General features: G+C 59.9%; 50 protein-coding genes (2 of these 50 only partly in view). 25 read left to right on the top strand and 25 right to left on the bottom strand.

The window, feature by feature from the left end; translation table 11 throughout:
• A protein-coding gene (locus tag ACZZ0G_RS11625) for a pyridoxamine 5'-phosphate oxidase family protein (RefSeq protein WP_463556227.1) crosses the window boundary here: on the top strand, positions 1-1,740 show its 3' portion. Its footprint begins 291 nt before the window's first position; only the last 1,740 of its 2,031 coding nucleotides appear in the window; the start codon falls outside the window, past its left edge; the stop codon is at positions 1,738-1,740.
• A gap of 76 nt (positions 1,741-1,816) precedes the next feature.
• On the opposite strand, the gene ACZZ0G_RS11620 is transcribed toward ACZZ0G_RS11625, so the two are convergent.
• From ACZZ0G_RS11620 to ACZZ0G_RS11585, 8 genes are read right to left on the bottom strand one after another with little or no spacing between them, the layout of a single operon-like run.
• Positions 1,817-2,947 (bottom strand): glycosyltransferase family 4 protein, encoded by a 1,131-nt coding sequence (locus ACZZ0G_RS11620; RefSeq protein ID WP_463556226.1) that lies wholly within the window; start codon positions 2,945-2,947, stop codon positions 1,817-1,819.
• Entirely contained in the window at positions 2,948-4,078 is a 1,131-nt protein-coding gene (locus tag ACZZ0G_RS11615; RefSeq protein ID WP_463556225.1) for a glycosyltransferase family 4 protein, read from the bottom strand.
• Positions 4,062-5,438 (bottom strand): glycosyltransferase family 4 protein, encoded by a 1,377-nt coding sequence (locus ACZZ0G_RS11610; RefSeq protein WP_463556224.1) that lies wholly within the window; start codon positions 5,436-5,438, stop codon positions 4,062-4,064. Before ACZZ0G_RS11610 ends, ACZZ0G_RS11615 begins: the two co-directional genes overlap by 17 nt.
• Positions 5,435-6,700, bottom strand: coding sequence for an ABC transporter ATP-binding protein (locus ACZZ0G_RS11605; protein ID WP_463556223.1), 1,266 nt, complete (start codon positions 6,698-6,700; stop codon positions 5,435-5,437). The genes ACZZ0G_RS11610 and ACZZ0G_RS11605 overlap by 4 nt, the downstream gene beginning before the upstream one ends.
• A complete protein-coding gene (locus ACZZ0G_RS11600; RefSeq protein WP_463556222.1) occupies positions 6,700-7,497 on the bottom strand; it encodes an ABC transporter permease in 798 nt (265 codons plus the stop codon). Before ACZZ0G_RS11600 ends, ACZZ0G_RS11605 begins: the two co-directional genes overlap by 1 nt.
• Entirely contained in the window at positions 7,498-8,940 is a 1,443-nt protein-coding gene (locus ACZZ0G_RS11595) for a mannose-1-phosphate guanylyltransferase/mannose-6-phosphate isomerase (RefSeq protein WP_463556221.1), read from the bottom strand.
• A 3-nt stretch (positions 8,941-8,943) separates the two neighbouring features.
• Positions 8,944-9,915 carry a GDP-mannose 4,6-dehydratase gene (gene gmd / locus ACZZ0G_RS11590; RefSeq protein WP_463556220.1) on the bottom strand — a complete coding sequence of 324 codons (972 nt, stop codon included), beginning with the start codon at positions 9,913-9,915 and terminating at the stop codon, positions 8,944-8,946.
• On the bottom strand, positions 9,912-10,826 hold the full coding sequence (locus ACZZ0G_RS11585; protein WP_463556219.1) for a GDP-mannose 4,6-dehydratase: 915 nt from the start codon (positions 10,824-10,826) through the stop codon (positions 9,912-9,914). Before ACZZ0G_RS11585 ends, gmd begins: the two co-directional genes overlap by 4 nt.
• A 426-nt stretch (positions 10,827-11,252) precedes the next feature.
• On the opposite strand from ACZZ0G_RS11585, the gene ACZZ0G_RS11580 reads away from it, so the two are divergent.
• The 7 genes from ACZZ0G_RS11580 to ACZZ0G_RS11550 all read left to right on the top strand — a co-directional run bounded on the left by ACZZ0G_RS11580 (position 11,253) and on the right by ACZZ0G_RS11550 (position 20,475).
• On the top strand, positions 11,253-12,875 hold the full coding sequence (locus tag ACZZ0G_RS11580; protein WP_463556218.1) for a glycosyltransferase: 1,623 nt from the start codon (positions 11,253-11,255) through the stop codon (positions 12,873-12,875).
• Positions 12,869-14,173, top strand: a complete 1,305-nt coding sequence (locus ACZZ0G_RS11575; RefSeq protein WP_463556217.1) for a glycosyltransferase — start codon at positions 12,869-12,871, stop codon at positions 14,171-14,173. The genes ACZZ0G_RS11580 and ACZZ0G_RS11575 overlap by 7 nt, the downstream gene beginning before the upstream one ends.
• Complete coding sequence (locus ACZZ0G_RS11570; RefSeq protein ID WP_463556216.1) at positions 14,170-15,045, top strand: class I SAM-dependent methyltransferase; 876 nt, start codon at positions 14,170-14,172, stop codon at positions 15,043-15,045. The genes ACZZ0G_RS11575 and ACZZ0G_RS11570 overlap by 4 nt, the downstream gene beginning before the upstream one ends.
• Entirely contained in the window at positions 15,042-16,196 is a 1,155-nt protein-coding gene (locus ACZZ0G_RS11565; protein ID WP_463556215.1) for an acyltransferase family protein, read from the top strand. Before ACZZ0G_RS11570 ends, ACZZ0G_RS11565 begins: the two co-directional genes overlap by 4 nt.
• Positions 16,190-17,017, top strand: coding sequence for a class I SAM-dependent methyltransferase (locus tag ACZZ0G_RS11560; protein ID WP_463556214.1), 828 nt, complete (start codon positions 16,190-16,192; stop codon positions 17,015-17,017). Before ACZZ0G_RS11565 ends, ACZZ0G_RS11560 begins: the two co-directional genes overlap by 7 nt.
• Positions 17,018-17,165: 148 nt before the next feature.
• Entirely contained in the window at positions 17,166-18,350 is a 1,185-nt protein-coding gene (locus tag ACZZ0G_RS11555) for a DUF3142 domain-containing protein (protein WP_463556213.1), read from the top strand.
• Positions 18,337-20,475: a hypothetical protein gene (locus ACZZ0G_RS11550; RefSeq protein ID WP_463556212.1), complete on the top strand. Its 2,139-nt coding sequence runs from the start codon at positions 18,337-18,339 to the stop codon at positions 20,473-20,475. The genes ACZZ0G_RS11555 and ACZZ0G_RS11550 overlap by 14 nt, the downstream gene beginning before the upstream one ends.
• On the opposite strand, the gene ACZZ0G_RS11545 is transcribed toward ACZZ0G_RS11550, so the two are convergent.
• Positions 20,472-21,101 (bottom strand): LysE family translocator, encoded by a 630-nt coding sequence (locus ACZZ0G_RS11545; protein WP_463556211.1) that lies wholly within the window; start codon positions 21,099-21,101, stop codon positions 20,472-20,474. The two genes, ACZZ0G_RS11550 and ACZZ0G_RS11545, sit on opposite strands and share 4 nt — an antisense overlap.
• Before the next feature lie 144 nt (positions 21,102-21,245).
• Here ACZZ0G_RS11545 and ACZZ0G_RS11540 point away from each other — a divergent pair, with 144 nt between their 5' ends.
• On the top strand, positions 21,246-21,719 hold the full coding sequence (locus ACZZ0G_RS11540) for an Lrp/AsnC family transcriptional regulator (RefSeq protein WP_463398264.1): 474 nt from the start codon (positions 21,246-21,248) through the stop codon (positions 21,717-21,719).
• Between the two features lie 126 nt (positions 21,720-21,845).
• Here ACZZ0G_RS11540 and lpdA read toward each other — a convergent pair whose 3' ends face one another.
• Complete coding sequence (lpdA, locus tag ACZZ0G_RS11535; protein ID WP_463556210.1) at positions 21,846-23,246, bottom strand: dihydrolipoyl dehydrogenase; 1,401 nt, start codon at positions 23,244-23,246, stop codon at positions 21,846-21,848.
• A gap of 211 nt (positions 23,247-23,457) precedes the next feature.
• Between lpdA and hflK (ACZZ0G_RS11530) the strand changes: the two genes are divergently transcribed.
• From hflK (ACZZ0G_RS11530) to cfaB, 5 genes are all read left to right on the top strand, one after another.
• The gene (hflK, locus tag ACZZ0G_RS11530) at positions 23,458-25,419 is read left to right on the top strand and encodes a protease modulator HflK (protein ID WP_463558846.1); all 1,962 of its coding nucleotides are present in this window, start codon (positions 23,458-23,460) and stop codon (positions 25,417-25,419) included.
• A complete protein-coding gene (gene hflC / locus ACZZ0G_RS11525) occupies positions 25,416-26,450 on the top strand; it encodes a protease modulator HflC (RefSeq protein ID WP_463556209.1) in 1,035 nt (344 codons plus the stop codon). The genes hflK (ACZZ0G_RS11530) and hflC overlap by 4 nt, the downstream gene beginning before the upstream one ends.
• Positions 26,447-27,496, top strand: coding sequence for a protease modulator HflK (gene hflK / locus ACZZ0G_RS11520; RefSeq protein ID WP_463556208.1), 1,050 nt, complete (start codon positions 26,447-26,449; stop codon positions 27,494-27,496). Before hflC ends, hflK (ACZZ0G_RS11520) begins: the two co-directional genes overlap by 4 nt.
• A complete protein-coding gene (locus ACZZ0G_RS11515; protein WP_463556207.1) occupies positions 27,493-29,400 on the top strand; it encodes a heavy metal translocating P-type ATPase in 1,908 nt (635 codons plus the stop codon). Before hflK (ACZZ0G_RS11520) ends, ACZZ0G_RS11515 begins: the two co-directional genes overlap by 4 nt.
• 167 nt (positions 29,401-29,567) lie before the next feature.
• Complete coding sequence (gene cfaB, locus ACZZ0G_RS11510) at positions 29,568-30,755, top strand: C17 cyclopropane fatty acid synthase CfaB (protein WP_463556206.1); 1,188 nt, start codon at positions 29,568-29,570, stop codon at positions 30,753-30,755.
• 31 nt (positions 30,756-30,786) lie between these two features.
• Here cfaB and cls read toward each other — a convergent pair whose 3' ends face one another.
• Positions 30,787-32,226, bottom strand: a complete 1,440-nt coding sequence (cls, locus tag ACZZ0G_RS11505) for a cardiolipin synthase (RefSeq protein ID WP_463556205.1) — start codon at positions 32,224-32,226, stop codon at positions 30,787-30,789.
• 131 nt (positions 32,227-32,357) lie between these two features.
• Between cls and ACZZ0G_RS11500 the strand changes: the two genes are divergently transcribed.
• Entirely contained in the window at positions 32,358-32,876 is a 519-nt protein-coding gene (locus tag ACZZ0G_RS11500) for a DUF3617 domain-containing protein (RefSeq protein WP_315444953.1), read from the top strand.
• A gap of 89 nt (positions 32,877-32,965) precedes the next feature.
• On the opposite strand, the gene ACZZ0G_RS11495 is transcribed toward ACZZ0G_RS11500, so the two are convergent.
• Genes ACZZ0G_RS11495 through folE2 form a run of 6 tightly spaced genes read right to left on the bottom strand, consistent with a single transcriptional unit; the run spans position 32,966 to position 38,172 of the window.
• A complete protein-coding gene (locus tag ACZZ0G_RS11495) occupies positions 32,966-34,297 on the bottom strand; it encodes a dihydroorotase (RefSeq protein WP_463556204.1) in 1,332 nt (443 codons plus the stop codon).
• Positions 34,298-34,300: 3 nt separating this feature from the next.
• Complete coding sequence (locus tag ACZZ0G_RS11490) at positions 34,301-34,861, bottom strand: gamma carbonic anhydrase family protein (RefSeq protein WP_463556203.1); 561 nt, start codon at positions 34,859-34,861, stop codon at positions 34,301-34,303.
• Positions 34,858-35,733, bottom strand: a complete 876-nt coding sequence (locus ACZZ0G_RS11485) for a metal ABC transporter substrate-binding protein (RefSeq protein ID WP_463556202.1) — start codon at positions 35,731-35,733, stop codon at positions 34,858-34,860. The genes ACZZ0G_RS11490 and ACZZ0G_RS11485 overlap by 4 nt, the downstream gene beginning before the upstream one ends.
• 11 nt (positions 35,734-35,744) lie before the next feature.
• Positions 35,745-36,611, bottom strand: coding sequence for a metal ABC transporter permease (locus ACZZ0G_RS11480; protein WP_463556201.1), 867 nt, complete (start codon positions 36,609-36,611; stop codon positions 35,745-35,747).
• Positions 36,611-37,279 carry a metal ABC transporter ATP-binding protein gene (locus ACZZ0G_RS11475; protein ID WP_463556200.1) on the bottom strand — a complete coding sequence of 223 codons (669 nt, stop codon included), beginning with the start codon at positions 37,277-37,279 and terminating at the stop codon, positions 36,611-36,613. Before ACZZ0G_RS11475 ends, ACZZ0G_RS11480 begins: the two co-directional genes overlap by 1 nt.
• Complete coding sequence (gene folE2, locus ACZZ0G_RS11470; RefSeq protein WP_463558845.1) at positions 37,276-38,172, bottom strand: GTP cyclohydrolase FolE2; 897 nt, start codon at positions 38,170-38,172, stop codon at positions 37,276-37,278. The genes ACZZ0G_RS11475 and folE2 overlap by 4 nt, the downstream gene beginning before the upstream one ends.
• Before the next feature lie 84 nt (positions 38,173-38,256).
• On the opposite strand from folE2, the gene ACZZ0G_RS11465 reads away from it, so the two are divergent.
• Positions 38,257-39,459: an N-acetylmuramoyl-L-alanine amidase gene (locus ACZZ0G_RS11465; protein WP_463556199.1), complete on the top strand. Its 1,203-nt coding sequence runs from the start codon at positions 38,257-38,259 to the stop codon at positions 39,457-39,459.
• Here ACZZ0G_RS11465 and ACZZ0G_RS11460 read toward each other — a convergent pair.
• Positions 39,456-39,833 (bottom strand): glutamine synthetase, encoded by a 378-nt coding sequence (locus ACZZ0G_RS11460; protein ID WP_463556198.1) that lies wholly within the window; start codon positions 39,831-39,833, stop codon positions 39,456-39,458. The two genes, ACZZ0G_RS11465 and ACZZ0G_RS11460, sit on opposite strands and share 4 nt — an antisense overlap.
• A 221-nt stretch (positions 39,834-40,054) precedes the next feature.
• Here ACZZ0G_RS11460 and zigA point away from each other — a divergent pair, with 221 nt between their 5' ends.
• Both zigA and ACZZ0G_RS11450 read left to right on the top strand, forming a co-directional pair.
• Positions 40,055-41,260, top strand: coding sequence for a zinc metallochaperone GTPase ZigA (zigA, locus tag ACZZ0G_RS11455; protein ID WP_463556197.1), 1,206 nt, complete (start codon positions 40,055-40,057; stop codon positions 41,258-41,260).
• On the top strand, positions 41,260-41,904 hold the full coding sequence (locus ACZZ0G_RS11450; RefSeq protein ID WP_463556196.1) for a DUF1826 domain-containing protein: 645 nt from the start codon (positions 41,260-41,262) through the stop codon (positions 41,902-41,904). Before zigA ends, ACZZ0G_RS11450 begins: the two co-directional genes overlap by 1 nt.
• 4 nt (positions 41,905-41,908) lie before the next feature.
• Here the strand turns inward: ACZZ0G_RS11450 and ACZZ0G_RS11445 are convergent, their stop codons facing one another.
• On the bottom strand, positions 41,909-42,265 hold the full coding sequence (locus ACZZ0G_RS11445; protein WP_463556195.1) for an NADH:ubiquinone oxidoreductase: 357 nt from the start codon (positions 42,263-42,265) through the stop codon (positions 41,909-41,911).
• A 29-nt stretch (positions 42,266-42,294) separates the two neighbouring features.
• Between ACZZ0G_RS11445 and ACZZ0G_RS11440 the strand changes: the two genes are divergently transcribed.
• On the top strand, positions 42,295-43,260 hold the full coding sequence (locus tag ACZZ0G_RS11440; RefSeq protein ID WP_463556194.1) for a CobW family GTP-binding protein: 966 nt from the start codon (positions 42,295-42,297) through the stop codon (positions 43,258-43,260).
• Between the two features lie 6 nt (positions 43,261-43,266).
• Here ACZZ0G_RS11440 and ACZZ0G_RS11435 read toward each other — a convergent pair whose 3' ends face one another.
• Positions 43,267-43,680, bottom strand: coding sequence for a DUF3301 domain-containing protein (locus tag ACZZ0G_RS11435; RefSeq protein WP_463558844.1), 414 nt, complete (start codon positions 43,678-43,680; stop codon positions 43,267-43,269).
• 117 nt (positions 43,681-43,797) lie between these two features.
• Between ACZZ0G_RS11435 and pdxY the strand changes: the two genes are divergently transcribed.
• Positions 43,798-44,670 carry a pyridoxal kinase PdxY gene (pdxY, locus tag ACZZ0G_RS11430; RefSeq protein ID WP_007912061.1) on the top strand — a complete coding sequence of 291 codons (873 nt, stop codon included), beginning with the start codon at positions 43,798-43,800 and terminating at the stop codon, positions 44,668-44,670.
• Positions 44,671-44,787: 117 nt separating this feature from the next.
• On the opposite strand, the gene ACZZ0G_RS11425 is transcribed toward pdxY, so the two are convergent.
• On the bottom strand, positions 44,788-45,270 hold the full coding sequence (locus ACZZ0G_RS11425; protein ID WP_041073853.1) for an acyl-CoA thioesterase: 483 nt from the start codon (positions 45,268-45,270) through the stop codon (positions 44,788-44,790).
• Between the two features lie 279 nt (positions 45,271-45,549).
• Between ACZZ0G_RS11425 and ACZZ0G_RS11420 the strand changes: the two genes are divergently transcribed.
• On the top strand, positions 45,550-47,313 hold the full coding sequence (locus ACZZ0G_RS11420; RefSeq protein WP_038359446.1) for a cation:proton antiporter: 1,764 nt from the start codon (positions 45,550-45,552) through the stop codon (positions 47,311-47,313).
• Between the two features lie 21 nt (positions 47,314-47,334).
• Here ACZZ0G_RS11420 and ACZZ0G_RS11415 read toward each other — a convergent pair whose 3' ends face one another.
• The 3 genes from ACZZ0G_RS11415 to uvrD form a co-directional block, all read right to left on the bottom strand.
• Positions 47,335-47,742 carry an SMI1/KNR4 family protein gene (locus ACZZ0G_RS11415; protein ID WP_095113175.1) on the bottom strand — a complete coding sequence of 136 codons (408 nt, stop codon included), beginning with the start codon at positions 47,740-47,742 and terminating at the stop codon, positions 47,335-47,337.
• A 136-nt stretch (positions 47,743-47,878) separates the two neighbouring features.
• Positions 47,879-48,754: a Tim44 domain-containing protein gene (locus ACZZ0G_RS11410; RefSeq protein ID WP_077575113.1), complete on the bottom strand. Its 876-nt coding sequence runs from the start codon at positions 48,752-48,754 to the stop codon at positions 47,879-47,881.
• 298 nt (positions 48,755-49,052) lie between these two features.
• Positions 49,053-51,236, bottom strand: a complete 2,184-nt coding sequence (gene uvrD / locus ACZZ0G_RS11405) for a DNA helicase II (RefSeq protein ID WP_463556193.1) — start codon at positions 51,234-51,236, stop codon at positions 49,053-49,055.
• A gap of 257 nt (positions 51,237-51,493) precedes the next feature.
• On the opposite strand from uvrD, the gene ACZZ0G_RS11400 reads away from it, so the two are divergent.
• From ACZZ0G_RS11400 to ACZZ0G_RS11390, 3 genes are all read left to right on the top strand, one after another.
• Positions 51,494-54,367 carry a putative bifunctional diguanylate cyclase/phosphodiesterase gene (locus ACZZ0G_RS11400; protein WP_463556192.1) on the top strand — a complete coding sequence of 958 codons (2,874 nt, stop codon included), beginning with the start codon at positions 51,494-51,496 and terminating at the stop codon, positions 54,365-54,367.
• A gap of 127 nt (positions 54,368-54,494) precedes the next feature.
• On the top strand, positions 54,495-55,361 hold the full coding sequence (hexR, locus tag ACZZ0G_RS11395) for a transcriptional regulator HexR (RefSeq protein ID WP_008078846.1): 867 nt from the start codon (positions 54,495-54,497) through the stop codon (positions 55,359-55,361).
• A 154-nt stretch (positions 55,362-55,515) separates the two neighbouring features.
• The gene (locus ACZZ0G_RS11390; protein ID WP_008078845.1) at positions 55,516-55,719 is read left to right on the top strand and encodes a PA3496 family putative envelope integrity protein; all 204 of its coding nucleotides are present in this window, start codon (positions 55,516-55,518) and stop codon (positions 55,717-55,719) included.
• Here ACZZ0G_RS11390 and ACZZ0G_RS11385 read toward each other — a convergent pair.
• Entirely contained in the window at positions 55,661-56,623 is a 963-nt protein-coding gene (locus tag ACZZ0G_RS11385; protein WP_034152129.1) for a LysR family transcriptional regulator, read from the bottom strand. The genes ACZZ0G_RS11390 and ACZZ0G_RS11385 overlap by 59 nt on opposite strands.
• Before the next feature lie 190 nt (positions 56,624-56,813).
• On the opposite strand from ACZZ0G_RS11385, the gene ACZZ0G_RS11380 reads away from it, so the two are divergent.
• Positions 56,814-57,054, top strand: the 5' portion of a protein-coding gene (locus ACZZ0G_RS11380) for an acetyl-CoA carboxylase biotin carboxylase subunit (RefSeq protein ID WP_025112637.1). It continues 1,175 nt past the right edge of the window; only the first 241 of its 1,416 coding nucleotides appear in the window; its start codon is at positions 56,814-56,816; the stop codon falls past the right edge of the window.

Genomic DNA, 57,054 nt, shown 5'->3' with positions numbered 1-57,054 from the left:
GAACCGATCGGTTTGCTCGGCATCGAGTTGCACACCCGCCGGCGCAATCGCCTCAACGGCCATGTCGGCAACCTCAGCGCTGAAGGTTTTGATGTCAGCGTTGATCAGGCCTTCGGCAACTGTCCGCAATACATTCAACTGCGCCAGTTTCAACGTGTGCCGCTGACGGATCCGCAGACCCGCCCGGCCGAACATCTGCACGGTCTCGATGACGCAGCCACCGCGCTGATCGCTGGCGCCGATACGTTCTTCGTCGCCAGTTATGTCGATGCCGGCGGCCAGCGTGCGGTGGATGTTTCCCACCGTGGCGGCCAGGCCGGTTTCGTACGAGTGGAAGGCAATCGTCTGACCATCCCTGACTTCGCCGGCAATCTGCACTTCAACACCCTTGGCAATTTGCTGCTCAATCCCAAGGCTGGCTTGCTGTTCATCGACTTTTCCACAGGTGATGTGCTGCAACTGAGCGGGCGTACCGAGATTCTTCTCGATGACCCGCAGATCGAAGCTTTTCAAGGTGCGGAGCGGTTGTGGACATTTGAAGTAGAGACAATGGTTCGGCGCCCGGCCGCACTGGCGTTGCGCTGGCGCTTTGACGGCATGTCGCCGACCAGTCTGTTGACCGGCAATTGGGCCGAGGCGGATGCGCGTTTGCAGGCGCAGGCGCTGGGCAACCAGTGGCGGCCGTTGCGCTTAGCGAAGATCGAAGCAGAAAGCCGCAGCATCCGCTCAATCTATCTGGAGCCCGCCGATGGCGCCGGTTTGCCGGTGTTTCTCGCCGGCCAGCATTTACCGCTGCGTTTCACGATCGATGGCCAGGTGCATATCCGCACCTACAGTCTTTCGAGTGCGCCATCGGATGGTTTTTTCCGGATCAGCGTCAAGCGTGAAGGGCTGATTTCGTCGCACCTGCATGAGCAAATTCGTGTCGGCGATGTACTGGAGGCGCGGGCCCCGCAAGGGCATTTCACGGTCGCGCCACTGGAACACAGACCGCTGGTGCTGCTGGCCGCCGGTGTGGGAATTACGCCGTTGCTGTCGATGCTGCGCGAGGTGGTGTACCAAGGCTTACGGACTCGGGGGATTCGTCCGACGCTGTTGCTGCAGAGTTCGCGCAGTCTGGCGGATCAGCCGTTTCGCCAGGAGCTGGATCGTCTGCTCGAAACGGCAGGCGACTCTGTACGAGTCCTGCGCTTGCTCAGTCAGCCGGAAGCTGATCTGCAAGAGGGCGAGGATTTCGATGTGCGCGGGCGCATCGACGGCGCAGTGCTGAGAAACCTGCTGCAAGCCGAGGATTTTGATCAGCTCGACTTTGTGCTCTGCGGCCCGGGTGGTTTTACCCAAGGGCTGTACGACACCCTGCGCGAGCTGGATGTGCGCGATGCGCAGATCCATGCGGAAACCTTCGGCCCGTCGACGCTGAAACGTCAGGCCGATCCGGATGCGATCGTGATCGAGCAAGCGCCCGCAGCAACCACGTCGGTTCCGGTGGTGTTCGAGCGCTCGGCAAAAGAGGCGCGCTGGCAGCCCGATGGTGGGAGTTTGCTGGAGCTGGCGGAAAGCCGCGGATTACGCCCGGAGTTCAGTTGCCGAGGCGGTTCGTGCGGCACCTGCAAGACCCGGCTGGTCAGCGGTGCGGTGAATTATCCACAGGTGCCGGCGGATTTGCCGGAGGCGGGGCATGTGCTGATTTGTTGCGCGGTTCCGGCGCAAAGCACGCAGCCTTTAGTGCTGGATCTGTAATTCCGAACCGACCACAAATACCCTGTGGGAGCGAGCCTGCTCGCTCCCACAGGTGGTATGCGTTGCAAAACAGGGATCAGGCGTAAGACAGCGATTTCTCTTCCAGCAATTCCTGATAAAGCTCCGTCCACTTGCGCCCCATGTCATCGGCTGTGAATAACTGCCGATAACGCGCTTCGGCCTTCACCCCCATGGCGGCGGCGCGCACCGGGTCTTCCCACAGCGTGCGCATCGCTTCACGGAATGCCTGTGGATGACTTGGCGGCACTACCAGCCCGGTTTCGTTGTGGATATTGATGTAGCTGGTGCCGGTGCCGATCTCGCTGGAGATCATCGGTTTGCCATACATCGCGCCTTCCAGCAGGGAGATGCCGAAGGCTTCCGAGCGCAAGTGCGAAGGGAAGACGATGGCGTAGCTCAATTGCAGCAGCGCGACCTTGTCTTCGTCACCCAGGCGTCCGAGGAAATGAATATTGCGCAGGCCCAGGGCCTGCGCCTGAGCGTGCAACTCCAGTTCCAGCGGCCCGGCGCCGACAATGACCACGGGATAGTCCACGTCTTTCAGGGCCTCGAGCAGAATGTGCAGGCCTTTGTAGTAACGCATCACGCCGACGAACAGGAAAAACTTATCCCCAAGCTGCTGGCGCCAGCGATTCATCCGCTCGGTTTCAGGCTGTGGATAACCGGCCTTGTTCAAACCGTAGGGAATCACTCGAGTCTTGTCCTGAAACTGCTGCAGCACATCGCTGGTGTGCAGGTAATTCGGCGAAGCGGCAACGATGCGGTCGGCGCTGGCGAGGAAGCGGTTCATCAGTGGCCGGTAAAGTTTGAGCAAGTGCTTCTGACGAATGATGTCCGAGTGATAGGTCACCACGCTGGGTTTGTTCATCGCACTGGCGAAATGCACCAGGTCCATGAACGGCCACGGGAAGTGGTAGTTGACCACATCCGCCTCGGCCGCCATCTCGCGAAACTGTTTGAACACGCTCCAGGAAAAACCGGTGGAGGCGAATTGAATATCGAGTTTGGCCCGGTGTACTTCGTGCTGACCCAATTTCACCACGGGCGGTGTCGGGTCAGCGCTGAGCGTCAGCACCTGGCCGTCGATGCCGTGCTGGGCGCCGCTTTCGCACAGTTGGAAGATCACTTGCTCAATGCCGCCGACCGAGTCAGGCAGGTACGTCTTGAAAAAATGAAGAACTCGCATTCAACCTCCCATGGCCTGGCGGTAGGCACCGGCCGTGGCCTGTGCACAACGCTCCCAGGAAAAAAGCCGTGACTGCTGCAACCCGGCTTCTTGGCATACCTGCCAATGCGCTTGATCGTCGATCAGTCGGCTCAGCGCATCACGCAGGCCTTCTGCATCGTCAGCTTCAATATAGTTGCCCGCCGCGCCGGCGACTTCCGGCATCGCTGAAGAACGCGTGAGCAGCACCGGTGTGCCGCTGGCCATGGCCTCCAGTACCGGCAGGCCAAAACCTTCATACAGCGACGGAAAAATCAGCGCCCGGGCGCCGGCCAGCAGTTGCGCCACCTGTTCATCAGGCAAATAACCGAGCAGGCACACATGCCCGCTGGCCAGAGCTTGGCGCAAGGGTTCGCTGAACTGTTCGCGCTCCCACCCGGCCATGCCAACGATCAGCAGTGGAAAGCGCTGACGCACTGCCTCGGGCAACAAAGCATGGGCGCGCAGGGCCAGACCCAGGTTCTTGCGCGGCTCCAGCGTGCCCACGCACAGGAAATACTCCCGCGCCTCGACCGCGTGCGCTTTGAGCACCGCGTCAATGGCGCTCGCCTCACGCGGATGAAAGCGCGCGGCGACGCCCAGTGGTGCCACCACAAAACGCTCGGCAGGCAGACCGAAATACGCTTGAGCCTCGTCGGCAATCGCTTGCGAGTCGGTGAGAATCACCTGCGCCTGTTGCACACCCTGAGCCAATCGACGCTCGATTTCCTTGAGCCGTGCCGGTGGCTGGGTCTCGGGAAAATGCAGGTGAGTCAGGTCGTGCAGGGTGATCACGGTCGGGCCGTCGAAGGCCAGCGGCCACAGGCTGGGTTCGTGATAGAGGTCGATCCCTTGCGCGCGGCCCTGATCGAAGCGTTTCTGCTCCAGCCAGCGACGCGCCTGATAGGCCCCGGGAATCTGCCGTAGCAGTGGCGTCAGGCGCGAGTAACCGGGCATCGCCGCTTGCGGCAGTGCCGAGCTCCAGCCCCAGCCGTGGAACAGCGTCACGTCAACATCGGGCTCGTTGCGCAAGGCGTTGACCAGTTCGGCAACGTAATGGCCGATGCCGGTGCGCGGTGCCTGGAGAATGCGTGCGTTAAGAGCAATGCGCATGCTGGCTCTCAGGGGCAGGCAACGATGCATTCAAGTTGCGCTCAATACGCTCGACCAATTGCGCGCTCGCTTCGCGCCAGCTCAGCCAGCGCCATTGTTCGAGGCTCAGCGCTGCCGGAAACTCGCCGGAGCGCTCCATGCCGGTCACCAGATCGGTCAGACTCTGTGGATTCGCCAGGTCGAAATACGCCATGTAGTCGCCGCCGATCTCGCGGAACACCGGGATGTCGCTGGCCATGGCCGGTAATTGGCGTTGCATGGCTTCCACCAAAGGCAAGCCGAAACCTTCGACATGGGACGGAAACACCAGCGCCGTGGCGTGAGAGTAGGCGTGTTCGAGACTTTTGTCCGAGAGCGAGTTGTACATGAACAAACGCCGGTTCAGCTCGGGATGCTGGCGGATTCGTTCGATCAGTGCGTCGCACTTCCAGCCAATCTTGCCGACGATGCACAACCGCGCTTTCGATCCGGTTGCCCAGGCGAGCTCAAACGCCTCGAGCAGGTACGCATGATTTTTGCGCGGCTCGATGGTACTGACCATGAGAAACACCGGATCCTTGGTCTGGAACATGTCCAGCAGGTCACGGTCGACCTTGGCATCGGCCTCGCTCAAGTCCAGTTCGGAGCCGAGGTGGAAATAATCAAACCAGCGCTGTCCGACCTGTTGCGTGCCGATCCGGCGCAGCATTTCCTGGCGCACCTGATCGCGGATGGTGGTCGAGATGGCGACATAACCGTCGGCGGTGCGCGCGATCCAGTCGAACCATTCGTTGAACACTTTGACCAGCCCGGCATCGCAAAACTGCGGATGGGTCAGGGGGATCAGGTCGTAGATCACCGAGATGATGCCCACGCCCTCACGCTTGAGTTGCTCGGCGAGGGGGAAAAAGTTGGCGTGCCAGGACGAGTCGAGCAGCACCAGTTGATCGCCGGCGCGGTGGGCGAGCGGGATGCAGCGCTCGGGAATTTGTTGGCCCTTGAGGACTCGTTCGAGCAGGCGCATGGGCAAGCTGAGACAGGCGAATGCCGTGAGTCGGCAGCCGACGTACAGCACCCGCCGGGTGAAATGCGACTGGTTGAACGGCCAACGCCGTTCCACGGCTCGGTGACGCAGCCAGAAGGCGTTGGCCCATTGTTCCAGTTTCACCCGCAGGCCCATCAGGTCGAGCTTCGGGGACTTCAGCGGCGCCAGACTTTTAACTTCATACAAGCCGCCATCGATCATCACCACCGGGATGCATTCGAGGGTTTCGTCGGCCGCCGGCAACTGCTGAATGACGTTGCGTACAACACGTTGAATGCCCGAGTTGGCGGAGGGATGTTCGAAAACGTAAGTGCACTCCACCAACAATCGTGTCATCGCAAGATCTCCGTATCAGGCGTTTTTACAAGGTTTTCAGTGGAACGGGTGATTTCAGTCCGGGCCTGCAGCCATGAGCAGCCGACAAAGTCTTCCTGGCGATTGTTGATCACGTGGAAGATCAAACCGTAGTCGCGCCACTCGAAGTTGCGATCCAGGTGCGAGTCCAGACGTGACAGGCTCAGTGCCACTGAGTAGTTGCCCTTGCCCAGACGCATGTCGAAAGCGAAACGAAAGGTCACGCGTTCGCCGGCGCTCAGCTCGGTAATGGCTTTGTCGAGGCGATGGGTGTTGATGCCGTAAATGGCCTGGCCCAGACGATCCTTGATCATGAAGCCGAGAATCAGCCGCTCGATGTCTTCACGAATTTCGGTCTGCACTTCCAGCACCACAGGTTGACCGACCTCCGCGACTTCCAGGCTGCGGCCCTGCGCATCGAGCAGGCGTACGCTGAGAATCCCTGCTTCACCGGTGCCGGAAATGGTTTGTATCTGGCCATTGGCGAGCATCTCCTGGCGCACCGTCTGGCCTTCGCGCTTGGCCAGCATGGCGTTGTAGTAGTCCATGACTTCTTCGGGTTTGCCACGCATGGCCAGACGCCCGTTCTCCAGGAGAATCGCGGTGTCGCAGATCGATTGAATGGCCGAGCGGTCATGGGACACGATCAGCAGGGTCGTGCCGGCTTTGCGGAAGCTGCGGATGCGCTCGAAACTTTTATGCTGGAAATACGCATCGCCCACTGACAGCGCTTCGTCGACGATCAGGATGTCCGGACGCCGCGCGGTCGCGACGCTGAACGCCAGGCGCATCTGCATGCCGCTGGAATAGGTGCGCACCGGGTGATCGATGGCGTCGCCGATTTCGGCAAAGCTTTCGATTTGCGGCATCAACGCCTCGATCTCTTCGACCTGCATGCCCAGCAACTGACCGGCCATGACCGCGTTCTGCCGACCGGTGAAGTCCGGGTGAAAACCCATGCCCAATTCCAGCAACGCGGCCACGCGGCCTTGCAGATGGATCTGTCCACAGGTTGGCTGGGTGGTGCCGGTGATCATCTTCAGCAGGGTGCTTTTGCCCGCGCCGTTGACGCCGACGATGCCAACGGCTTCACCGGGTCTGATCTCGAAATCGACGTCCTGCAAGACCCAGTGCAGGTGATGGCGGTTCGGCGAGAACGGCACCAGCCATTCCAGCAAGCGGCTCCAGCGATTCGGATACTGTTTATAGGCTTTGCCCAAGCCTGTTACGCGGATGTGTCCCATCAGAGTTCGTCCACCATTTCACCGACACGCTGACGGAACATACGCAGCGCCATGGCGCAGAGCAGCAGACCGATGATCAGCAGCGGTGTCAGTGACGACCACTGCGGCCATTGGTTGTAGAGAAACACGTTCTGGTAGCTGGTCATCAGCGCCGTCATCGGGTTCAGGCTGATGATGTACTGGATGCCTGAGGGCAGGATCGACAGCGGGTAGACGATCGGGGTCAGCCAGAACCAGAACTGCAGACAAATGCCGAACATCTGCCCGACATCGCGAAAGAACACATTGAGAATGCCGAGCAGCATCCCCAGCCCGGCGGCAAAGATCACTTGCACGATCAACAGCGGTATCAGCGCCAGCAGGGCCATGCCGGGCAGGCGGCCGCTGATCAGCAGAAAGCCGAAGAACAGCCCGAGGATGATCGCAAAATTGATGCCGGCGTTGAGCAGGGTAATCACTGGCAGGCAAATGCGCGGGAAGCTGATTTTCTTCAGCAGGTTGGCGTTTTCCAGAAACATGCTCTGGCTGCGTGTGGTGATTTCCGCGAACAGACCCCACGTCAGCAGGCCGGCGCAGAGATAGACGCTGTAGGCCAGACCATCCTCCACCCCCGGCAGACGCGCGCGCATGATCTGGGAGAAGATCACCGTGTACACAACGATCATCGACAACGGGTTGAGTACGGTCCACAGCGCGCCGAACAACGAGTTGCGATAACGTGATTGAAACTCCCGCTTGACGCTACCGAGGATGAATCCGCGATAACTGCGCATTGAGCGGTACAGGGAAAGCAGCATTCAAACCGTCCTGCCGTATTGGTCTTCGAAGCGAACGATGTCGTCCTCTCCCAGGTATTCGCCGCTTTGTACTTCGATGATCACCAGATCGATCACCCCGGGATTTTCCAGGCGATGGCGGTGGCCGGCAGCGATGAATGTCGATTCGTTTTTCGCCACCAGATGGGTGCCGGTACCGTTGTTGGTGACCTTGGCCATGCCTTCGACCACCACCCAGTGTTCGTTGCGGTGATGGTGCATTTGCAGAGACAGCTTGCCGCCGGGCTTGACCACAATGCGCTTGATCTTGAAGCGCGGGCCTTCCTCGAGCACGGTGTAAGTGCCCCATGGCCGACTCACCGTGCGATGCAGACGGTAGGCTTCGTGGGATTTGTCCTTGAGCTGCTTGGCCACCCGTCGCACGTCCTGCGCACGATCAGCGTGGGCGACCAGTACGGCGTCGGCGGTGTCGATGACGATCAGGTTGTCCACACCGACGGCAGCCACTAGCCGACCTTCGCTTTGAACGAAGTTATTGTGGCTGTCGATGAAAATCGCTTCGCCGCTGGCACGATTGTTATCGGCATCGGCCGGAACCAAAGCCGCGACGGCGCCCCACGAACCGATGTCGCTCCAGTCGAAACCGGCGGGCACGACGACGACTTTTTCCGAGCGCTCCATCAAGGCGTAGTCGATGGAGATGTCGGTGATTTCAGCGAACAGTGTCGACGACAGTTCCTGTTGCAGACAACCGACCGTTTCGATCGGCGCGCTGGCGGCCATGCAGGCGCGGGTCTGCTCCAGCAGTTCAGGTGCATGCAGTTGCAACTCGGCCAGCACACTTGCGGTGGTGAAGCAGAACATGCCTGAGTTCCACAGGAAATTGCCGCTCTCCAGATAATGCGTGGCGGTTTGCAGGTCGGGTTTCTCGACGAAGCGCTGCACTTTCGCCGCGCCTTTGGCGTCTAGCGGGGCGCCGGTCTCGATGTAGCCGAAGCCGGTTTCCGGCGCCGTCGGGATCACGCCGAAGGTCACCAGATAACCGTCTTTCGCCAGATTGACCGCGTGTTCGACGGCACTTTTCAGCGCGTCCTGATTGACGATCAAATGGTCGGCCGGCATGACCACCATGATCGCGTTATCACCGTGCAGCGCTTGCAGCGACAACGCCGCCGCCGCGATGGCCGGGGCGGTGTTGCGGCCGGTCGGCTCCAGCAGGAAATGTCCGCGATGACGCGAGACATGGGCGGCGCAATAGTGATCCTTGCTCTGGAAGTAGTACTCGCGGTTGGTCACCGTGACGATATCGCCCCAGCCGTCCAGCAACGCGGCGGCACGCTGGTAGGTCTTGCCCAGCAGCGACTGGCCGTCGGGCAGGGTCATGAACGGCTTGGGATGGCCTTCGCGGGACACCGGCCACAAACGGGTGCCGGCACCGCCGGACAGAATCACGGGGATCAGCATGGCCTACTCCTTGGCGACGCGTTTCATGTCCGCATCCATCATCATGCGGATCAAGGTATCCAGGTCGGTTTTCGGCTTCCAGCCCAGCACACGCTGAGCCTTGGCCGGATTGCCGAGCAGCACTTCAACTTCGGCCGGGCGGAAGAACGCCGGGTCGATCTTCACGTAGTCGCGGTAGTTGAGGCCGACGTGATCGAAGGCGATGCGGCACATTTCACGCACCGTGGTGGTGACGCCGGTGGCGACGACAAAATCGTCAGGCTTGTCCTGTTGCAGCATCAGCCACATGGCTTCGACGTAATCACCGGCAAAACCCCAATCGCGTTTCGCATCGATGTTGCCCAAGGCCAGTTCCTGCTGTTTGCCCTGCTTGATGCGGGCGGCGGCGTCGGTGACCTTGCGCGTCACGAATTCGATGCCGCGCAGGGGCGATTCGTGGTTGAAGAGGATCCCGCTGCTGGCGTGCAGATTGAAGCTTTCGCGGTAGTTGACGGTGATCCAGTGACCGTAGAGTTTGGCCACGCCGTAAGGGCTGCGCGGGTAAAACGGCGTGTTCTCATCCTGCTGCTCAGCCTGGATCAGGCCGAACATTTCGCTGGTCGATGCCTGATAGAACCGGGTATGCGGGCTGAACTGACGGATCGCTTCGAGCAAGTGAGTAACGCCCAGGCCATCGACGATGCCGGTAGTCACCGGTTGATTCCAGGAGGCGGCGACAAAGCTCTGCGCGGCGAGGTTATAGACCTCGTCCGGCGCCGATTGAATGACTGCGCGCTGCACCGAACAGGCATCGGCCATGTCACCGTCCAGATAGACGATGTCGGCCTCGACGCCCATCTCGCGCAGACGCCAGCGTGAATCGCTGCTGCGTCGTGCCACGAAGCCGTAAACCTTATAGCCCTTGTCGAGCAACAATTTAGCCAGATACGCGCCGTCCTGGCCGGTGATCCCTGTGATCAGTGCACTTTTTGTCATTCTTGTCGTACTCGCGTCTCCCAGTCGGACAGGATCGCCCGCAGGGATTGTTGTGTGGTGATTTCAGGCGTCCATCCTGTGGTCTGGGTCAGCCTGTTGTGGCTGCCACAAACGCGACGCTGATCGGCGCGGCGCATGCGCGCGGGGTCTTGAACCAGTTGCATCTCGACTTCGGCGAGATCGCCGAGCTGCTCGATCAGGCTGCGGATGCTTTGCTCGCGACCCGAGCAGATGTTGTAGACCTGTCCCGGTGTGCCTTTTTCCAGCAGCGCGAAGTAGGCCGAGATCACATCGCCGACATCGAGGAAATCTCGCGTCACGTCGATATCGCCAACCTCCAGTTGCGGTGCTTGAAGGTCCTGTTTGATGCGACTTATCTGGCGGGCGGCACTGGCGATGACAAAACTGTCTTTCTGGCCGCTGCCGATGTGGTTGAACGGACGCGCCACCAACACTGGCCAGCCTTCACTCAGGCCCCATTGCAGGCTGAGAAATTCTGCCGAGAGTTTGCTCACCGCGTAAGGATTGCGCGGGCAGGGCGACTGTTGCTCGCTGATCGGCAGATCGCTTTCGCCGACTTGACCGTAGACATCGCCGGAGCTGACGTAGAGGAAGGTGCCGGTAAAGCCACGCGCCTTGAGCGCCTGCAGCAGATTGAGAGTGCCGAAAAGATTGATATCGAAGGTGCGCGCCGGATCACGGAACGCTTCCGGGACGAAGGTCTGGCCGGCCAGATGAATCACCGCGTCGGGCATCTGCGGCCACAGATCGTTGAGGCTGTCAGCATTCGTGAGGTCGTAGGGCGAGGCGGCAGGCAGCAACTCCCACGACGAATCAGGCAATGCCAGACGCGACTGAATATGTTGTCCCACGAATCCACTGAGACCCGTGACGAACAGACGTTTTTTCAAACAGCGACCCCTTGGTCTTGAACTTGCGCCACTTTCTCACAGGCTTTAAGGAGAGGTCTGTCAGACCGTAGGAAAAACCGGGTGAAGACGGGCGAAGTCAGTTGTTGTAGTTGTTTGTTACCAATCTGTGCCAATTGCGCAGCAATTTCAACAGGCCAAACCGTGACCGGTCAGTTCTCGTCAGCGTAGTCCGATTTATTCTCGTCGAGCGGTTCCCGGATCCTTGATGGATGTGTTTAGAATGGCCCTCGTCGCCATTCCCCCAGGTTCGCCGTGGGCATGGCGCACGCAGGGTGAAACTGACCACTAAAACAAGAACGAAGACGTACCTGAAGATGATGGACTGGCTGCGTTATTGCGGCTCGATCCAACGCCGGGTCGTCATAGCATGAGGTTGCCGGGACGGCTGCTTCATCGTGGGATGCCATGAATTTCATTCTTTACTCGGACGTCAACGACCGCTCCATCAGCCGAAGTCTCGGGCGTCCCGAATACAGCTACTACTTCGTGCTCAAGGCTTATCGCCCGGTGCTGGAAAGCCTTGGTCGCGTGCATGTGGTCGCGTCGACTGACGACGTCGATCCGCTGTATCTGCAATTGCGCCAGGCCGGTCAGGAATGCCTGTTCCTTTCGTTTGCTCCGCCCCATAAAACCCCGATCGGCCTGCAGTGCCCGATGGTGTGCGTGATTGCCTGGGAATATGACTCGATCCCCAGCGAATACGCCGAGGACGATGTGCGTCAGGACTGGCGCCAGACACTGGCCCGCCATGGCCGGGTGATTACGCTGTCCACCCACACCGCGCAGGCAATCCGTCGCAGTCTGGGGGAAGATTTCCCCGTGCTGGTATTGCCCACGCCGCTGTGGGAACGCTTCGCTCAGGTGCGGCGAGACTGTCCGAGTGTCCCGGTAAACCCCGGCACCACGTTGCAGATCAAGGGCTGCATCATCGACAGCCATGCGCTGGGACTGTCGGCCGATGGCTTGATCGCACCGATAATCAGCGAGCAGGAACTGCAAGTACCGCAAGTGATCGAGCCTGAGCCGATCGCCGAACCTCCTCCGGCACTGACCCTGCGACGGCGCGCTTTCATCACCAAGCATTATCTGGTCGAGGGCTACAGAGCCGTCGCGGTGGCCTCCGAACATCGACCGCTGTTTCTGCTCAAGCACAACCTGCTGCAGTGGTATCGCGAAGCCGTCAGTGATTTGCTGCCGGGCTCGGGCCGCGAGAAGCGCCCCGAGTTACCTGACCCCGTTGCCGAGCCCATAGCGCCGGCTCCAGCCGTCAGTGAAACGCCGGCGTCGGCTGAACACCCACAAGCCCTGCTGCCCGATACCACTCAGCACGTACAGATCGACGTCAGCGGCGTGGTTTACGTCAGCGTGTTCAACCCTGAGGACGGGCGCAAGAACTGGCATCACCTGATCACGGCGTTCTGCTGGGCCATGCGGGATGTCGACGACGCGACGCTGGTGCTGAAAATCACCCAAAACGATCTGTCGAGCTATTACGTTCATCTCATCACGTTGCTCTCGCAGCTTTCGCCTTTCGCCTGTCGCGTGGTGGTCATGCATGGCTACCTGGAAGAGGATGAATTCGCCCGGCTGTATGGCGCTGCGAGTTTCTACGTCAATGCGTCACGCTGCGAAGGCTTGTGTCTGCCGTTGATGGAGTTCATGTCCTGTGCCCGCCCGGTGATTGCGCCGGACCACACCGCGATGGGCGATTACATCGACGAACGTGTTGCTTTCATCGTCAAGTCCAGTCGCGAGCCGACCATTTGGCCCGAGGACGTGCGCATCCTCTATCGCACGCTGCGCCATCGGCCCGACTGGGGATCGTTGAAAACCGCTTACGAGGACAGCTACGCCATGGCCAAGAACCATCCACAGGCTTACCTGGCGATGGCCGCTGCTGCTGCTGAGCGCATGCGTGAGTATTGCGGTTTCACGCCGGTGCAGCAGCGCGCGGAGGCGTTTTTTGGTCTGCGCGCCAATAACGAAATCACTTCGTTGGCGGTCGAGACCGGAGCGGCTTCATGCTGATCATCATTCATTCGGAAACCAACAAGAGCAATATTCAGCAGAACCTCGGCCGGCCGGAGTACAGCTACTACTTCGTGCTCAAGGAGTTTCGCCCCGTTCTCGAACGAATCGGTCAGGTGATTGAAATCAGTAACCCTGACGAGTTGGTGGATCGTTTGTATTTCGACTGTTTGAGCCGGGGCGAGGACTGCGTGTTTCTGTCGTTCTCGCCGCCGCACCGCACGCCCATTCATTACGCATGCCCGACCATCCCGGTGTTCGCCTGGGAATTCAGCACCATCCCGACGGAAAGCTGGCAGGGCGAGTCCCGCCATGATTGGCGTGTGGTGCTGCAGGCGTGTGGCCGGGCGATTACCCATTCGACGTTCACGGTGAACGCGGTGCGCGACGTGATGGGAGAGGACTATCCGATCTGCGCAATCCCGGCGCCGGTGTGGGATCGCTTTGCCGCTCGCGGCGAGCTACTGAGCAAGCGTCCGGTGGTTGACCTTGTGACGCTGAACCTGCGCGGATTGCTCATCGACAGTCGTTGCACGGACTTGCGGCCGTATGGCCCACCGCGATTGCGCGAAGGCACACCCATGTCCTTCGCAGGACCGCCGCAGGATTGCCAATTGCAGCTGGAAGGCGTGGTCTACACCTCGGTGTTCAACCCCTACGACGGCCGCAAGAATTGGCAGGATATGGTCAGTGCGTTTTGCACCACGTTTCGCGACATCAGCGATGTGACCCTGGTGCTCAAACTGACCCACCATGACATCGCCGATGCGCTGACCGACATGCTGCATCATTTGTACAAGAACCAGTCGTATCAGTGCCGGATCGTGCTGATCCATGGCTATCTGGCGGATGCCGATTACGAAGCACTGGTGCAGGCCACCAGCTACGTGGTCAACAGTTCTTACGGTGAAGGACAGTGCCTGCCGTTGATGGAATTCATGTCCTGCGGCAAACCGGCGATTGCGCCGTTGAACACCGCGATGTCCGATTATGTGAGCAGCGATAATGCATTTATCGTCGACTTCACCGAAGAGCTCACCGCCTGGCCGCATGACCCGCGTGCGGCCTATCGCACGATGCGTTACATCACCGATTGGGATTCGTTGTGTCTGGCGTATCGCGCCAGTTATGACGTGGCCAAAACCGATGAGCAGCGTTACGCCGGGATGTCCGCCGAGGCGATTCACAGCCTGCAGCGATTCTGCAGCCAGGCCAGTACCGAGCAGAGATTGCGAGAGTTTTTCGCGCAGCCACTGCAAGCCTGCGGATCGTTACCTGCACAAGTCACGGTCGCATGATCCGGCGTCTGTTCGCGCGATGGCGTCCGGCGCGTGCCGCGCAACCAGTGCCGGTACCGTCGGCCAAGGTGTCGCCACGCGACGTCGGTTTACATGACGCCGTGCTCGACGGTTGGTTCTTGAATGACAGCGGCGAGTTGCTCAAGGGCTTTGCGATCAGCGCTGACGACACGTTGCTGGATGTCGGTTGCGGCGAAGGCGTGGCGACCCTGTTTGCCGTGCGTCAGGGTGCTTCGGTGATTTTCACCGACAGCGAACACGCCAAGGTGCGCGACCTCGCACGGCAGGTCGAAGCGCAAAGCAGCAAAGCCAGTCTGGGGCTGGTCAGCAATAGCCTGCCGTTGCCATTGGCTGACGGCTGCGCCAGTAAAGTGGTGTGCATGGAAGTGCTGGAGCACATCGATCAGCCCCAGCCGTTCATGGCCGAACTGGTGCGCATGGGGCGCCCAGGTGCGCAGTATCTGTTCAGCGTGCCGGCTCCGGCGGGTGAACACTTGCAAAAAGGCATCGCCCCGGACAGTTACTACCAGTCTCCCAATCATGTGCAGATTTTCACCCCGGAGCGCTTCGCTGCGCTGGTAGAAGAGGCTGGCCTGGTGATCGAACATCGCCAGGCCAGCGGATTCTTCTGGGTAATGGGCATGATCTTTTTCTGGGCCGGCGAACGGGCTGCCGGGCGTGACCCGGGCGGTGCGGTGCGTGACCGGATTCAGGAGCCCTTCATGCCATTGATGGAGAGCTGGGCCGAGACCTGGCGGAACCTGCTCGCTCAGCCGGGCGGGCTGGAGATCAAGCAGACGCTTGACCGCTTCATGCCCAAGAGCCAGGTGATCATCGCCCGCAAACCAGCGGTTGTGGGGGAGGCTCCATGAGCGGCAAGCGGATCATGGACATTGAAGTGCTGCGCGCAATTGCCGTATTGGGCGTGCTGTTCCATCACTTGCAGGGCAGTCTGTTTACCGATGTCGTGCCGTCGCTGGAAAAGATCCATGCCTGGGCGCAGCCGTGGTGGGGCGTCGATCTGTTTTTCGCCATCTCCGGTTTTGTCATTGCCCGAAGCCTGATCCCGGCGCTGCAAGGCTGTACAACCCGCCAGGAATATTGGCAGCAGACGCGCAATTTCTGGCTTCGCCGGGTTTTCCGGTTATTGCCGTCGGCCTGGTTATGGCTGGCGCTGATGTTGCTGGCGTGCGTGTTTCTCAATCGTTCGGGGGCGTTCGGTACGTTGTCGGCCAACCTGCAAGCGACGCTGGCGGGGGTGTTGCAGTACGCCAACTTCCGGTTTGCCGACAGCTTCTTTCGCTATGAGTACGGCAGCAGTTTCGTCTACTGGAGCCTGGCACTGGAGGAGCAGTTCTATCTGTTGTTCCCGTTGCTGATTCTGCTTTGTCGCAAACATTTGGTCTGGGCATTGCTGGCGCTGGTCGCGGTGCAGATTTTTACCCTGCGCACGCCGTTGCTGATGGTGGTGCGCACTGATGCGCTGGCCCTCGGTGTATTGCTGGCGATGTGGAGTGCGCAGCCGAGTTATCAGCGTTGGCGGCCGAATGTTCTCGGTCGGCCATGGGTCGGAATTTCGGCATTGATGCTGATCGGCGCACTGTTGAGTTTCATGGCCACCGATCGCTTCACGTTCGCCTGGTACCGCATCGGTTCAATTGCCGTACTGAGCGCAATACTGGTGTGGATCGCATCGTATAACCGCGATTACCTGATGCCCGCTGGTGCGATGCAACGGCTGCTGGGGTGGATCGGCAGCCGGTCCTATGGCATCTACCTGATTCACATCCCCGCTTATCAATTGGTGCGTGAACTGATCTTTCGCTTGCAGAGTGCCGGTCTGCCCAGCCCTGCCGGCCACCCGGTGCTGACGCTGCTGATCGCTTTCGGCCTGATCATATTACTCAGCGAACTCAATTACCGCGTGGTCGAAATGCCCATGCGCAACCGTGGTGCCGCGCTCGTGCAACGCCTCGGTACGTCCCGATCCACCGTCCCGTCCTCTGGAGCCACCTCATGCTGAGCCTACTGAAGAAACTCACGGCGGCGACGCCAGCACCGGCCCCCGCGCAGGCAGTGGAGCCGGTCGCCAGCAAAGTCGATCCGTACATGCTCGGCTTGTACGATGCCAAGCTCAGTGGCTGGTTCAACCAGGAAACCAACGAGCTCTTCAAAGGCTTCGTGGTGTCTGCCGATGACACGCTGCTGGATGTCGGCTGCGGTGATGGTGGCAACGTGCATTTTTGCGCCATGCGCGGGGCGAAGATCATCATCGCCGACATCGACGACGCCAAGGTCGAAGCGACTCGTCAGCGCCTGAGCGATACGCCGGCACGGGACATCGAATGCCACGTCACCGATTGCAATCCGCTGCCGATCGCCGACGGCACTGCAACGCGCGTGGTCTCCACCGAAGTCATCGAGCATGTCGACGATCCGGCGCAGTTCCTCGCCGAACTGGTGCGTGTCGGCAAACCGGGCGCCCTATACCTGCTGAGCGTGCCGCACCCAAGTTCCGAAGACCTGCAAAAAGACATCGCTGCGCCCCAGTATTTCCAGAAGCCCAACCACATTCGCATCATCAGCGAAGAGCAGTTCAAGGCTATGGTCAGCGAGGCCGGGCTGGAAATCATCAGCCACAGCCAGTACGGATTTTACTGGTCGATGTGGATGCTGCTGTTCTGGGAAGCCAAGGTCGATTTCAGCAACCCGGATCATCCGCTGCTCAATCACTGGGCCGAGACCTGGCAAGCCGTGCTGGACTCGCCGCGTGGTGCGCAGATCAAACAGGCGCTGGACGCGGTGGTTGCGAAGAGCCAAGTCATCATTGCCCGCAAACCCTGAACACTTCCCCTGTGTGTGTGTGCCTGCTCGCGAAGAGGCCGTGTCAGTCGACATCGTGGTTGAATGACACAATGCCTTCGCGAGCAGGCTCGCTCCCACAGGGTTTTGTGTAACCTTGCAGCCTTGTGGTGTCAGGGGGCTGGAAGGTATGCGGTTTATTGTGGGTCTGTTTTTGGGCATCGTTCTCGCGGGTTGCGAGCAACACGACGCGCCCCCCCTCGACCAACAACTCTACATCTGGCAACGCCAATGGACGCCGGCCCACGAAACGGCGCTGCGTGACAGTCGACAGGACTTCTCGACGCTGCGCGTGCTGGCGCTGCAGGCTTTTCCGAATGCAGGGTGGAGCCGGGCGCGGATCGATGCGCAATTATTGAAAGCCGATGGCCGTCCGTTGATCGCCGTGATTCGTCTCGATGGGCAGCTCAAGTCGCTGGATCAGGATCAGCTCACTGCGCAGATTCTGCAGGTGCTTGCCGATTGGCAAGCGCAAGGCCTGACGTTAAACGGCGTCGAGATCGATCACGACGCGGGTAATGCGCGGTTGCCGGCGTACGCTGAATTTCTCAAACATTTGCGCTCGGCCTTACCGAAGAATCTGCCCTTGAGTATCACTGCCCTGCCAGCCTGGCTCGGCAGTGCGCAATTGCCCGAACTCCTGCAAACCGTCGACAGCAGCGTGCTGCAAGTGCATGCGGTCAGTGATCCGCGTCGCGGTTTGTTCGATCCTGATCAGGCGTTGAAGTGGGCCAAGGCTTGGGCAGGTATCACTGACAAGCCCTTCTATCTGGCGCTGCCGGCTTACGGCGTAGCGCTGTTGCCCGATGACGGCGGGGCGCCGGTGGTGGAAAGCGAAGTGCAACTTGAGCGAGCCGGGCAACGCCGGGAACTGCTGGCGGATCCGCTGCAACTGGGCCAGCTAGGTCAGGCATTGCGTGCAAACCCGCCCGCGCATCTGGCCGGTCTGATCTGGTTTCGTCTGCCGCTGGCCAATGATCGTCGCGCCTGGAGTCTGACCACCCTGCGCGCAGTCGCCCGGGGTGATCAACTCAACAGTCGGCTCGGCGTGACGTTGAGCGAACACGACGGTCTCTACGACATCAGACTCGACAACCCCGGCAATCTCGACAGTGCCTGGCCCGCGCGGATCACGCTGAAGGCGCAAAGCTGTGAAGGCGCCGATGCGCTCGCCGGTTACTCGTTGCAACAAAGCCCGGATCTGCTTACCTTCACCCGCCTGCGCGACGGCCGTTTGCCGGCGGGCGGACAACGCGCTATCGGTTGGGCGCGTTGCGCCAATATTGATCAAGGAGGTTCGCATGTTGACCCGTAACTGGCCCCGCCATCTGCTCTGCCTGAGCCTCTGCTTGCCGCTGGGTTCGGCGTTGGCTTGCGGGCCGGATTTCCCGATGCGCCTGCTCGACAATCGCGGCCAGACCCTCGCGGATCTGCCTGAGGGCAACTTCAACTTCGAACTCAGCCGCCTCGGCAAAACCATTGCCGGGCTGAAGAACGTCACCGCGGCAACGCACAATCCCAACGATATGTATGGCGAGGAAAACGCGGCGGCCGAGGCCCGGGAGAAGGCCGAGCAGGCCGGACTGAGCGCCGAGCAGCAAGCGTTGGTCAAACAACTGCGCGGCCTGACCGATGCCCACCAGGTCGAGGCACAGGGCGCCAGTCTGCCGGCGGAAGTCCGCTTGTACGTGGCCGGTGCGGTAGCTTTTGCCACCGGCGAACAGCAACTCGCGGTCGAGTATTTCAACAAGCTGCTAGCCCTGCCGGCAGATCAGCGTCCGTTGCGCAGCACGTGGGCGGCGTATTCGCTGGGCCGTACCTGGTTTGCCATGAGCAGCGACGGCGGGAATGCCGTCGAGGCGCTGGAGCAATCGCGTGACGCGTTCCGCCAGGCCCGGCAATTGAGCATTGATGGCTTCAGCGATCCGCTGGAGTTGGGTGTCGCCAGCCTCGGTGAAGAGGCGCGGGTGTTGCGCACGGCGGGCGACTGGAATGGCGCCATCGAATTGTATGAAGCACAGAACCTGCACGGCTCGGCCGTGGGTTACACCTCGCTCAAGCAATTGATGAATGAACTGGCGGAGTTGCCCGAGGCCGAACTGGCCGAGCTGCTGCAGCACAAAGCCGTGCAGCAACTGGTCACGGCATCGCTGGTCAGCCGCCAGGGCTGGTCGTTTGGCGATGAGCCGCCGAACGAGAAAAAACTGGTCAAGCTGCTGCAGAACAGTACCCGTGGCAGCCTCGAAAACGCTGATCGACTGGCGGCGATGAGTTATCAACAGGGCGATTACGCCGGTGCCAAAGCCTTCCTTGAAAACGCCGGTGACGGCGGCCTGGCGTGGTGGCTACGGGCGAAACTGGCGGTGCGTGACGGCGATAAAAATGCCGCGGCCGCCGCCTATTCGAAAGCCGCGCAGGCCTTCCCGCAGAGCGAAGACTGGGGTGACCGGCGCACACCGGACTGGGCCTATGAAGCCGTCCAGCCGAAGTGCCGGGTCGAAGGCGAAAGCGCAATTCTCGCCTTGCAGCGCGGCGAGTATCTGCAAGCGTTCGTGCAGTTATACCGCAGCAACAGCGTCTATTGGTTCGATGCCGCGACGGTGGCCGAACGCGTGCTGACGGTGGCAGAACTGAAAAAGTACGTCGACGACAACGTCCCGGCCCCGCCGGCGTTGACCCAGCAGGAGCGCGACAATTACGTGCCGCTGTCGGTCGCCGCCAGCCTGCGTAATCTGCTCGGTCGGCGTTTGCTGCGCGAAGGGCACTACGCTGACGCGGTGGCTTACTTCGACAATCCCGACCTGCAAAACAAGGCGCGACTCTACGGCGAACAGCGGCTGAAGGCCGATGCTGCGTGGTGGCCGACCAAACGTGCCAGTGCGCTTTACAACGCCGCGTGGACGGCCCGCGAATGGGGTATGGATATTCTCGGTTACGAGATGGCGCCGGACTACGCCACGTTCGGTGGCAACTACAGCCTGGAAAGCACTGAGCTGAAAGTCGGCCCGCTGGTGAGCGAAGCCGAATTGCAGCGTCAAGCCGCCAGCGAAGCGAAACCGGATCAGCGCTATCACTATCGTTTCGTCGCCACTGAGCTGGCCGGGCGCGCCGCTGACAATCTGCCGCACACCAGTCAGGCGTTTGCCGCTGTGCTGTGCAACGCTGCCGGCTGGAACAGCAGCCTGGAAGACCAGAGTGCGCTGTATCAGCGGTACATCAAGGAAGGCCCGTTCGTGCCGTGGGCGGTGGACTTCGGCAATCAGTGCCCGTACCCGGATTTCGAAAACGCCGACAAGCGTTACGTCACCCAGGTCACGGATGCTGTGCGTTCATCACTGCGGCCGTACAAGTGGCCGGTGCAGATCGGCGTGGTGGTGCTGGTCGCGGCCGCCGCGTTGCTATTGATCAGCCGTCGCCAGCGCAAGGCCCGGAAAGGCTAAGCCTGCTGGACGAACGTCAGGCGCACGGCAAAACCGATCAATAGGCTGCCGAACAGCCATTGTTGAAAGCGTTGGGCCATTGGACTGTGTTGCAGCCAACGACCCAGCGCGGCGCCGGTGAGGGCGTAGGCGCTGTCGAACAGCAGGCCGACGCCGACCAGCAGCATGCCAAGCACGGCGAATTGGCTTAGCACCGGCGCACCGTCATTGACGATGAATTGCGGCAGCAGCACCGAGCAGAACAACAGCGCTTTGGGGTTGAGCAGGTTGGTCAGCAAACCGCGTCGGACGGCTTCGCGCCATTGCCCGTGGGAGTCGCCAGGCTCACCAGCATTCAGGTTCGGCAGCAGGGTGCTGCGCAGGCATTGAATGCCGATCCACAACAGATACGCTGCCCCCGCCAATCGCACCACCTCGAATGTCCACGGCGCGGCTTTGAACAGCGCCGCCAGCCCCAACGCCGCCAGGGCCACGTGACAAGCGCGGGCAACGCCCAGGCCGACTGCGGTGGCCAGCGCCGCGCCGCGACCCTGGCGGGCACCGGTTTGCAGCAGCAGGATCATGTCCGGGCCGGGCAACAGATAGACCACCGCCAATGCCAGGAAAAATAGCCAGAGACTCGCCATGTTGCAGCCCTTTCGTTGTCGATTCGGTGCGCCAAGTCTAGGGCGGAAGGAGGGGGCAGGTGCTTGCGTAGTCCGCTTCTAAAGCCTGTTGCTTTGGCATAATCTGCTTGTTTTAAACGCCACGACTATCAGGATCTGCCAACGATGAAACTCGACGCTTTTGATCGCAAGATTCTCGCGGCCCTGCAACGCAATGGACGCCTGAGCAATGTCGAACTGGCGGACGAAATCGGCCTGTCGGCCTCGCCGTGTCTGCGCCGGGTGCGGATGCTGGAAGAGGCGGGGGTGATTCGCGGGTATCAGGCCAATCTCGATCGTGATGAAGTCGGGCTGGGGCTGACGGTGTTTGTCGGGGTCAAGGTCGAGCGGCATAACGATGCACAGGCCGAGGCGTTTTATGCCGCAGTGACAGCGTTGCCGGAAGTGATTTCAGCATTTCTGGTGTCGGGGGAATCGGACTTTTTGCTGCAGGTGGTGGTGCCGGATCTGCGTGCGTATGACCGTTTTCTCAGCAGCTGCCTGCTGAAGCTGCCGGGGGTGAGCGATATTCGCAGCAACTTTGCGATTCACACGGTGAAGACGCCAGGGGCGTTGCCGCTGGGGCATCTTCCGTTATAGACCGAGTCGCATCCTTCGCGAGCAAGCTCGCTCCCACAGTGACCGCGCTCTTTCAGTATTGCGGTCGAATGTAGGAGCGAGCTTGCTCGCGAAAGCGGCAGTCCGGTCAATAAAGATTTCAGAAACCTACATCTGCGTCGCCATCCCCTCGACATTCATCGCCGCCTGGCGCAACGCTTCTGACCGGGTCGGATGCGGATGGCAAGTCAACGCAATGTCCTCAGCCGAAGCGCTGAACTCCATCGCAACACAAAACTCGCCAATCATTTCACTGACGCTCGGGCCGACCAGGTGCACGCCGAGTACCTCATCGGTGCGCTCGTCGGCGAGGACTTTGGCAAAGCCTTCGGTCTCATGGTTGATCTTCGCCCGGCTGTTGGCGGTGAACGGAAACTTGCCGACCTTGTAGGCGCGGCCCTCGGCCTTGAGTTGTTCTTCGGTCTTGCCGACGCTGGCCAGTTCCGGTTTGGTGTAGATCACGTTGGGGATCAGCGCGTAATTGACCTCGCCAGCCTTGCCGTGGATCTGCTCGACGCAAGCCATGGCTTCGTCTTCAGCCTTGTGCGCAAGCATCGGCCCGGAGGTCACGTCGCCGATCACCCAAACGCCAGGGGCTTCGGTGCGATGCTGTTGGTTGGCGAGCATGCCGCGCTTATCGGTGCTCAGACCGACGTTTTCCAGACCGAGACCTTGGGTGTAAGGGCGACGACCGATAGCGACCAGCACGTAATCGGCTTCGAGCAGTTCAGCTGTGCCACCCGCAGCAGGCTCGACGCTGAGCTGCACACCGTTTGCAGAAGAGGTGGCGCTGGTGACTTTCGAACTCAGCTTGAACGCGATGCCCTGTTTGCTCAGCGAGCGTTGCAGGGTTTTACCGGCCTCGCCATCAACGCCCGGACAGATGCGGTCGAGGTATTCGACCACGGTGACTTGAGCGCCAAGTCGCCGCCATACCGAGCCCAGTTCCAAGCCAATTACCCCGGCACCGATCACCACCAGATGCTTGGGCACTTCGCTCAACGATAGCGCACCGGTTGAATCAAGAATGCGCTGGTGGTCGATCTCGACGCCGGGCAGGGGAGTGGGCTCGGAACCGGTGGCGATAATGATGTCCTTGGCGGTCAGTTCGGTTTTGCTGCCCTGAGCGTCGGTCACTGTGACCTTGCCGGGGCCGTCGATGTGGCCCCAACCCTTGATCCAGTCGACCTTGTTTTTGCGAAACAGAAACTCGATGCCTTTGGTCAGGCCGGCCACGCTTTCGTCTTTCTGTTTCATCATTTGCGCGAGGTTCAGCGTCGGTTTGACCTCGATGCCGAGGTTGGTGAATTCCGCGCCCATCGCCGCGTCGTACAGCTCCGAGGCATGCAACAGGGCTTTTGACGGCATGCAACCGACGTTCAGGCAGGTGCCGCCAAGGGTCGCACGACCTTCCACGCACGCCGCCTTGAGACCCAGCTGGCCGGCGCGGATCGCCGCGTTATAACCCCCGGGCCCGCCGCCCAGAATCACCACGTCATAGTTGCTCATGCGCTTGCTCCTGTTTGATGGATGCGGATCGCTAAAAGTAGTTCCGGGTAAAAATTACGGACGTAATATGTGCTTTTCCCCATATTTCGGTCAAGGCTTCAGGCAAGCGACAGCTCAGGCGTTTTTGAATAAGCGTAATTGTGTACGAATATTTCACGTCTTTCGTTATATCGTAACGATATGCAACGTGGGTCAATCAATTCGGGGTGATATGCAAGTCGATCTGGACGTGGAAGGCACGCAAGTAACAGGACTGCCGCGCTTTCAGCAGGCAGCCGTGCAAAGCCGCCGCCTGCGACGCTGGGCGATCGGACTCGGCGGATTGGCCGGGGCAGGGTGGGTGCTGGCGTTTTTCGTCGGGCTGTTTGCCTCGCAGTCCTTGTGGCTGCCGCTCCTGGTCAACCAGAGTGCGGCGTTGTTGGTGCTGGTCGCAGGGCTGCAATCGGCGTGGTGGGTGACGCAATGGCGTGCGCGGGTGATCAATCCTGCTGTGTCGGCGCCGCCGGTTGAGGAGCAACAGTCCGCGCCGCAAGGCTGGTACGAGCGGCTGCTGGATCGCCTCAGTCAGCGCGGTTTGCGTGTGATCGGCCAGATCGGTGCAGCGACGCTGTGGTTGGCTGGATGGTCGCTGCTGGTGGTGCTGAGCATCGAGCAAGTGTGGAACCTTGCGTTGCCCGCCGCTGCCGTAGGGTTATCCGCCACGGTGGGTGCTGCGTTGGCGTTGCTGCTGGCGTTCGGCTTGCTGGTACTGGAGCGGCAACTGGCCCAGGAGCATCCGGCGCAATGGCCCGAAGCAGGTTCATTGGCACAATTGACGCGCGTGGCGATCATCAGTCTGCTGCTGAGCGCGCTGTGCTTACTGTTCGCCGGCGAGAGTGCTGTGTGGCCGGTTCGCATTGCCGTGTTGATCGGCATCTTGCCAGGACTGGTCGCGATCGAGCTGCTATTACGTGCCGTTCTCTCGGTATTCAGCCCTCGCCGTGAGAAGCTTGAACCGACGTTGTTGGCGCGCAGTTTTGTCGCTGACATGCTGCGTTGGCCACCACAGCCGTTACTTGCCTTGCAGCATGAATTGCACAACCGCTTTGGCATCGACCTTCGTCAGATCTGGGCGTTCAGTTACATGCGCCGCGCCTTTTTACCGGTGCTGGCCCTTGTCGCGGCAGTAGGCTGGTTACTCACCGGCATCCACGAAATCCCGCTACAGGGCCGGGGTATTTATGAGCGCTTCGGCAAACCATTGCAGGTATTCGGCCCGGGCTTGCACACCGGTCTACCGTGGCCGCTGGGGCGGGTATTGATCGTTGAAAACGGCGTGGTTCACGAGTTGGCAACCAGCGTCGGTGATAATCCTGCGCCGCTGCAAGCCGACCCTGCTGAAGGTCCTGCACCGATAACCGCCAACCGCTTGTGGGACGCCAGTCATGTCAACGACAAGTCGCAAGTCATCGCCAGCAGCCGTGGCGAGCAACAGAGCTTTCAGATCGTCAACATGGACGTGCGTTTCGTCTATCGCATTGGCTTGAGCGATCAGGCCGCGCTGGCCGCCACCTACAACAGTGCCGATGTGCCGACGCTGATCCGCAGCACCGCCAGCCGGATTCTGGTGCACGACTTTGCCTCACGCACACTCGATGGTTTGCTCGGTGAAGACCGGGTAGGGCTGGCTGAAGAAATCGGTCGTGCGGTGCAGAGCGATCTGCGAAAACTCGATAGCGGCGTGGAGATTCTCGCCACGGTTGTCGAAGCCATTCATCCGCCAGCCGGTGCCGCCAATGCCTATCACAGCGTGCAAGCGGCGCAGATCGGTGCACAGGCATTGATCTCGCGGGAGCGGGGCGCGGCGGCTGACGCGAGTAATCAGGCGCAATTGCAGGCCAGCCTGGCTCGTGATCAGGCCAGCGCCAATGCGCGGGAAACCAGTGCGACAGCGCAGGCGGCGGAACTGAGATTCCGTGCCGAGCAAAAAGCCTTCGCCAGCGCTGGTCAGGCTTTCGTGCTGGAGCAATATCTCGGCCAGCTCAGCCAAGGCCTGAGCAAAAGCAAATTACTGATCCTCGATCATCGTCTGGGCGGCAGCAGCAATGCCCCCACCATCGATCTGCGTACGTTCACGCTGCCGGCTGACCCGACGCCCGCGCGCACCACCGCTCAACCAGGAGTCGCCCATTGAGCCAGTCGCACACACACGATCATCATGACCACAGCGGCCACGATCACGGTCACGGCGGGCATCACCATCATCATCATCACCATGGTGCGCCGGAAGAGGCGGGGCCTTTCCCCTGGCGGCGCATGGGTTGGGCGGTGTTGCTGGTGGCGTTCGCCGTTGCCGCGGCGAGCCTGGTGCAAGTGCGCTCCGGTGAAGCCACGGTCATTACCCGTTTCGGCAATCCATCGCGGGTGCTGCTTGACCCCGGTTTGAGCTGGCGCTGGCCGGCACCGTTCGAGGCGGCGATTCCGGTGGATTTGCGTCTGCGAACGACCTCCAGTGGCTTGCAGGATGTCGGTACCCGCGACGGTTTGCGCATCATCATTCAGGCTTATGTGGCGTGGCAGGTGCAGGGTGATCCGGACAACGTGCAGCGTTTCATGCGCGCAGTGCAGAATCAGCCTGACGAAGCGGCACGGCAAATTCGCACCTTTGTTGGTTCGGCGCTGGAAACCACTGCGAGCAGTTTCGATCTGGCGAATCTGGTCAACACCGATGCCAGCCAAGTGCATATCGCTGAATTCGAAGCGCAGTTGCGTCAGCAGATCGATCAGCAATTGCTCGCGACTTATGGCGTGCGTGTCGTGCAAGTCGGCATCGAGCGTTTGACCTTGCCATCGGTAACGCTGACGGCCACGGTCGATCGCATGCGCGCCGAGCGTGAAACCATCGCCACCGAACGCACGGCGATCGGCAAGCGTGAAGCCGCGCAGATCCGTTCCGCTGCCGAACGCGATGCACGGATTGTTCAAGCCGATGCCACGGTGAAGGCAGCAGAAATCGAAGCGCAATCCCGGGTCGAAGCGGCGCAAATTTATGGTCGCGCTTATGCCAGTTCACCGCAGCTCTACAACTTGCTGCGTTCGCTCGATACCCTCGGCACCATTGTCACGCCAGACACCAAATTGATTCTGCGCACCGACGCCGCGCCATTCCGCGTGCTGGTTGATGGCCCGCCGACACTCGACAGCAAATCCGGATTGCAGCCATGAATGAACAAGTTCCACGTGGAACACATTCGCTGAACAGTCCGTGGATTCAGGCCGGACGTTTGGCGTTTTTTGCCTTGTATGCGGTGACAGTACTGGCCGCATTGGCCTGGGCGTTTTCCAATGTGCGGCAGATTGATCCACAAAGTCGCGCGGTGGTTTTGCATTTCGGCGCGCTTGATCGCATCCAGAATGCCGGTCTGTTATTGGCCTGGCCTCAGCCGTTCGAGCAGGTGATCTTGCTGCCGGCAGCGGATCGAGTGATTGAGCGCCGAGTGGAAAATCTGTTGCGCAGCGATGAAGCACTCAAGGTCGATCGGGTCGCTTCGTTCGCCGTTCCGTTGAGCGATGCGCTGGCTGGCTCTGGTTATTTATTGACCGGTGATGCCGGAGTAGTGCAACTCGATGTGCGAGTGTTTTACAAAGTCAGCGACCCTTACGACTTCGTGTTGCAGACTGATCATGTGCTGCCAGCGCTGGATCGATTGGTCACTCGCAGTGCCGTGGCGCTGACTGCCGCGCGGGATCTGGACACTATTCTCGTCGCTCGCCCGGAGTTGATTGGCGCTGACAACCAAGCGGCCGAACGCCGTGAAAAACTGCGCGGTGATCTGGTGCAAGGCATCAACAAGCGCTTGGCCGAGTTGAAAGCGAGCGGGCAGGGCATCGGCATTGAAGTTGCGCGGGTCGATGTGCAATCGAGTCTGCCCGCTCCGGCGGTCAGTGCTTTTAACGCAGTATTGACGGCCAGTCAGCAGGCCGACAAAGCCGTGGCCAATGCGCGTACCGACGCCGAAAAACTCACTCAGACCGCCAACGAACAAGCCGACCGTACTCTGCAAGTCGCTCACGCGCAGGCCGGTGAGCGCCTGGCCAAGGCTTCTGCCGACACGGCCACGGTATCGAGTCTGGCCAGCAGCACCGACCCGCAAATGCTCCTGCGCCTTTACCGCGAGCGCATGCCGAAGATTCTCGGTCAGGCCGGTTCGGTGACCACGGTTGATCCGAAAGACGATTCCCGCCTGATCATTCAGGGAGCCAGTAAATGACTGCGACGACTGCCGCACCGAGCCTGTTGTCCTCGGCCGAACAACGCCGCGCTGCACGGCAATTGACCTTGGCCATGCTTGCGCTGGGCCTGCTTGGCCTGGGTCTGATCTGGCGTTGGCTGCTGCCTGAGCAGACCGGGGTCAGCCAATTGCTGCTGGGTTTTGCTTCATTATTGGTGGCCGTGCCGGTGATGCGTTCGGCGTGGTTCAGCCTTCGCTATCCGAGCCTGCATGGCATCACCGATCAACTGATTGCCCTGGCCATGCTCGGCGCATGGGCAACCGGTGATTTGCTGACGGCGGCATTGCTGCCGATCATCATGATCTTCGGTCACGTGTTGGAAGAGCGCAGTGTCATCGGTTCGCAGGAAGCGATCCACGCCCTCGGCCAACTGACCCGCAGCCATGCGCGCAAGGTTCAGGCGGATGGTGCGATCATCGAAGTGGATAACGCTACGCTGAAGTCCGGCGATACCGTTGAGGTGCGTGCGGGTGATCGGGTGCCGGCGGACGGTCGGGTGCTGTCCGGCCAGGCGAGTCTCGATACAGCTTCGATTACCGGTGAATCAGTACCGGTCGAAGCAGGCGCCGGTATGACGGTGTTCGGTGGTGCGATCAACCTCGATGGCTTGCTGCGGATCGAAGTGACGCGCACCGGCGATGAGTCGACGCTGGGCAAAGTCATCGCATTGATGCAGAACGCAGAACGCTCGAAACCGCCGATCACGCGCCTGCTCGAACGTTATGCCGGCAGCTACATGGTGCTGGTGTTGCTGCTGGCGGCGGTGACCTGGTTTATCACCCACGATGCCCAAGCGATGCTCGCCGTGTTGGTCGCAGCCTGTCCGTGTGCGTTGGTGCTGTCGGCACCGGCCACAGCGATTGCCGGTGTCGCGGTAGCGGCACGCCACGGCATTCTGATCCGCAGTTCGGCATTCCTTGAGGAACTGGCCGACCTTACTTCACTGGTCGTCGACAAGACCGGCACCCTGACTTTCGGCACCCTCCGCTTGCAGGCGATCAACAGCCCGCGCGCAGAGTCCTCCACGGTTATGGCGCTCGCCGCCAGTCTCGGCGCGGCAAGCAGTCACCCGGTCAGTCGTGCGCTTGCGGGATTGGTCGGTCAAGAAGACTGTTTACCGCTGAGCAATATCCACGAACGCCAAGGCCTCGGCGTGGTGGCCATGACGGAGCACGGCGAAGCGGCGCTCGGTCGCCCGGAATTGTTTGAACAATTGCGGATCGCTACCACCACCGTGCCTGAGCACGATGGACCGATCGCCGGGCTGGCGTTGAACGGTGAATTCCTCGCCTGGTTATTGCTGGCCGACACGGTCAAACCGGAAGCCCGCTTTGCCCTCGACGAATTGCGGGAACTGGGCCTTGGTCGGCAACTGCTGCTGACCGGAGATCGTCAGAGCGTGGCCCGGACCCTGGCGCGTGAGGTCGGTTTGCACGAAGTCCAGGCCCAAGCCTTGCCCGAAGACAAACTCAATCGCGTGCTCAAGGAAATCGACAACGGCTTCCGGCCAATGGTGGTGGGTGACGGTATCAACGATTCGCTCGCACTCAAGGCGGGCGTGGTCGGTGTGGCGATGGGCGCAGGCGGAGCGGATATCGCGCTGGCCTCGGCGGACATCGTCTTGATTGGCAGCGATCTGCGTCGGCTCGGCACCTGCGTACGACTTAGTCGTCAGTGCCGCAGGACGTTGCAGGTCAACGTGATCATCGGGCTGGGCTGGACGCTGGCGATTGTCGTGTTCGCCGCCTTCGGTTGGCTCGGTGCCGCCGGGGCAATGATCGCCGCGCTGCTGCACAACCTCAGCACGTTACTGGTGCTGGGTAACGCCGGTCGTTTGTTGCGTTTCCAAGAGCCTCTGCTAAAGCTGAAAGAGCAGAATTGATCGTTTTTTGAACTGCGCATCGGGCTGTTTGTCCTTAGATCAGGCGCGTTGAAAACGGATCAAACAGCCTTGCAGGTTAATAGTTGGCGGCTATCAAATCGATAGCCTGCTATTTTTCAAGGATGGTCTACCCTCAGATCAGACGTCTGAAACAAGGGGGATTTTCCATGCTCGCGCAACTTCCACCGGCCTTGCAGAATCTGCAGCTTCCGCTTCGACTGCGACTCTGGGATGGCCATGAGTTCAATCTGGGCCCGGCGCCTAGCGTCACCATTGTGGTCAAGGACCCGCAGATGGTCACCCAGTTCACCCATCCAAGTCTGGATGCACTTGGAGCGGCATTCGTTGAAGGCAAACTCGAACTGGAGGGTTCGATCAGCGAAGTCATCCGGGTCTGTGACGAATTGAGCAGCGCCTTGCTCGATGAAGAGGACGACAGCCAGCCGGTGCGTGCCTTGCACGACAAGGAAACCGACGCCAAGGCCATTTCCTATCACTACGACCTGTCCAACGCGTTTTACCAGCTCTGGCTGGACAGCGACATGGCGTATTCCTGTGCATATTTTGAAACCGGCAGCGAGACGCTTGAGCAAGCGCAGCAAGCCAAATTCCGTCATCTGTGCCGCAAGCTGCGTTTGCAGCCGGGTGACTATCTGCTGGATGTCGGTTGCGGCTGGGGTGGTCTGGCACGTTACGCCGCTCGAGAGTTCGGCGCGAAGGTCTTCGGCATCACCCTGAGCAAGGAACAGCTGGAACTGGCCCGCGAGCGGGTCAAAGCCGAAGGACTGGAAGACCAGATCGAACTGCAGCTGCTCGACTACCGCGATCTGCCCCAGGACGGGCGTTTCGACAAGGTCGTCAGCGTCGGCATGTTCGAGCACGTCGGTCACGCCAATCTCGCCGAGTACTGCAAAACCCTGTTCGGCGCAGTGAAGGACGGCGGTCTGGTGATGAACCATGGCATCACCGCCAAGCACACCGATGGCCGTCCGGTGGGACGCGGTGCCGGGGATTTCATCGAGAAATACGTATTCCCCAACGGTGAGTTACCGCACCTGGCGATGATCTCCGCCGAGATCAGCGAAGCGGGACTTGAGATTGTCGATGTCGAAAGTCTGCGGCTGCATTACGCGCGCACGCTGGATCACTGGAGCGAGCGGCTGGAGGACAATCTTGAAGCCGCTGGCAAACTGGTGCCGGAACAAGCGCTGCGCATCTGGCGTTTGTACCTCGCCGGCTGCGCCTATGCGTTCGCGCGTGGCTGGATCAATCTGCACCAGATCCTCGCGGTGAAGGCGCACGCGGATGGCAGCCATGAACTGCCGTGGACGCGCGACGATATCTACAATCCTTGACCCGTGTTGAGCTCCCTCCCCGTGGCAGGGCTCAAAGAATCGGTGAAATCAGCCGGGCGATCCGCATGCCGACCTGTTGCAGTCGGTGGATCTCCCGGCTTTCTTCTTTGGCGACCTCGTAGGCTTGCTCGAAATCCCCTTTGAGCATGTTTTCCACGCTGGCGGCGAAGTCACTGTCGACGGTCAGCAGCATCACCTCGAAATTCAGCCGGAACGAGCGGTTGTCCAGATTGGCGCTGCCGATGGCGCTGATCTCGCTGTCGATCAACACCACTTTCTGATGCAGGAAACCGGGTTCGTAGCGGAATACCCGCACGCCGGCGCGCACTGCTTCGAATGCATAGAGGCTGGAAGCGGCGTAAACGATACGGTGATCGGGACGTGAAGGTAGCAGCAGACGCACATCGACGCCGCGTAGAACCGCCAATCTCAGTGCGGCGAACACAGCCTCGTCAGGGATGAAATATGGGCTGGTGATCCACACCCGTTCGGTTGCCGCATGAATGGCTTCGACAAAGAACAGTGAACAGGTTTCATAGGCGTCGGCCGGGCCGCTGGCCAGCAGTTGGCAGAGCACGCCGTCATCCGGGTACTCATCCGGCAGGATCAGCGGCGGCAGGGTTCGTGCGGCCCAGAACCAGTCTTCGGCGAAGGATTCCTGCATACACGCGACCACCGGGCCACGTACCTTCACATGGGTATCGCGCCAGGGTGCCAGCGGTGGTTTTTCACCCATGTATTCATCGCCAACGTTGTGCCCGCCGACAAACCCGACCACGCCGTCGACTACGACAATCTTGCGGTGGTTGCGGAAGTTGACCTGAAAGCGATTGAGCCAGCCGCTGCGCGTGGCGAAGGCTTTCACCTCGACGCCAGCATCGCGCAGCGTCTGCACAAAGCTGTGGGGCAGGGCGTGACTGCCAATGCGGTCGTAAAGCAGATGAATCGATACGCCTTCAGCAGCCTTCTTCAGTAGCAAATCACGCAAGCGCTGACCGAGCCGATCATCGTGAATGATGAAAAACTGAATCAGCACGGCTTCTTTAGCCTGATCGATGGCGTGGAAAATCGCCTCGAACGTGGCTGCTCCGTTGACCAATAATTGCACCTCGTTGTTCGCCAGACACGGCATGCGCCCCAGTTTGGGCATGGCGCGTAACGAGGCGTAGGCATTCGAGGCGCGCGCAGTCAGTGCTTCTTCTACCCATGGGCGCCAGTTCAACTCGGAGATGGCCTGACGCATCTGTTCATTCGCCTGGCGCCGCGCCTTGATGTAACCATCAAAGGTGCTGCGGCCGAACACCAGGTACGGAATAAGCGTGAGGTAGGGAATGAAGATCAGCGACAATGCCCAGGCGATCGAGCCTTGAGCCGTGCGCACGGTGAGCACCGCATGGATGGCGGCGATCATGCCGAGGGTGTGTATCAGGGCGATCAGATAACCAAAAATGTGCGGTCCAAAATAATCCATGGGGCAGCCTTGCTCCGGAAGATTCAATGCTTAACAGACCATGTTCTGTCGCGAATGTCGCTATTTAATTGGCGCATGAACCGAAGCAATCGGCCGGCGTCTAACGGCCACTACTGATCAGGAGTTTTTCGATGAACGTTCGTCTGCTGGGTTTGGCGCTGGGTCTGGGTTTGGCATTGCCGGTGATTGCGCAGGCGCAGATGCTGCAGCCGGGGCTGTGGGAAATGACATCGAGCAACGTCAAGGTCGATGACCAGCCGATGGATGTGCAATCGATCCTTGGTCAGTTGCAAGGCCAGATGACCCCGCAACAGCGCGCAGCGCTGGAGAAGAACGGAATCAATATCGGCGGCAAAGGTATTCGCGCGTGTCTGACGCCTGAGCAAGTGGCGACCAACGACATTCCGCTGGCCGATCCGCAATCAGGCTGCAAACAGCAGATCACCGAGCGCAGCGGCAACCAATGGAAATTCCGCTTCAGTTGTCCGAAAGCGCAGGGCACCGGGGTGGCGACGTTCCTCAGTGATCGTGAGTTCACCACCGTGGCCAACGGCACCTTCAACGCGATCGGCATCAACCAGAAAGGCAGTCTGGAAACACGTGCAGTCTGGCTTGGTCAGGACTGCGGCGCTGTTAAGCCAAGAGCCTAAAAGCTTCGCGAGCAGGTCGCACCGTCGCTCCCACAGGGAAATGCGTTCCAATTGTGGGAGCGAGCTTGCTCGCGAAAGCGTCCTCCAGCTCAGCGCATAAACCTCAGCGCCAACCCCCGACATCCCTCGTTCACCCGCCCATTCCGCCACGCAATCTGCCCAGAGACGATCGTCGTACTTACCTGATGACGAAAGCTGCGCCCGGCAAACGGGGTCCATGCACACTGCGACAGAATGGGTTGTCGATTCACTTCCAGCGTTTGTGGCTCCACCAATACCAGGTCCGCCCAGTACCCCTCACGTAGATACCCACGATCGGGAATCGCAAACAGATCCGCGACTCTGTGGCTGGTCTTCGACACCAACGTTGTGATTGGCAGCACATCGTCCGCCACCAGCTTCATTAACGCCGGCAACGCATGCTGCACCAGCGGCAATCCCGAAGGTGCCTGTGCATAAGGCCGCTGCTTTTCCTCCCAGGTATGCGGTGCATGATCGCTGCCGATCACGTCCAGGCGATTGCTGTTCAACGCTTCACGCAAGGCATCGCGATCGTTTTGAGTCTTGATCGCCGGGTTGCACTTGATCAGGTTGCCGAGGCTTGGGTAATCCCGATCATCGAACAACAAGTGATGCAGGCAAACTTCAGCGGTGATGCGTTTCTGCGCCAGCGGTTTGTCCTCGAACAACGCCAGTTCACGCGCCGTGGTCAGGTGCAAAACATGCAGGCGCGTGCCGTGACGTTTCGCCAGCTCTACCGCCAGTGAAGAGGAGCGATAACACGCCTCGACATTGCGGATAAGCGGGTGAGCGCCGGGCGGTATTCGCTCTCCGAACAACTCGCGCAGATTGGCCGCGTTGGCGTCGATACTCGGCGTATGTTCGCAATGCGCCAAAAGGATCGTCGGGACCTCGGCGAACAGCCGCTCAAGGATCTTCGGATCATCCACCAGCATGTCGCCGGTCGAAGCGCCCATGAACACTTTTACGCCTGCCACTTCGCAGGGATTGAGCGCTGCAACCGTGTCCAGGTTGTCGCGGCTCACGCCAAAGTGAAAGCCGTAATTGGCCACAGAGTTGATCGCTGCCCGACGCTTTTTATCCGCCAGTGCTTCAAGGGTGAGGGTGGCCGGGTTGGTGTTGGGCATGTCCATGAAACTGGTGATGCCACCGGCGACCGCTGCTCGCGACTCGGTGTAAATGCTGCCCTTGGCCGGCGCCCCCGGTTCACGAAAATGCACCTGGTCATCGATCATTCCCGGTAACAGCCATTGGCCCTCCGCATCGATTTCCACTGTGGCGTTTTCGCCTTCGATGCAGCGGGCAATCTTGACGATACGGCCATTGCCGACCAACAGATCACTGTCGAACTCGCGCCCTTCGTTGACCAGTCTTGCATTGCGAATCAGCACGCTGCTCATGGTTCAGAACTCGTTCTGCAAAGCTTTATAGCCGCGCACCAGATCGACGTTGGTACGCGCCACGTCTTCGGAGAACTCCGAGGCGCTGACGCTCACCGGCGGAAATTGCGAAAGGTCGGTGTTCGGTCCGATGCGGGTCGTGGAGGGCACGTAGAACGCCTCGGGCAAATCCCGACCATCGACGACTGAGTTGTGCCGCACCACACAACCATTGCCGACCACACAGTTGAACAGCACGCTGTTGAATCCGACGAACACGCGGTCGCCAACCACGCAGGGACCATGCACGATCGAGCGGTGAGCGATGGACGTGAATTCGCCGATGGTCACTGCCGCGCCGGATTTGGAGTGGATCACCACGCCGTCCTGAATATTTGAGTTGGCGCCGATGGTGATCGGTTCCATCTCGCCCGAAGCGTCTACTTCATCGGCGCGGATCACCGCGTAGGGGCCGACGAAGACGTTCTCACCGATGACCACTTTGCCGCAGATGATCGCAGTCTTGTCGACGTAGGCCGACTCGGCAATCTGTGGCAGATCGCCTGAAGGATTCTTGCGGATCATGGTCGGCTCAATGCTTCGTAAAGGGTGTTGAGGTTGTATTCGAACAGACCGGTGAAGGTGCTGGCCGGGCCGTGGGCGGCGAGGGCATCGGAGTAGAGCGTGCCGCCGATCTGCGCGCGGCTTTCGTCGGCGATCTGCTTGAGCAAGCGCGCATCCTTGATGTTTTCCATGAACACCGCTTTGACCTTGGCCTGACGAATCTGCGTGATCAGCGCAGCGACTTCGGCGGCCGATGGCTCACGTTCAGTGGACAAACCTTGCGGCGCCATGAAGTCGATGCCGTAGGCCTGGCCGAGATAACCGAAAGCATCGTGGCTGGTGACGATCTTGCGGTTGCCCGGAGGCAGCGCACCGAGTTTGGTTTTGGCCTCGGCGAGCAAGGCGTAGATCTGCTTCAGGTAGGTTTTGCTGTTGCGTTCGTAGTCGGCTTTGTTCGCAGGATCCGCAGCGATCAGTGCCTTGGTGATATTGGCAACGTACAACTTGGCGTTCGCCAGGTTATGCCAGGCATGCGGGTCGGGAACGGTCTCGCCGTCTTCATCCAGTGAGCGTGGAATCACGCCGTGGCTGGCACTGATGACGATGGCTTTGGTGTCGGTGCTGGTGACCAGACGATCCAGCCATGGCTCGAAACCAAGACCGTTCTTGATGATCAGTTTGGCGCTGAGCAGCGCTTTCGCATCGTCCGGTGTCGGCTCGTAGGTGTGCGCATCGGCGTCCGGGCCGACCATGTTGGTGATCTGGATATGCTCGCCGCCGACCTGATGGACCATGTCGGCGAGAATGCTGAAGCTGGTGACCACCGGCAGTTTTTCCGCCGCCGACAAGGACATCGACAGCATCAGGCTGAACAACACGACTAGAGCACGCATCGGGAAACACCTCATTGGGATGTGAGCAGGGGCGGGCGGCGCAGCAGACCGTGTACCGGTCCCAACACCACGGACAGCAGATAACCGGCACCGGCGACCAACACGATGGCTGGGCCGCTGGGCAACGAGTAATAGAACGACAGCAACAAGCCGAGCCATACCGAGAGGCATCCGATGACGGCCGCGATGGTCATCAGGATCGGCAGGCGTCGGCTCCAGAAGCGCGACGCCGCGGCGGGGAGCATCATCAGTCCGACGACCATCAGTGCGCCGATGGCCTGGAAACCGATGACCAAATTGAGTACGACCAGCGTCAGGAAGACGCCGTGGGCGAGTGGGCCGAGGCGGCTAACGGTTCGCAGGAACAGCGGATCGAGGGTGTCGAGCAACAGCGGTTTGTAGATCAGCGTCATGGCGATCAGGCTGAATGACGAAACCCATAACATGCCGTTGAGGGTCGGTCCGTCGACGGCCAATGCTGAGCCGAACAACAAGTGCAACAGATCGAGGCGTTTACCAGCGATGCCGAGAATCAGCACGCCGCTGGCGAGGGAGATTGGGTAGATCGCGGCCAGGCTGGCGTCTTCGCGCAGACCGGTGCGGCGGGTGATCCAGGCGGCGAGGCCAGCCATGCTCATACCAGCGCCCAAGCCACCTAGCGTCAGCGCGGGCAGGCTCAGTCCGGCAAACCAGAAACCCAAGGCCGCGCCGGGGAGGATGCCGTGGGCCACCGCGTCACCGATCAGACTCATCCTTCGCAGGATCAAGAACACGCCAAGCGGCGCGGTGCTGCACGCCAATACCAAGCCACCGAGCAGGGCGCGGCGCATGAACACGAACTCATTGAACGGTTGCCAGAGGTGCGCGACGGTGAGCATCAGGCCACCTGCGTGTGAGGGGTTTGCTGAATGAGTTCTGCGCTCGTGCCAAACACGCAGTCGCGGTTTTTGATCAGCAGTGTTTTAGGGATGTGTTGGCGCACGGCTGCGAGGTCGTGGCACACCACAACCAGTGTTCGACCTTCGCCATGCCAGGCGTGGATGTGCTGCCAGAGCAACTGCTGACCGAGTTCATCGAGTGCGGCGTGGGGTTCGTCGAGCAGTAGCACGGGCGCGTCGGTCAGGCTCAGTCGAGCGAGCAGGGCGCGTTGCAGTTCACCGCCGGACAGGGCCATCAAGGGACGCTGTTCGAGGCCGCTCAGGTGCCAGTTTTCCAGTGCGTCTTTCAGGCGTTGTGCGCGCAGTTGAGTTGAGAGCCGACGTCCCCAGAAACCCGCTGCGATCAGCTCTTCGAGGCTGATAGGGAATTGACGATCGAGGTGCTGCTGTTGGGGGAGGAACGACAATCCGCTTTGACGTGGAACGCTCAGGGCGACGTTACCCGCCAACGGCTTTTGTAGTCCTGCGATGACTTTCAGCAGGCTGCTCTTGCCGCAGCCATTTGCTCCAATGATGGCCGTCAGGCTGCCGCTGTCGATTTCAAGATTCAGCGGTGCGGTCAGTGGTTGGCCGGGTGCACCCCAGCTCAAAGATTGGCAGCGGATCATGCTTGCTCACGCTGCCAGTTGCTTTCGGCGACGGCGTCGTGGGCGTGCAGACTCTCCGCGTGGATCACTCGCAGATGAAATCCACTGACGCCTGGAGTACGACGCAGTGCCAGATTCAGACGGCGTGCCGCGTCTTCACAGAACATCAAGTTCTGCCCGTTAGCGAGGGCAAAGGCTTGTTCGTCTGCGCGTTTTACGGCCGTTTGTACCGCGGTACCGAGCGCCGCTTCAGCATCATCGATGATCACGCTCAGAGGTAACTCATCTATGAAGTCGTCGAGATGAAGGTGTAGTTGCGCGGTGCTGCGTTGGCTGTGAGGTGTGGCAATGATGCCTTGGGTCGAGCCGAGCCAAGTCAGAACGTCGGCGTGCTGAAGAGCTTTATTGGCGAAGTCGTCGATGAATTGTTGCTGGATCAACTGCCGCGCCAAGGCCGCAGAGCAAGGGCAAGTTGAGGAGTAGGGCACTTCGATTTTGAGTTCCACGTGGAACACTTCATTTATCAGGCTGGCACAAATGCTCGCGGAATAGGACTTCCACCCGGCCAATGGGCTGATAAGCGCTGGTCTCTTTAGCAGCAAATCGGTATGGATATTCAGGTAGGCGCGGGTGGACAGACCTTCGTGGCTTTGCAGAAAACGCTTGAGCACCTGATGCAGTCGCGCTGGGGATAGGCTCTTCTGTTCGAGTGCATCCAAGGCCAAATACAGCCGCGACATATGAATGCCGCGTGCGTCGCCATCATCAAGACTTACACCCGCATCAGCCTTGGCGCTCAGACGCTGACCCTCTACAAATACAGGTAACGCAATGCCGCGCATGCCCACCCATTCGAGCGGCAAAGCCTGGCGAGTGACCTGCGCGGCGATATCCGGAAGTGTCATCGAATTCATGTTCGGGACCATCGTGTTGATTGAATTGAATGTTACATTATAACAATTCAAATCACGATGCCTTTTTCATGAACAGGTTTTCACATGCACAGACGCCATCTGCTTAATTTAATCCTGGCCAGCGCGGCCTTGGCCTTCCCGTTTAGCGTTTCAGCTACGCAGATTCGCAACGCGCGACTTTGGCGCTCGGATGAAAAGCTGCGATTGGTGTTCGATCTAAGCGGGGCGGTGCGCTACAAAACCTTCACACTAACGACCCCAGAGCGTCTAATTATTGATGTGTCCGACTCGAGTGTTGGCCCAGATTTCAGCCAGCTGGCGCTGAGCGACACGATGATTCGTTCGATTCGCTCGGGGCCTTTTGGCCACGGTGATACGCGGATTGTTCTGGATCTGAGCAGCCCGGTGCTGTTGAACAGCTTCCTCTTGGCACCGCAGGATGGCCAGGGTCATCGCCTGGTTGTGGATTTGGTTAGCGCCAAATCCTTACCCAGTTCGCCAATGGTTCCACGTGAAACACCATCTATGGAGACGCATCCACGACGAGACATCATTGTCGTCGTCGACCCAGGGCATGGGGGAAAGGATCCCGGTGCCGTCGGCGCCAAGGGGGAAAGGGAAAAGGATGTGGTGCTTGCCATTGCGCAATTGCTCGCCAAACGCCTGAAAAGACAGAAGGGCTTCGATGTAAAACTGGTGCGCAATGACGACTTTTTCGTGCCGTTGCGCAAGCGTGTGGAGATCGCGCGCCAGCACAAGGCTGACATGTTTATCTCTTTGCATGCCGATGCTGCACCCCGTCTGACCGCTTCCGGAGCGTCGGTGTATTGCCTGTCGGAAGGCGGTGCTACGTCTGCAACGGCACGCTTCATGGCGCAGCGGGAGAATGGCGCGGATCTGCTCGGCGCCACCAGTTTGCTCAATCTGAAAGACAAAGACCCGATGCTGGCGGGGGTGATTCTCGACATGTCGATGAACGCTACGATCGCCGCCAGTCTGCAGTTGGGCGGCATGGTGCTCGGCAGTCTGGCCGGTATTACTACACTGCATCAGAAACGTGTGGAACAGGCTGGGTTCGCGGTTTTGAAATCGCCAGATGTACCATCGATTTTGGTGGAAACCGGCTTCATTTCCAACGCGCGCGATAGCCAACGCTTGGTCTCGGCGCGACATCAGCAGGCTGTGGCCGACGGCTTGTTTGCAGGGTTGCAGCGTTACTTTGAACACAATCCGCCGATCGACAGCTACCTCGCCTGGCAGAAGGCGCAGCAAAACACCCCGGTTTAGCAGCCGGTAATTCGGCTGCAGGTGAATTTCGCACTGCTGCCGCCCGAGCTGGAGAAGCGATTGATGGTCGTCCAGCCGACACGTCGGGTGTAGCCAACCCAGGCTTCGCCATCAGAGGCGATCCCGGTGAAGAAGGTCAATTGCCCGAAACGGCTGTTGGTCTGCGCCCAATAACGTCGACCATTTTTCTCAAAACCACGCAGATAAAGCGTATTGCCGGCTGTGTTGACGCTATAGGCATTGCCATCGGCGTCGACGCAGGCCAGCAGGTTTGCGCTGCGTGTGCAGCTGGCGAGCGCTGGCAATTGCGCAAAGGCGTTGCCGGCCAGCAGCAACCCCAAGCTCAAAATCGTGCATTTCAGCGCATTTTTCATGGTGATTTTCCGGACTCGGATTGGCACAGCTTCCGGCTCTTTATCGATCAAGACAAGAGAAGGCTGGTTTGTTCTTGTTGTTATACTATAACATTAATATGAATTAAGCCTGGGCAAGCCAATTTCAAAGCGTTTGTTTTCTATGGGATCACCGTGGGAAGCGTGAAAACGCCATGCGCAGCAAAAGCGTCGATTGGCTGTCTTTTGAAGAGGATTATCCAATGTCAGAACAATTGCCCGTCACCGTACTTTCAGGATTTCTCGGCGCCGGAAAAAGTACACTTTTGAATTACGTACTACGTAATCGAGAGGGTTTGCGCGTGGCTGTTATCGTCAATGATATGAGCGAGATCAATATTGATGGCAGCGAAGTCCAGCGAGATGTCAGCCTGAACCGTGCAGAAGAAAAGATAGTCGAAATGAGTAACGGCTGTATCTGCTGTACGTTACGCGAAGACCTGCTGGAAGAGGTCAGCAAGCTGGCCCGCGACGGTCGCTTCGATTATTTGCTGATCGAGTCCACCGGGATTTCCGAACCGCTGCCCGTGGCGGAGACATTTACCTTCCGCGATGAGCACGGCCAGAGCCTCTCTGATATCGCGCGTCTCGATACCATGGTCACAGTTGTCGACGGCGTGAACTTCCTGCCGGACTACCAGGCGGCCGAAAGCCTCGCCTCCCGTGGCGAGATCCTGGGCGAGGAAGACGAGCGCTCCATCACTGATCTGTTGATCGAGCAAATCGAGTTCGCCGACGTGTTGTTGATCAGCAAAATCGACTTGATCAGCCAGCGCGAGCGAGAGGAATTGATCGCGATCCTCCAGCGTCTCAACGGCCAAGCCGAAATCATCCCGATGGTGATGGGCGAGGTGCCGCTGGAGAAGATCCTCAATACCGGTCGCTTCGATTTCGACCGAGCCGCGCAGGCACCTGGCTGGCTGCAAGAGCTGCGCGGTGAGCACGTGCCGGAAACTGACGAGTACGGCATCGCGTCCACCGTTTACCGCGCGCGTCGGCCTTTTCACCCGCAACGCTTCTTCAGCTTTATCGATCGTCCTTGGCTGAACGGTAAATTGCTGCGCTCCAAAGGCTTCTTCTGGCTCGCGAGCAAACCCACCGACGCCGGTAGTTGGTCGCAGGCCGGTGGTTTGATGCGCCATGGTTTTGCCGGACGCTGGTGGCGTTTTGTGCCGAAAAACCAGTGGCCGCAGGATCAGGAAAGTACGGCGGCCATCATGGAAAACTGGACGCCGAGCGTAGGAGACTGCCGTCAGGAACTGGTGTTCATCGGCCAGAATATCGATTTCCTGCAGCTCTCGGTCGAGCTGGATGAATGCCTGCTGACCGATGATGAAATGGCCCTCGGTGTCGAGGGCTGGCGATTACTGCCGGATCCATTCGGCCCTTGGCACGAAGAGGCTGCCTGATGCTTGCCCTCAAACAAATGCAAATCCGCACGCGTCATCAGCACCAAGGCCCGACCCCCAAAACGCTGACGCGCATTCTGGACGACGACACCAACCTCGCCGTCTGGCAACGCCAACTGCCGTTGCACATCAGCGAGTTCGCTCACTTGCTGCTGTCGCTCAATGAACCCTTGGCGGAATCGTTGTGCCTTGAGTTGCCGGATGAGGACGCCGAGCCTGATCTCACCGGCCTGGCATCAGGCTTCCGTGATCTGGAAGGCTACGAGGGCTTTATCGCCGACCTGAAATGGCTGCTCAGCGCGTTCGCCTGCTTACTGGGGGCAAAGCGCGTGGGGCTGCGCCTGCGGGTGCTCGATAAAGCCATGTGTCCACGTTTCCATGTCGATCACGTACCGGTGCGCCTGATCACGACCTATGCGGGCGGCGGCAGCCAATGGCTTGAAGAAGGTGCGATGGATCGCAGTCAGGTAGGGCAGGCCAACGCCGAGCCCCAAGTGCACATCCAGCAGCTCAACAGCGGCGACGTGGCGCTGTTGAAAGGTGAAAAATGGCACGGCAATGAAGGTTTCGGCTTGATTCACCGCTCGCCACAACCGGCCCCTGGCGAGCGCCGGTTGATATTGACCCTCGACTGGCTCGGCTAACGCCTCAAGGCTTGAGCCATGAACCCTGGCTCTGGCCTTCGCAATATGGCTTCAAATAAGCCGCGTCAGTGGCCACGCCGTAATAGTGGATGTCTTGGCGATAAAGCATATTGGCGACTTGCGCGTTGCTGCACACGCCAAATGCTCCGCGTGGACACTGATCGACGTACTGCACCTCGACTTTCTGCCCGGCCAGTGTTGGCTGGCAGAAACCGTCGTTGAACAGTTTCTCCGGGATATTGCGGTTCTGCTGGCAGACTTTGACATCAAGCCGTTCGCCCTGACTGTGCACCACGCAGGCCTGGGCCCATGCTTCACTCGACAGCAGCGTCAACAGCAACGACCATCCCATCCAACGCATCTTTGCATCTCCCAAGAAAGCTCTCCGCCATGTTGCAGAACATTCCTACCCATGTCATTGCTGGCCCTTTGGGCGCTGGCAAGACCAGCCTGATTCGCCAGCTCATGGCCCAGCGGCCAGAAGGTGAGCGCTGGGCGGTACTGATCAACGAGTTCGGTCAAATCGGTCTCGACGCCGCCCTGTTGACCAGTGACGCCGATGGTATCGCACTGGGCGAAGTGGCCGGGGGCTGCCTGTGTTGCGTGAATGGCGCGCCGTTTCAGATTGGCCTGGGGCGTTTGCTGCGAAAGGCGAAGCCGGACCGGCTGTTCATCGAGCCATCCGGTTTGGGTCATCCGGCGCAGTTGATTAAACAGTTGAATGAGTCGCCGTGGCTGGGGGTGCTGGCGGTGCAGCCGTGTGTGTTGGTGCTGGATGCTCAGGCGCTAGAAGCGGGGAAAGCGTTGCCGGCAGCGCAGCAAGAAGCGCTGGAAAGCGCTGGCTTGTTGCTGTTGAACAAGGCAGAAAACCTTGATGAAAAGGCCCGGGCAGAAATCGCCAGCCGATTGCCGCCAGTCCCGCTGATCTGGACGCAACAGGCGCATTTACCTCTGAACGAACTGCCGGGCTTGACTGCAAAAGCCGTCAACGGTGTGGACCACTTGGCCGTGCCCAAAGGATTGGCGCAAATGCCGGCCGTCTGGAGCGATCCGACGCTGCCGATTTGCCTGAATCAGGCGCAGGAAGGTGGCTGGAGCATCGGTTGGCGTTGGCATCCGGGTCAGACGTTCGATAAGCAACGCATTGCCGACTGGCTAACTGGCCTTAATTGGAAAAGAGCGAAACTGGTTATCCACAGCACGGATGGCTGGGTGTCTGCGAATGCTTTGGATAATGCCAAGCTGATTTGGCAGGCCAGCGACTGGCGGAAAGATTCGCGAATCGAACTGATCTTCGTCGATCCGCAAAATATTGAGCAATTGCAGACGAGTCTGGCGCGATGCCGGACTGAGTGAGTCAGCTCAAGGCTTCCACTTCGTATGTTCCTGCCGCCACTGACTCAACTCAATGACTTCGGCGCGCGGCTTATGCACTTCAACCACCGGCGGCGTGTCGTCGAACGGTGCCGGGTAGGGCGCCAGTTCGATCTGCGCACTGTGCGCGCCAAACTGGGTGATGGTGCCGTTATGGCGGGTTTCGCCAGTCACGGTAAATTCAAAGTTGTACACCCGCGCCAGTCGCCGGCGACCGTTGGCGTCTTTGATGAAAGCGATCTTCTTCAGTGCAACGTTGCCGTCGAGCAGCTCGACCCGCACATTCAGACAATGCTGTTTGACCCGCTCCAGCGCCCGCTCGCGCAAGCCGTGGTTGTGCCATAGCCACGCGCCGGCAGCGGCGAACAGGATCAGCACGAAGATGTTTTCCAGGGTCAGCATCAACATCGAACTCCAAAAGATAGCGTCAGCTTAACTGCGTCGCCGGCCTGTCGTACAGGCTGCGTTTCGTCGCATACTGCGCGGCTTGAATTTCAATCGTTTTACGGAATGACCCGAATGAAACGTACGCCTCATCTGCTCGCCATTCAGTCCCACGTCGTGTTCGGCCACGCCGGCAACAGCGCTGCGGTTTTTCCGATGCAGCGGGTCGGGGTCAATGTCTGGCCGCTCAACACCGTGCAGTTTTCCAACCACACCCAATACGGTCAGTGGGCTGGCGAAGTGCTGGCGCCGCAGCAGATTCCTGAGCTGGTCGAAGGCATCGCGGCGATTGGCGAACTGGGCAACTGCGATGCAGTGCTGTCCGGTTACCTCGGCAGCGCGGCGCAGGGCCGGGCGATTCTTAGCGGTGTCGAGCGCATCAAGTCGGTGAATCCAAAGGCGTTGTATCTGTGTGATCCGGTGATGGGCCATCCGGAGAAGGGCTGCAGCGTGCCGACCGAAGTCAGCGATTTCCTCCTGGAGGAAGCAGCAGCCGTGGCGGATATCATGTGTCCCAACCAGTTGGAGCTGGACAGCTTCTCCGGGCGCAAGCCGCAGTCGTTGTTCGATTGCCTGGCGATGGCGCGGGCATTACTGGCGCGCGGACCGAAAGCGGTGCTGGTCAAACATCTGGATTATCCGGGCAAACCGGCTGATGGCTTTGAGATGTTGCTGGTGACGGCTGAGGGCAGCTGGCACTTGCGCCGTCCGTTGCTGGCGTTTCCGCGTCAGCCGGTGGGCGTGGGCGACCTGACGTCTGGCCTGTTCCTGGCGCGGGTGCTGCTGGGCGACAGTCTGGTGGCGGCGTTCGAATTCACGGCGGCGGCGGTGCATGAGGTGTTGCTGGAAACGCAGGCGTGCGCCAGTTATGAGCTGCAACTGGTGCGGGCGCAGGACCGGATTGCGCATCCGCGGGTGAAATTTGAGGCCACTGCGATCAGTTTGTAAGGCTGCGTTGTAGCCATTCGCGAGCAAGCTCGCTCCCACATTTAGTTTTGTGTACGCCGCAGAACCAATGTGGGAGCGAGCTTGCTCGCGAAAGCGGTCATCTGATCGCTATAAATCTCAGGCGTCGCCCTTGATCTCCTGATAGCGCTTCTCCAGTTCCTGACGAATCTGCCGACGCTGCTGCGCCTGCATATAACGACGCTTGTCTTCGCTGTTCTGCGGTTGCAGCGGCGGCACGGGTGCCGGTTTACGCTGGTCATCCACCGCGACCATGGTGAAGAAGCAGCTGTTGGTGTGGCGCACCGAGCGCTCGCGAATGTTTTCGGTGACGACTTTGATGCCGACTTCCATCGAGGTATTGCCGGTGTAGTTGACCGACGCGAGGAAGGTCACCAGTTCGCCGACATGAATCGGCTCGCGGAAAATCACTTGATCCACCGACAGGGTCACCACGTAGCGGCCGGCATAACGGCTCGCGCAGGCGTAGGCCACTTCGTCGAGGTATTTGAGCAGGGTGCCGCCGTGGACATTGCCAGAGAAGTTGGCCATGTCGGGGGTCATCAGTACCGTCATCGACAGCTGGGCGTTTCCGGGTTCCATAACGTTCTCACGGATCAAGGCTGGTTGCTGGAAGCACCTCTGCGGGTGCCTGGTCGCTTTTCAAAAGCACCGTTATCGGGACGCCGGGCGACTGGCCGCCGTCACGCCGGTATCGATCTGTTTCCATATATTGCACCGCCTTCCAGGCGGAAGTCGCGGTGTTACCCTGCAAAAGCCCGCCTCAAGGGCAATTCCCACACCAAAAGCGGATTTTTACCTAGCTCGCCCAGACTTTTCTGACGTCTGCCCGCGAGCCTCGTCATTCAAGGAGCCCACGCCATGCATGCCATCAGTTTTATTCAGGACCTGGCAGTGATCATGTTGGTCGCAGGCGTGGTGACCGTGCTGTTCCATCGCTTCAAACAACCGGTGGTGCTTGGCTACATCGTCGCCGGTTTCATCATTGGCCCGCATACGCCACCGTTCGGCCTGATCCATGATGAGGAAACCATCAAGACCCTCGCCGAACTCGGGGTGATTTTCCTGATGTTCTGCCTCGGGCTGGAGTTCAGCCTGCGCAAGCTGTTCAAGGTCGGCGCCACAGCGTTTATCGCGGCGTTCCTCGAAATTGTCCTGATGATCTGGATCGGCTACGAAATCGGCCGCTGGTTCGACTGGAACACCATGGATTCGCTGTTCCTCGGCGCGATTCTGGCGATCTCCTCGACCACCATCATCGTCAAGGCGCTCAACGATCTGAAGATGAAAAACGAGCGCTTTGCGCAGTTGATCTTCGGTGTGCTGATCGTCGAAGACATCCTCGGCATCGGCATCATCGCGCTGTTATCCAGCATCGCCGTCAGCGGCACGGTCAGCTCCGGCGAAGTGTTTTCAACGGTCGGCAAATTGTCGCTATTCATGATCGTTGCGCTGGTTATCGGCATCCTGTTGGTGCCGAGATTGTTGGCCTACGTGGCCAAGTTCGAAAGCAACGAGATGCTGCTGATCACCGTGCTGGGCCTGTGTTTCGGCTTCTGCCTGCTGGTGGTCAAGCTTGAATACAGCATGGTGCTCGGCGCCTTCCTGATCGGCGCGATCATGGCCGAGTCGCGGCAATTGCTGAAGATCGAACGGTTGATCGAGCCGGTTCGCGATCTGTTCAGTGCGATCTTCTTCGTTGCCATCGGCCTGATGCTCGACCCTATGATCCTTCTGGAATATGCGTGGCCGATTGCGGTGATCACCGTCGCCGTGGTGCTCGGCAAGATGTTGTCCTGCGGCCTCGGTGCCTTTATCGCCGGTAATGACGGACGCACCTCACTGCGTGTGGGGATGGGGCTGTCACAGATTGGCGAATTTTCCTTCATCATCGCCGCGCTGGGCATGACCTTGCAGGTCACCAGTAACTTCCTTTATCCGGTCGCCGTGGCCGTGTCGGTGATTACCACGCTGCTGACGCCCTATCTGATTCGTGCGGCAGATCCGCTGTCGATCAAGTTGTCTGCGGCGGTGCCCAAGCCTCTCGGTCGCGTGCTGGGCATGTATGGCGAATGGCTGCGCAGCATTCAGCCGCAAGGCGAGGGCGCGATGCTGGCGTCGATTATCCGCAAGATTTTGCTCCAGGTCGGCGTCAATCTGGCGCTGGTCATCGCGATCTTCTTCGCCGGGGCGTATTTCGCCGAACGCATCTCGTTGTCGCTGCAAGACTGGATCAGTGATCCGAGTTGGCAGAAAGCGTTGATCTGGGGCGGGGCGCTGCTGGTGTCGTTGCCGTTCCTGATTGCCGCTTACCGCAAGCTCAAGGCGCTGTCGATGCTGCTGGCGGAGATGGGCGTGAAGCCGGAGATGGCCGGGCGGCACACGCAGCGAGTGCGCCGGGTGATCTCCGAGGTGATCCCGATTCTCTCGCTGCTGGTGATTTTCCTGCTGTTGGCAGCCTTGTCGGCCAGTATTCTGCCGACCAACAAGTTGCTGGTGCTGATCGCCGTAGTCGCCGCTGCGGTAGCGGCGCTGCTCTGGCGCTGGTTCATCCGTGTGCACACGCGGATGCAGGTGGCGCTGCTGGAAACCCTCGACAACCACAAGGAGTCGTCGGGGCATTGACCCGCCGGGGCGTTTGGCCAATCAGCTTTCCAGCCAGACGTCCCGCGCCCAGTGCCACACCGATTCCCAGGACTCTTCGGTGATCAGCTCTTCTTCGCCGGACCACAGCACCACGGTGCCGTCTTCTTCGACGCAGTAGTAGTTGTCGCCGTCCTGGCAGATCGGGATCAGATCACGCGGTACACCGATGTCCCACGCATTGGCTGCGACATCCGGCAGATAGGTGTGCGATTGCGGGTCGGTGACGGTCACCGGCTCCAGGCTGCCGTACACCACGTCGCTGACGGTCAGCAAAAATTCTTTGAAGACGAACGGAATGTTGATGAACAGTTCTTCTTCGACTTCGACCAGTTGGTCTTCGTCAGGCAATTCCAAAGGAACCGGCACGGGTTCGTTGGCTTCACGCAGTTGTTCGATGATTTCTTCCACGTCCGGGATCCTCTTGCTTGAATGGCGCGGTTTATATGGGCCGGTTTATACAGTAGCTCGCTATAGATGCAACCGCGAAATAGAAAACCCCAGCCGAGGCTGGGGTTTTTATTACAGCAAGTGAAGCGCGGGGGGATCAGCCGTTCTGGCGGATACCGGCAACCAGCCAAGGCTGGTTTTCGCCCTGCGGACGTTCCATGTTCCAGCTTTCGCTGAACACTTCGCCCTGATCGAAACGCGAGGACTTCGACACACCGCTGAAAGTCAGGGTGGCGATGGTCTTGTCGGCACGGTCATCGACGCCATCCAGTTGTACCTGGAGGTTGTCGATGTAGGTCGATTGGAACGCGTCGCCCAGATCCGCACGCTCACGCTTGAGGAACTCGAGCATTTGCGGGGTCACGAACTCGGCGATCTTGTCCATTTCGTTGGCATCCCAGTGCTGCTGCAGCGACTGGAAGTGGCTGCGTGCAGCTTCAAGGAAGTTCTGTTCGTTGAACCAGGCCGGCGCGTTGATCACCGGACGGGCGGCGGCAGGCGCAGCCGAACCACCGAAGATCGAACCCATTGCAGCAGGCTTCTGCTCGAACACTTCACGCTGCATCGGCGCGCCGGCCGGAGCGAATTGCTCCTGCTGTTTGCGTCGACGTGCGGCGATGAAGCGGAAGATCACGAACGCGATCACGGCCATGATCAGGATGTCGAAGATCTGCATGCCCTGGAAGCCGCCGCCCATGAACATGGATGCGAGCAGGCCACCGGCGGCGATACCGGCCAGAGGGCCGAGCCATTTCGAAGCACCGCCGGCCTTGGCCGCAGCGCCCGCGGCACCGGCAGCACCAGCGGTCGCTGCTGCGCCACCCACGCCTGGAGAGGAAGGAGCCATCTGGCTGGTCTGGTGCGTCGGCGCAGCGCCGGCGCTTTTGCCACCACCAAAGCGCTTGGCGTTGGCGTCGAGGCTCATCGTCAGGCCGATGCACAACGCCATGGCGATGCTAAGAAAACGTTTCATAAAGGGAATTCCCGTTTGTGGAGACACGCGCGCCATGTTGCACAGCTGAAGTGTTACTGGCTAGCGAGAGAGTGTTTCGGGCTTTTGCCTGACAGGTTGCGTTCAGCTTCGCGAGGCAATCAGCGGATGTACTTTTGGCTGTAGGAAAAGGGGATTGGTTCCGCGGGATTATTGGTCAGAACAGCGAACCCTGTGGGAGCGAGCCTGCTCGCGAAGTCGGAGTGTCAGCCAACAAACTCAATGAATGACAGACCGATATCGCGAGCAGGCTCACTCCTACAGAAAAGCAAGACAGGCTTTAAATAGCTTCCAGCTTGGCGTAACCGAGCATTAACCACTTGCTGCCTTCGCTGAAGTTCACTTGCACCCGGGCCTGTGCGCCGGCACCTTCGAAGTTGAGGATCACGCCGTCGCCAAAGATCGAATGGCGCACCGCCTGACCGAGGCTGAAACCCGTTTCCGGAATCTCGCTGCCGCTGAACAGGTTGCTGCCGCTCATCGACTGGTTGCCGCCGAACGGTCGGCTGACGCTGTTCGACAAACGCACTTCCTGAATCAGACCTTTCGGCACTTCGCGCACGAAACGCGAGACCTTGTTGTAGGTCTCGCTGCCGTACAGGCGTCGGGTCTCAGCGTAGGTCATCACCAGATTCTGCATCGCCCGGGTAATGCCTACGTAAGCCAAGCGCCGCTCTTCCTCAAGACGCCCCGGTTCTTCCAGGCTCATCTTGTGCGGGAACAGACCTTCTTCCATGCCGACGAGGAACACGTAAGGGAATTCCAGGCCTTTGGCGCTGTGCAGGGTCATCAACTGAATGCTGTCTTCGTGCTCGTCGGCCTGAGTGTCGCCGGCCTCCAGCGAAGCATGGCCGAGGAACGCCGCCAGTGGCGTCAGTTCTTCGTCTTCTTCAGTGTTCTCGAAGTTGCGCGCGGCGCTGACCAGTTCTTCAAGGTTTTCTACCCGGGCCTGGCCTTTCTCGCCTTTTTCCGCTTCGTGATAAGCGATCAGGCCGGATTGCTCGATGACGGTTTGCGTCATCAAGTGCAACGGCATCTCCATGCACTTGGCGGCGAGGTTCTCGATCAACTCGATAAACGCACCCAATGCACCGGCAGCGCGACCGGTCAGGCCTTTATTGGCGACCAGCTGGCGCATCGCTTCCCACATCGACACATCGCTGTGGCGCGCGTGATCGCGGATAGCCTCGACGGTTTTTTCGCCGATGCCACGGGCCGGCACGTTGATCACCCGCTCCAGCGCTGCATCGTTGCCACGACCTTCGAGCAAACGCAGGTAGGCCATGGCGTTCTTGATTTCCGCCCGTTCGAAGAAGCGCTGACCGCCGTAGATGCGGTACGGAATGCGCTCGCGCAGCAAGGCTTCTTCCAGAACGCGCGATTGGGCGTTGGAGCGGTACAGAATCGCGATATCGCTGCGAGCCAGGCCGGTTTTCAGCGCACTTTCGATGGTTTCGACAACGTAGCGTGCTTCGTCGTGTTCGTTGAACGCGGCGTACAGATTGATCGCTTCGCCGTCGCCGCCATCGGTCCACAGCTCTTTACCCAGACGCCCGGTGTTATTGGCGATCAGGGCGTTAGCGGCCTTGAGGATGCCGGCGGTGGAGCGGTAATTCTGCTCCAGACGAATGGTCTCGGAGTCCGGGAAGTCGGAGGAGTACTGATGAATGTTCTCGATCTTCGCGCCACGCCAGCCGTAAATCGACTGGTCGTCGTCGCCGACCACCATCAGGCTGTCGCCGCCCTTGCCGAGCAGGCGCAACCAGGCGTACTGCACGGCGTTGGTGTCCTGGAACTCGTCCACCAGAATGTGGCGGAAACGCTTCTGGTAGTGCGCCAACAGGCCCGGATGATCGCGCCACAAGTCGAGGGCGCGCAGAAGCAATTCGGAGAAGTCGATAACCCCGGCACGCAGGCACGCCGCCTCGTAGGCTTCGTAAATGCCGCGCATGGTCGCCAGGTACAAATCGCCGCTGGCCTGAATGTGTTGCGGACGCAGACCTTCGTCTTTCTGGCCGTTGATGAACCACTGCGCCTGACGGGCCGGCCAGCGCTGCTCGTCCAGACCCAGCTCGCGGATCACCCGCTTGACCAGGCGTTGCTGGTCGTCGCTGTCGAGAATCTGGAAGGTTTGGCTCAAGCCCGCTTCCTGCCAGTGCGCCCGCAACAAGCGGTGCGCCAGGCCGTGGAAGGTGCCGACCCACATGCCGGCCGGGTTGATGCCCAGCAACTGCTCGATGCGATGACGCATCTCGGCAGCGGCCTTGTTGGTGAAGGTCACCGACAGAATGGAGTGGGGTGAGGCGTTCTCGACCTGGATCAACCAGGCGATACGGTGCACCAGCACTCGGGTTTTACCGGAACCGGCGCCGGCCAGGACCAACTGACGACCAACGGGGGCTGCTACGGCCTGACGTTGGGCATCGTTGAGGGAATTCAGCAGAAGGGAGAGATCATCGCGCATCGGGGCATTCTAGGGTGCGCCGCAGGCCCGGGCAAACCGAGCTTTGCATTAGCCGATGAAACTCCTGTCGATGACGACCGGTCGGTCACTGGCTACAGGCATCGGCCCGCCGCGTTCCCAAGGTTTGGCCGATGGCAAAGGACGGAAAAGTTTCAGTGAAATTATGATCTGGAGCAGTTTGGCAACGGGATCGGCTTGTGTATGCTCCGTGCACGTTTCGGGCGCACGCCCTCCTTATAAGAACAAGAACGTTGCCCATGACCCTCAGCTCCGAACTGTCGGGCCCCTCTGTGGAACCCCGGGTTATCCGCAAGCACTATGCCGTCGAAATGGCGGTGGAGCGCACGCGTCTGCTGTATCAGGGCTCGTTGTTGCCCACGCTGTTCATGTTGATCAATGGTCTGGTCTGCGCCGGTTTGCTCTGGAGCCCGCAGCGTTATTTCGTGGTCAGCGTCTGGCTGGTGTGGTTGCTGTCACTGGTGGCGCTGCGGGTGATTCAGGTGGCGGCGTTTGATTCGGCGATCCCTGACCGTCAGGCGCATCCGATCTGGCGGCGGATGTTTCTGCTCGGCTCGACCATGACCGGCCTGACCCTGGCCGGCGCCGGCATCGCCCTCGTGCCCGCCGACAATTTCATGCAGCAGGCCTGGGTGTTCGGCCTGATCGGTGCGGCGACGCTGTCGGCCAGCGTTGCCTATGCGGTGAGCCTGCCGGCGTTCCTGTCCTTCACCTTGCCCTGCCTATTGCCGGCGATCGGCTATCTATTCTGGGGTGGCGACGAGCAGGCGCGCGGCTGGGGCTGGCTCGGGTTGATCCTGCTCGGCTCGCTGAGCGTGGTGGCGTGGCAGGTCAATCGGCTGATTGATCGCGGCTTGCTGCGGCGCTTTCAGAATCAGCACTTGATCGAACACCTGCAGCAGACGCAATTACGCAGCGAGCAGCTCAATCAGGAGCTGGCCAAAGAAATCGAGCATCGCCGCTGCGCCGAAGGGAAGCTGCGCGAAGCTCAGCTGGAACTTGAGGACCGCGTTGCCCAGCGTAGCCGCGAACTGGACGCGGCGAATCAGGCTCTGAGCAAAAGCGAAGCGCGGCTGGCGCTGGCGTTGAAGGCCAGTGAGCTGGGGTTATGGGACTGGAACCTGCAAACCGACGAAGTCCATCACACGCAGATTCAGGAACTGTTCGGCCTCGCTCCGGAATACGTCACGGCGCTTCTCCGTGACCTCAAGCCACGCCTGCATCCCGACGATGTGCCGACGTTGAAATACGCGTTGATCGAGCATTTGAAGGGACGCACCGAGGACTATCAGATCGAATACCGCGTGCGGCATGGCGACGGCCATTGGGTCTGGATCGAAGACCGGGGTCGCGCGGTAGAACGCAGCGACAGCGGACGTGTGATCCGCATGGTCGGCACGCGTCGCGACATCAGTGCCAGCAAGCGCCTCGAAGAACAGCAGCGCCTGGCGGCGACCGTGTTCGAAGCGGCCAGTGAAGGCATCGTTATTCTCGACCCGAACTACGCGCTGATCGCGATCAATCAGGCGTTCAGCCGCGTCACCGGTTACGACATCGAAGACATGCTCGGGCGCAACGTCGTCGAGCTGCCATGCAGCCGCGACGCCCGCCGTCATTACGTGGCGATCCGTCATGCACTGGAGCAGCATGGCAGTTGGCAGGGCGAACTGGTGGAGACGCGCAAGAACGGCGAGTTGTACCCGCAGTGGCTGCAACTGAATGCGGTGCGTGATGGTCGGGGAAATGTCAGTCATATCGTCGGCTTCTTCGCCGATCTGTCGGCACGCCGTGAATCCGAAGAGCGCATGCGTTACTTGACCCATTACGACGAGCTCACCGGGTTGGCCAACCGCTCGCTGTTCCGCGAGCGTCTGCACGAAGCGCATCAACGCGTGCGCCAGGGCGGGCGGCGCAGTCTGGCCCTGCTGCACGTCAATCTGGATCGTTTCAAATTGCTCAACGACAGTCTGGGCCATGAGATTGCCGACCAGCTGTTGCAGAAAATCGCGCGCCGCTTGGTCAACGCCTTGCCGGAGGCCGACACCATCGCCCGCTTGTCCGGTGATGAGTTCGCAGTGCTGTTTGACGCCTACGGCAACCTGTCGAGCCTCGCCCGGGTTGCCACACGGTTGTCGACCAAACTGCGTTTGCCGCTGACCGTCGAAGGGCACGAACTGGTGGTCAGCGCTTCCATGGGCATCAGCATGCTGCCGGACAATGCCCGGGAGATTTCTGCGCTGGTCAGTCAGTCGAACATGGCCATGCAACACGCCAAGCACCTGGGCGGTAACAATTTCCAGTTCTACACCGACAGCCTGCAGGCCAGCACCCTTGAGCGCTTGCAGCTGGAAAATCAGTTGCGTAAAGCCATCGAAGAAAAGCAGCTCAAAGTTTTCTATCAGCCCAAGCTGTGCCTTGATACCGGGCGGCTGAATGCGGCGGAAGCGCTGGTGCGCTGGGATCATCCGACCATGGGGCGGGTGCCGCCGGGGGATTTCATCGGGCTGGCTGAAGAAACCGGCCTGATCGGCCCGATCGGCGAATTTGTCCTGCGTCAGGCATGTTGGCAGGCCTGCGAATGGCAACGTCAGGGGCTTGAGCCGATCCGCGTGTCGGTGAACCTGTCGGTGCATCAGTTGCGCCAAGGCAAACTGGTCAGTCTGGTGCGCCAGGTGCTGGAGGAAACCGGACTGGCGCCGCACTACCTCGAGCTGGAACTGACCGAAAGCCAGTTGCTCGACAGCGTCGAACACATCATCGCGACCTTCCAGCAGCTGCGCGATCTGGGGGTGAAACTGGCTATCGACGACTTCGGTACCGGCTATTCGTCGCTGAGTTATCTCAAGCGTATTCCGGTGGATTACGTGAAGATCGATCAGGCGTTTATTCGCGGCCTGGGCGAGGGCAGTGAAGATGCGGCGATCACCCGCGCGATCATCGCCATGGCTCATGGGTTGTCACTGAAAGTGGTTGCCGAGGGCGTTGAACGGCAGGATCAGCTGGACTTTTTACGCGCCGAGCGTTGCGATGAGGTGCAGGGTTATCTGATCAGCCGGCCGGTGGAGGCGGGCGGTCTGGCGGGGCTTTTGCGCGAACAGGAAAAACCGTTTTAAGGGCTACATGCACCTTATCGCGCCTGATATGGGGACATCGAGTTACGCATTGAGCAGGCAAAAAGCCAATTCATGTAGTATAACTACAAGCGTGCTACATCCTTGCCCATAAGAAGAGTCCAGCCCCTTGAATCTGCTGCAACACATCGCCCAGTCACGTCACCTGTTACGCAAGTCGGAGCTCAAGGTCGCCGACCACGTGCTGCTTGACCCTGCGGCAGTGATGCACAGTTCCATGGCTGACCTGGCCCACAGTGTCGGCATCAGCGAGCCGACCATCGTGCGCTTCTGTCGCGCCATCGGTTGTTCCGGTTTTCAAGATCTCAAGCTCAAACTGGCGCAAAGCCTGGCCGCCGGTGCCAGCTTCGGCCAGTTCGCGATTCACGAAGACGACTCGGTTGCCGATTACAGCCTGAAGATTTTCGACACCACGTTGCATACGTTGATGGAGGTTCGCGAGAAGCTCGATCCGATTGAGTTGCAGCGCGCGGTGACGTTGATGTCGCAGGCGCAGCGGGTCGAGTTCTATGGCTTCGGTGCCTCGGGTGCAGTGGCGGCGGATGCGCAGCACAAATTCTTTCGTTTGCTGCTGACGGCGGCGGCGTATTCCGATCCGCACATGCAGGCGATGTCGGCGGTGACATTGAAGCCAACCGATGTGGCGATCTGCATTTCGCAGTCGGGGCGTTCCAAGGATTTGCTGATCACCGCCAATCTGGTGCGTGAGAGCGGGGCGTCGTTGATTACCTTGTGCCCGAGCCAGACGCCGCTGGCCGAATTGTCGACCGTCAATCTGGCGATCGATGTGCATGAGGACACGGAAATCTACACGCCGCTGACTTCGCGAATCGCGCATCTGGTGGTGATTGATGTGTTGGCGATGGGCGTGGCGATGGCGCGTGGGCCGAGCCTGGTCAATCACCTCAAGAGCGTGAAGCGCAGTCTGCGTAGCTTGCGCCTGTCGCCGAAAGCCGCCAAAGCGCTGGATGATTGAGATCAAAAGATCGCAGCCTTCGGCAGCTCCTGCACGGATCAATGTAGGAGCTGCCGAAGGCTGCGATCTTTTGTTTTTTTGACGGCAACTTTCATCAAACCGTCATCCCCCACGCCTATCGTGAAACTCCCGTCATCGCCTTGGGAGACTCGAAATGGCTCAGCCCTACGAAGAACGCAACAGCGCCGCGAAAACCCGTCGTCAGCAGGAAGACCAGCGCCGCATGGAATTTCGCCGCGCCATCGAAGATCGCTTCGAACTCCGTCAGCTCCAAGCCGAAATTGGCGATTTTCCCGAGATCACTCACTGGCAGGCAGCGCCCGCAGCTTCCCGTCGAAGCGCTCAACCAGCGCGCTGATCTGCACCCGTTCGCTACGGATAAACGCCAGGAAGGCGTGCGCCACCGGTGACAAGCGTTTGGCTTTCGCTTGCACCAGGCACCAGCTACGGAAAAGCGGCAATTCCTCGACCGGAAGCTCGACGAGCCCACCGGTCGCCAGCTCCAGGTTCAGGGCATGGCGTGTCAACAGCGCCAAGCCCAGACCCGCTTGCACGCATTCGCGCTGCGCTTCGGCCGAGGCGACTTCCTGGGTCTGGGTGAAGTGCACGCGTTTCTCTTTGAAATACTCTTCGCACGCCAACCTCGTCCCTGAACCGGGCTCGCGGATCAATAGCGTGTAGGGCTCAAGATCCTGCAGGCGCAGCGGGCCCATGTGCGCCAAAGGGTGATCCGGGCGTGCCACGGCAACAATCGGATTGTTGAGGAACGGCAGGAATTCCAGGCCCATGTCCTGCGGCACCATCGACATGATCACCAAGTCGTCGCGGTTGTCCGACAGCCTGCGAATCACCTGACCACGGTTGACCACCGTCAGTTGCAGGTTCACTTCCGGGTGCTGGCGCTTGAACGCGGCGAACAGGTGCGGGACGAAATATTTGGCGCTGGACTCCACCGCCAGTTTCAGCTGACCTTGCAGCGAACCCTGCATGTCCGACAGCTGCATATCGAGGTTTTCCAGGCGCCCGAAAATGTCCCGACTGGCACGCTGCAAGGCTTCAGCGGCCTCGGTCATGTAGAGTTTTTTGCCGACATAATCGAATAATGGCTGGCCGATCAGCTCCTCGAGCTGACGAATCTGTAGGCTGACAGCCGGTTGTGTGAGAGACATTTCCTCGGCCGCGCGGCTGTAGGAGCGTAAATCACACACTTCGTTGAAGATCTGCAATTGACGCAATGTCATACGCATCAAGGACTTACGCATTTTTTACAAGCTCTGACGGCGGGCTGATGTTTCAACTATAAGTCTTTACTTATGCCTGACCCAATTTTTATTCATTTTTGTTAATCCCTCATGAGCGCTAGTGTGGACCTGCGACTAAATTGAAACATTTGGTCACGCGTCGACCTGGGTCTAGCAGGTCGTGGTGCCACCGGCTCAAGGGAACCTCCAAGTGATAACAAAGATCCTGATCGCCAACCGTGGTGAGATTGCCGTACGAATCGTGCGAGCCTGCGCCGAAATGGGCATTCGCTCGGTCGCGATTTTTTCCGACGCCGACCGTCATGCCTTGCATGTGAAGCGTGCGGACGAGGCCCACAGCATCGGTGCCGAGCCACTGGCCGGTTACCTGAACCCGCGCAAGCTGGTGAACCTGGCGGTTGAAACCGGCTGCGACGCCCTGCACCCCGGTT

It is taken from the genome of Pseudomonas sp. AC169 (assembly GCF_979258515.1).
This window is presented reverse-complemented; position numbering and strand designations above follow the sequence as displayed.

Bases quoted from the DNA above. Each gene is read 5' to 3' on its own strand.
- ACZZ0G_RS11390 (WP_008078845.1), top strand. From the start codon at position 55,516: ATGGCTCAGCCCTACGAAGAACGCAACAGCGCCGCGAAAACCCGTCGT.
- ACZZ0G_RS11485 (WP_463556202.1), bottom strand. From the start codon at position 35,733: ATGCGTGCTCTAGTCGTGTTGTTCAGCCTGATGCTGTCGATGTCCTTG.
- ACZZ0G_RS11410 (WP_077575113.1), bottom strand. From the start codon at position 48,754: ATGAAACGTTTTCTTAGCATCGCCATGGCGTTGTGCATCGGCCTGACG.
- cls (WP_463556205.1), bottom strand. From the start codon at position 32,226: ATGGATTATTTTGGACCGCACATTTTTGGTTATCTGATCGCCCTGATA.
- pdxY (WP_007912061.1), top strand. From the start codon at position 43,798: ATGAAACGTACGCCTCATCTGCTCGCCATTCAGTCCCACGTCGTGTTC.
- ACZZ0G_RS11550 (WP_463556212.1), top strand. From the start codon at position 18,337: ATGTTGACCCGTAACTGGCCCCGCCATCTGCTCTGCCTGAGCCTCTGC.
- folE2 (WP_463558845.1), bottom strand. From the start codon at position 38,172: ATGAATTCGATGACACTTCCGGATATCGCCGCGCAGGTCACTCGCCAG.
- ACZZ0G_RS11475 (WP_463556200.1), bottom strand. From the start codon at position 37,279: ATGATCCGCTGCCAATCTTTGAGCTGGGGTGCACCCGGCCAACCACTG.
- zigA (WP_463556197.1), top strand. From the start codon at position 40,055: ATGTCAGAACAATTGCCCGTCACCGTACTTTCAGGATTTCTCGGCGCC.
- ACZZ0G_RS11425 (WP_041073853.1), bottom strand. From the start codon at position 45,270: ATGGAACCCGGAAACGCCCAGCTGTCGATGACGGTACTGATGACCCCC.
- ACZZ0G_RS11600 (WP_463556222.1), bottom strand. From the start codon at position 7,497: ATGCTGCTTTCCCTGTACCGCTCAATGCGCAGTTATCGCGGATTCATC.
- ACZZ0G_RS11545 (WP_463556211.1), bottom strand. From the start codon at position 21,101: ATGGCGAGTCTCTGGCTATTTTTCCTGGCATTGGCGGTGGTCTATCTG.
- ACZZ0G_RS11460 (WP_463556198.1), bottom strand. From the start codon at position 39,833: ATGAAAAATGCGCTGAAATGCACGATTTTGAGCTTGGGGTTGCTGCTG.
- ACZZ0G_RS11575 (WP_463556217.1), top strand. From the start codon at position 12,869: ATGCTGATCATCATTCATTCGGAAACCAACAAGAGCAATATTCAGCAG.
- ACZZ0G_RS11620 (WP_463556226.1), bottom strand. From the start codon at position 2,947: ATGCGAGTTCTTCATTTTTTCAAGACGTACCTGCCTGACTCGGTCGGC.
- ACZZ0G_RS11605 (WP_463556223.1), bottom strand. From the start codon at position 6,700: ATGGGACACATCCGCGTAACAGGCTTGGGCAAAGCCTATAAACAGTAT.
- ACZZ0G_RS11555 (WP_463556213.1), top strand. From the start codon at position 17,166: ATGCGGTTTATTGTGGGTCTGTTTTTGGGCATCGTTCTCGCGGGTTGC.
- ACZZ0G_RS11560 (WP_463556214.1), top strand. From the start codon at position 16,190: ATGCTGAGCCTACTGAAGAAACTCACGGCGGCGACGCCAGCACCGGCC.
- ACZZ0G_RS11440 (WP_463556194.1), top strand. From the start codon at position 42,295: ATGTTGCAGAACATTCCTACCCATGTCATTGCTGGCCCTTTGGGCGCT.
- ACZZ0G_RS11565 (WP_463556215.1), top strand. From the start codon at position 15,042: ATGAGCGGCAAGCGGATCATGGACATTGAAGTGCTGCGCGCAATTGCC.
- ACZZ0G_RS11420 (WP_038359446.1), top strand. From the start codon at position 45,550: ATGCATGCCATCAGTTTTATTCAGGACCTGGCAGTGATCATGTTGGTC.
- ACZZ0G_RS11385 (WP_034152129.1), bottom strand. From the start codon at position 56,623: ATGCGTAAGTCCTTGATGCGTATGACATTGCGTCAATTGCAGATCTTC.
- ACZZ0G_RS11500 (WP_315444953.1), top strand. From the start codon at position 32,358: ATGAACGTTCGTCTGCTGGGTTTGGCGCTGGGTCTGGGTTTGGCATTG.
- ACZZ0G_RS11540 (WP_463398264.1), top strand. From the start codon at position 21,246: ATGAAACTCGACGCTTTTGATCGCAAGATTCTCGCGGCCCTGCAACGC.
- ACZZ0G_RS11495 (WP_463556204.1), bottom strand. From the start codon at position 34,297: ATGAGCAGCGTGCTGATTCGCAATGCAAGACTGGTCAACGAAGGGCGC.
- uvrD (WP_463556193.1), bottom strand. From the start codon at position 51,236: ATGCGCGATGATCTCTCCCTTCTGCTGAATTCCCTCAACGATGCCCAA.
- gmd (WP_463556220.1), bottom strand. From the start codon at position 9,915: ATGACAAAAAGTGCACTGATCACAGGGATCACCGGCCAGGACGGCGCG.
- ACZZ0G_RS11610 (WP_463556224.1), bottom strand. From the start codon at position 5,438: ATGACACGATTGTTGGTGGAGTGCACTTACGTTTTCGAACATCCCTCC.
- lpdA (WP_463556210.1), bottom strand. From the start codon at position 23,246: ATGAGCAACTATGACGTGGTGATTCTGGGCGGCGGGCCCGGGGGTTAT.
- ACZZ0G_RS11435 (WP_463558844.1), bottom strand. From the start codon at position 43,680: ATGCTGACCCTGGAAAACATCTTCGTGCTGATCCTGTTCGCCGCTGCC.
- ACZZ0G_RS11445 (WP_463556195.1), bottom strand. From the start codon at position 42,265: ATGCGTTGGATGGGATGGTCGTTGCTGTTGACGCTGCTGTCGAGTGAA.
- ACZZ0G_RS11515 (WP_463556207.1), top strand. From the start codon at position 27,493: ATGACTGCGACGACTGCCGCACCGAGCCTGTTGTCCTCGGCCGAACAA.
- ACZZ0G_RS11570 (WP_463556216.1), top strand. From the start codon at position 14,170: ATGATCCGGCGTCTGTTCGCGCGATGGCGTCCGGCGCGTGCCGCGCAA.
- ACZZ0G_RS11465 (WP_463556199.1), top strand. From the start codon at position 38,257: ATGCACAGACGCCATCTGCTTAATTTAATCCTGGCCAGCGCGGCCTTG.
- ACZZ0G_RS11615 (WP_463556225.1), bottom strand. From the start codon at position 4,078: ATGCGCATTGCTCTTAACGCACGCATTCTCCAGGCACCGCGCACCGGC.
- ACZZ0G_RS11400 (WP_463556192.1), top strand. From the start codon at position 51,494: ATGACCCTCAGCTCCGAACTGTCGGGCCCCTCTGTGGAACCCCGGGTT.
- hflK (WP_463558846.1), top strand. From the start codon at position 23,458: ATGCAAGTCGATCTGGACGTGGAAGGCACGCAAGTAACAGGACTGCCG.
- cfaB (WP_463556206.1), top strand. From the start codon at position 29,568: ATGCTCGCGCAACTTCCACCGGCCTTGCAGAATCTGCAGCTTCCGCTT.
- ACZZ0G_RS11580 (WP_463556218.1), top strand. From the start codon at position 11,253: ATGAATTTCATTCTTTACTCGGACGTCAACGACCGCTCCATCAGCCGA.
- ACZZ0G_RS11450 (WP_463556196.1), top strand. From the start codon at position 41,260: ATGCTTGCCCTCAAACAAATGCAAATCCGCACGCGTCATCAGCACCAA.
- hflK (WP_463556208.1), top strand. From the start codon at position 26,447: ATGAATGAACAAGTTCCACGTGGAACACATTCGCTGAACAGTCCGTGG.
- ACZZ0G_RS11595 (WP_463556221.1), bottom strand. From the start codon at position 8,940: ATGCTGATCCCCGTGATTCTGTCCGGCGGTGCCGGCACCCGTTTGTGG.
- ACZZ0G_RS11490 (WP_463556203.1), bottom strand. From the start codon at position 34,861: ATGATCCGCAAGAATCCTTCAGGCGATCTGCCACAGATTGCCGAGTCG.
- ACZZ0G_RS11480 (WP_463556201.1), bottom strand. From the start codon at position 36,611: ATGCTCACCGTCGCGCACCTCTGGCAACCGTTCAATGAGTTCGTGTTC.